The organism is Ruegeria sp. C8, assembly GCF_056537565.1.
In genome coordinates, this window is record NZ_JBQFRV010000002.1 from 1 (window position 1) to 57,671 (window position 57,671).

At 56.0% G+C, this 57,671-nt stretch carries 47 protein-coding genes and 3 pseudogenes (1 of these 50 running past the window's edge); 25 read left to right on the forward strand and 25 right to left on the reverse strand.

Annotation, left to right across the window (positions count from 1 at the left end; all coding sequences use genetic code 11):
• Both ACR0KL_RS03650 and ACR0KL_RS03655 read left to right on the forward strand, forming a co-directional pair.
• A partial coding sequence (locus ACR0KL_RS03650) for a fasciclin domain-containing protein (protein WP_480776643.1) occupies positions 1-1,937 on the forward strand: 1,937 nt, incomplete at its 5' end.
• A gap of 247 nt (positions 1,938-2,184) precedes the next feature.
• On the forward strand, positions 2,185-2,892 hold the full coding sequence (locus tag ACR0KL_RS03655; RefSeq protein ID WP_480776644.1) for an IS6 family transposase: 708 nt from the start codon (positions 2,185-2,187) through the stop codon (positions 2,890-2,892).
• Between the two features lie 312 nt (positions 2,893-3,204).
• Here ACR0KL_RS03655 and ACR0KL_RS03660 read toward each other — a convergent pair whose 3' ends face one another.
• From ACR0KL_RS03660 to ACR0KL_RS03705, 10 genes are all read right to left on the reverse strand, one after another.
• Complete coding sequence (locus tag ACR0KL_RS03660; RefSeq protein WP_170681696.1) at positions 3,205-3,786, reverse strand: disulfide bond formation protein B; 582 nt, start codon at positions 3,784-3,786, stop codon at positions 3,205-3,207.
• Positions 3,787-3,795: 9 nt separating this feature from the next.
• Positions 3,796-4,062: a DUF5993 family protein gene (locus ACR0KL_RS03665; protein ID WP_480776645.1), complete on the reverse strand. Its 267-nt coding sequence runs from the start codon at positions 4,060-4,062 to the stop codon at positions 3,796-3,798.
• A 32-nt stretch (positions 4,063-4,094) separates the two neighbouring features.
• A complete protein-coding gene (locus ACR0KL_RS03670; protein WP_170681698.1) occupies positions 4,095-5,039 on the reverse strand; it encodes an aldo/keto reductase in 945 nt (314 codons plus the stop codon).
• 950 nt (positions 5,040-5,989) lie between these two features.
• A complete protein-coding gene (locus ACR0KL_RS03675; RefSeq protein WP_170681700.1) occupies positions 5,990-6,334 on the reverse strand; it encodes a RidA family protein in 345 nt (114 codons plus the stop codon).
• 47 nt (positions 6,335-6,381) lie between these two features.
• Positions 6,382-7,398 (reverse strand): D-cysteine desulfhydrase family protein, encoded by a 1,017-nt coding sequence (locus ACR0KL_RS03680; protein ID WP_170681702.1) that lies wholly within the window; start codon positions 7,396-7,398, stop codon positions 6,382-6,384.
• Between the two features lie 16 nt (positions 7,399-7,414).
• A complete protein-coding gene (locus ACR0KL_RS03685; protein ID WP_170639132.1) occupies positions 7,415-8,143 on the reverse strand; it encodes a TSUP family transporter in 729 nt (242 codons plus the stop codon).
• Between the two features lie 37 nt (positions 8,144-8,180).
• Positions 8,181-8,921 (reverse strand): aspartate/glutamate racemase family protein, encoded by a 741-nt coding sequence (locus ACR0KL_RS03690; RefSeq protein WP_170681704.1) that lies wholly within the window; start codon positions 8,919-8,921, stop codon positions 8,181-8,183.
• 28 nt (positions 8,922-8,949) lie between these two features.
• Positions 8,950-10,188, reverse strand: coding sequence for an FAD-dependent oxidoreductase (locus tag ACR0KL_RS03695; protein WP_170681706.1), 1,239 nt, complete (start codon positions 10,186-10,188; stop codon positions 8,950-8,952).
• Between the two features lie 4 nt (positions 10,189-10,192).
• Positions 10,193-12,406 carry a TRAP transporter fused permease subunit gene (locus ACR0KL_RS03700; protein ID WP_170681708.1) on the reverse strand — a complete coding sequence of 738 codons (2,214 nt, stop codon included), beginning with the start codon at positions 12,404-12,406 and terminating at the stop codon, positions 10,193-10,195.
• Positions 12,407-12,486: 80 nt separating this feature from the next.
• Positions 12,487-13,494: a TAXI family TRAP transporter solute-binding subunit gene (locus ACR0KL_RS03705; protein ID WP_170681710.1), complete on the reverse strand. Its 1,008-nt coding sequence runs from the start codon at positions 13,492-13,494 to the stop codon at positions 12,487-12,489.
• 128 nt (positions 13,495-13,622) lie between these two features.
• Between ACR0KL_RS03705 and ACR0KL_RS03710 the strand changes: the two genes are divergently transcribed.
• Positions 13,623-14,591 (forward strand): LysR family transcriptional regulator, encoded by a 969-nt coding sequence (locus ACR0KL_RS03710; RefSeq protein ID WP_170681712.1) that lies wholly within the window; start codon positions 13,623-13,625, stop codon positions 14,589-14,591.
• Positions 14,592-14,853: 262 nt separating this feature from the next.
• Here the strand turns inward: ACR0KL_RS03710 and ACR0KL_RS03715 are convergent, their stop codons facing one another.
• Positions 14,854-15,318 (reverse strand): Lrp/AsnC family transcriptional regulator, encoded by a 465-nt coding sequence (locus ACR0KL_RS03715; protein WP_170681714.1) that lies wholly within the window; start codon positions 15,316-15,318, stop codon positions 14,854-14,856.
• Positions 15,319-15,400: 82 nt separating this feature from the next.
• Here ACR0KL_RS03715 and ACR0KL_RS03720 point away from each other — a divergent pair, with 82 nt between their 5' ends.
• From ACR0KL_RS03720 to ACR0KL_RS03735, 4 genes and pseudogenes are all read left to right on the forward strand, one after another.
• Positions 15,401-16,204 carry an alpha/beta fold hydrolase gene (locus tag ACR0KL_RS03720; protein WP_170681716.1) on the forward strand — a complete coding sequence of 268 codons (804 nt, stop codon included), beginning with the start codon at positions 15,401-15,403 and terminating at the stop codon, positions 16,202-16,204.
• A gap of 59 nt (positions 16,205-16,263) precedes the next feature.
• Positions 16,264-16,800, forward strand: a complete 537-nt coding sequence (locus ACR0KL_RS03725) for an RraA family protein (RefSeq protein WP_170681718.1) — start codon at positions 16,264-16,266, stop codon at positions 16,798-16,800.
• 26 nt (positions 16,801-16,826) lie between these two features.
• Entirely contained in the window at positions 16,827-17,207 is a 381-nt protein-coding gene (locus ACR0KL_RS03730; RefSeq protein WP_170681720.1) for a cupin domain-containing protein, read from the forward strand.
• Positions 17,208-17,289: 82 nt separating this feature from the next.
• Positions 17,290-17,992: pseudogene (locus ACR0KL_RS03735) on the forward strand (IS6 family transposase).
• Positions 17,993-18,098: 106 nt separating this feature from the next.
• Here ACR0KL_RS03735 and ACR0KL_RS03740 read toward each other — a convergent pair.
• Positions 18,099-19,799 carry a M12 family metallopeptidase gene (locus tag ACR0KL_RS03740; RefSeq protein WP_480554665.1) on the reverse strand — a complete coding sequence of 567 codons (1,701 nt, stop codon included), beginning with the start codon at positions 19,797-19,799 and terminating at the stop codon, positions 18,099-18,101.
• Positions 19,800-20,664: 865 nt separating this feature from the next.
• On the opposite strand from ACR0KL_RS03740, the pseudogene ACR0KL_RS03745 reads away from it, so the two are divergent.
• Positions 20,665-21,326, forward strand: a pseudogene (locus ACR0KL_RS03745) (IS6 family transposase).
• A gap of 298 nt (positions 21,327-21,624) precedes the next feature.
• On the opposite strand, the gene ACR0KL_RS03750 reads toward ACR0KL_RS03745, so the two are convergent.
• From ACR0KL_RS03750 to ACR0KL_RS03780, 7 genes are all read right to left on the reverse strand, one after another.
• Complete coding sequence (locus ACR0KL_RS03750) at positions 21,625-22,860, reverse strand: Tm-1-like ATP-binding domain-containing protein (RefSeq protein WP_170677312.1); 1,236 nt, start codon at positions 22,858-22,860, stop codon at positions 21,625-21,627.
• Positions 22,861-22,882: 22 nt separating this feature from the next.
• Positions 22,883-23,815, reverse strand: a complete 933-nt coding sequence (locus ACR0KL_RS03755; RefSeq protein WP_170677314.1) for a phosphotransferase — start codon at positions 23,813-23,815, stop codon at positions 22,883-22,885.
• Positions 23,812-25,107 (reverse strand): aspartate aminotransferase family protein, encoded by a 1,296-nt coding sequence (locus ACR0KL_RS03760; RefSeq protein WP_480776646.1) that lies wholly within the window; start codon positions 25,105-25,107, stop codon positions 23,812-23,814. Before ACR0KL_RS03760 ends, ACR0KL_RS03755 begins: the two co-directional genes overlap by 4 nt.
• Positions 25,108-25,122: 15 nt before the next feature.
• Positions 25,123-26,607 (reverse strand): aldehyde dehydrogenase, encoded by a 1,485-nt coding sequence (locus tag ACR0KL_RS03765; protein WP_480776647.1) that lies wholly within the window; start codon positions 26,605-26,607, stop codon positions 25,123-25,125.
• 7 nt (positions 26,608-26,614) lie between these two features.
• Entirely contained in the window at positions 26,615-28,147 is a 1,533-nt protein-coding gene (locus tag ACR0KL_RS03770; RefSeq protein WP_480776648.1) for a tripartite tricarboxylate transporter permease, read from the reverse strand.
• Positions 28,148-28,156: 9 nt separating this feature from the next.
• Positions 28,157-28,693: a tripartite tricarboxylate transporter TctB family protein gene (locus ACR0KL_RS03775; protein WP_170470521.1), complete on the reverse strand. Its 537-nt coding sequence runs from the start codon at positions 28,691-28,693 to the stop codon at positions 28,157-28,159.
• A gap of 63 nt (positions 28,694-28,756) precedes the next feature.
• On the reverse strand, positions 28,757-29,686 hold the full coding sequence (locus ACR0KL_RS03780; RefSeq protein ID WP_170677321.1) for a tripartite tricarboxylate transporter substrate binding protein: 930 nt from the start codon (positions 29,684-29,686) through the stop codon (positions 28,757-28,759).
• A 108-nt stretch (positions 29,687-29,794) separates the two neighbouring features.
• Here ACR0KL_RS03780 and ACR0KL_RS03785 point away from each other — a divergent pair, with 108 nt between their 5' ends.
• Both ACR0KL_RS03785 and ACR0KL_RS03790 read left to right on the forward strand, forming a co-directional pair.
• On the forward strand, positions 29,795-30,574 hold the full coding sequence (locus ACR0KL_RS03785) for an IclR family transcriptional regulator (RefSeq protein ID WP_170677323.1): 780 nt from the start codon (positions 29,795-29,797) through the stop codon (positions 30,572-30,574).
• A 32-nt stretch (positions 30,575-30,606) separates the two neighbouring features.
• Positions 30,607-31,959 carry an aminotransferase class III-fold pyridoxal phosphate-dependent enzyme gene (locus ACR0KL_RS03790; protein WP_170677325.1) on the forward strand — a complete coding sequence of 451 codons (1,353 nt, stop codon included), beginning with the start codon at positions 30,607-30,609 and terminating at the stop codon, positions 31,957-31,959.
• Between the two features lie 37 nt (positions 31,960-31,996).
• Here ACR0KL_RS03790 and hpaR read toward each other — a convergent pair whose 3' ends face one another.
• A complete protein-coding gene (gene hpaR / locus ACR0KL_RS03795) occupies positions 31,997-32,437 on the reverse strand; it encodes a homoprotocatechuate degradation operon regulator HpaR (protein ID WP_170556492.1) in 441 nt (146 codons plus the stop codon).
• A 105-nt stretch (positions 32,438-32,542) separates the two neighbouring features.
• Between hpaR and ACR0KL_RS03800 the strand changes: the two genes are divergently transcribed.
• The 12 genes and pseudogenes from ACR0KL_RS03800 to ACR0KL_RS03855 all read left to right on the forward strand — a co-directional run bounded on the left by ACR0KL_RS03800 (position 32,543) and on the right by ACR0KL_RS03855 (position 46,502).
• Positions 32,543-32,941: a 5-carboxymethyl-2-hydroxymuconate Delta-isomerase gene (locus ACR0KL_RS03800; RefSeq protein WP_170677327.1), complete on the forward strand. Its 399-nt coding sequence runs from the start codon at positions 32,543-32,545 to the stop codon at positions 32,939-32,941.
• A gap of 3 nt (positions 32,942-32,944) precedes the next feature.
• On the forward strand, positions 32,945-34,453 hold the full coding sequence (hpaE, locus tag ACR0KL_RS03805) for a 5-carboxymethyl-2-hydroxymuconate semialdehyde dehydrogenase (RefSeq protein ID WP_170677329.1): 1,509 nt from the start codon (positions 32,945-32,947) through the stop codon (positions 34,451-34,453).
• Positions 34,454-34,610: 157 nt separating this feature from the next.
• Complete coding sequence (hpaD, locus tag ACR0KL_RS03810; protein WP_170380896.1) at positions 34,611-35,453, forward strand: 3,4-dihydroxyphenylacetate 2,3-dioxygenase; 843 nt, start codon at positions 34,611-34,613, stop codon at positions 35,451-35,453.
• A 24-nt stretch (positions 35,454-35,477) separates the two neighbouring features.
• The gene (locus ACR0KL_RS03815; RefSeq protein ID WP_480776649.1) at positions 35,478-36,959 is read left to right on the forward strand and encodes an NAD-dependent succinate-semialdehyde dehydrogenase; all 1,482 of its coding nucleotides are present in this window, start codon (positions 35,478-35,480) and stop codon (positions 36,957-36,959) included.
• Between the two features lie 3 nt (positions 36,960-36,962).
• Positions 36,963-38,360, forward strand: a complete 1,398-nt coding sequence (locus ACR0KL_RS03820; RefSeq protein WP_170677331.1) for a pyridoxal-dependent decarboxylase — start codon at positions 36,963-36,965, stop codon at positions 38,358-38,360.
• Entirely contained in the window at positions 38,357-39,211 is an 855-nt protein-coding gene (locus ACR0KL_RS03825; protein WP_170677333.1) for a fumarylacetoacetate hydrolase family protein, read from the forward strand. Before ACR0KL_RS03820 ends, ACR0KL_RS03825 begins: the two co-directional genes overlap by 4 nt.
• Positions 39,208-40,008, forward strand: coding sequence for a 2-oxo-hept-4-ene-1,7-dioate hydratase (gene hpaH, locus ACR0KL_RS03830; RefSeq protein WP_170677335.1), 801 nt, complete (start codon positions 39,208-39,210; stop codon positions 40,006-40,008). The genes ACR0KL_RS03825 and hpaH overlap by 4 nt, the downstream gene beginning before the upstream one ends.
• Positions 40,009-40,022: 14 nt before the next feature.
• Positions 40,023-41,078, forward strand: a complete 1,056-nt coding sequence (locus ACR0KL_RS03835; protein WP_170677337.1) for an aldolase/citrate lyase family protein — start codon at positions 40,023-40,025, stop codon at positions 41,076-41,078.
• 12 nt (positions 41,079-41,090) lie between these two features.
• The gene (locus tag ACR0KL_RS03840) at positions 41,091-41,831 is read left to right on the forward strand and encodes a metallophosphoesterase family protein (RefSeq protein ID WP_170677339.1); all 741 of its coding nucleotides are present in this window, start codon (positions 41,091-41,093) and stop codon (positions 41,829-41,831) included.
• 74 nt (positions 41,832-41,905) lie between these two features.
• Positions 41,906-42,613: pseudogene (locus tag ACR0KL_RS03845) on the forward strand (IS6 family transposase).
• Between the two features lie 661 nt (positions 42,614-43,274).
• Entirely contained in the window at positions 43,275-45,488 is a 2,214-nt protein-coding gene (locus tag ACR0KL_RS03850; protein WP_170677341.1) for a hypothetical protein, read from the forward strand.
• An 18-nt stretch (positions 45,489-45,506) separates the two neighbouring features.
• Positions 45,507-46,502: a PQQ-like beta-propeller repeat protein gene (locus ACR0KL_RS03855; protein ID WP_170665473.1), complete on the forward strand. Its 996-nt coding sequence runs from the start codon at positions 45,507-45,509 to the stop codon at positions 46,500-46,502.
• Positions 46,503-46,531: 29 nt separating this feature from the next.
• Here ACR0KL_RS03855 and ACR0KL_RS03860 read toward each other — a convergent pair whose 3' ends face one another.
• The 5 genes from ACR0KL_RS03860 to ACR0KL_RS03880 form a co-directional block, all read right to left on the reverse strand.
• On the reverse strand, positions 46,532-47,992 hold the full coding sequence (locus tag ACR0KL_RS03860; protein WP_170677344.1) for a hypothetical protein: 1,461 nt from the start codon (positions 47,990-47,992) through the stop codon (positions 46,532-46,534).
• 5 nt (positions 47,993-47,997) lie between these two features.
• Positions 47,998-49,041, reverse strand: a complete 1,044-nt coding sequence (locus tag ACR0KL_RS03865) for a caspase family protein (RefSeq protein WP_170677346.1) — start codon at positions 49,039-49,041, stop codon at positions 47,998-48,000.
• 12 nt (positions 49,042-49,053) lie between these two features.
• Positions 49,054-51,303, reverse strand: a complete 2,250-nt coding sequence (locus ACR0KL_RS03870; protein WP_480776650.1) for a GDSL-type esterase/lipase family protein — start codon at positions 51,301-51,303, stop codon at positions 49,054-49,056.
• Positions 51,304-51,313: 10 nt separating this feature from the next.
• Complete coding sequence (locus tag ACR0KL_RS03875; RefSeq protein WP_170677350.1) at positions 51,314-53,119, reverse strand: peroxidase family protein; 1,806 nt, start codon at positions 53,117-53,119, stop codon at positions 51,314-51,316.
• Positions 53,120-53,403: 284 nt separating this feature from the next.
• Positions 53,404-54,423 (reverse strand): hypothetical protein, encoded by a 1,020-nt coding sequence (locus ACR0KL_RS03880; protein WP_170677352.1) that lies wholly within the window; start codon positions 54,421-54,423, stop codon positions 53,404-53,406.
• Between the two features lie 236 nt (positions 54,424-54,659).
• Between ACR0KL_RS03880 and ACR0KL_RS03885 the strand changes: the two genes are divergently transcribed.
• The 3 genes in view from ACR0KL_RS03885 to ACR0KL_RS03895 are tightly spaced (each overlapping or abutting the next) and all read left to right on the forward strand, a layout consistent with a single transcriptional unit that may run on beyond the window.
• Entirely contained in the window at positions 54,660-55,376 is a 717-nt protein-coding gene (locus ACR0KL_RS03885; RefSeq protein WP_170665468.1) for a hypothetical protein, read from the forward strand.
• Complete coding sequence (locus ACR0KL_RS03890; RefSeq protein ID WP_480776651.1) at positions 55,358-56,260, forward strand: hypothetical protein; 903 nt, start codon at positions 55,358-55,360, stop codon at positions 56,258-56,260. The genes ACR0KL_RS03885 and ACR0KL_RS03890 overlap by 19 nt, the downstream gene beginning before the upstream one ends.
• Positions 56,260-57,671, forward strand: the 5' portion of a protein-coding gene (locus ACR0KL_RS03895) for a hypothetical protein (RefSeq protein ID WP_170677357.1). It continues 10 nt past the right edge of the window; the window shows 1,412 of its 1,422 coding nt (coding positions 1-1,412); the start codon lies at positions 56,260-56,262; its stop codon lies beyond the right edge, outside the window. Before ACR0KL_RS03890 ends, ACR0KL_RS03895 begins: the two co-directional genes overlap by 1 nt.

The window sequence follows — 57,671 nt, forward strand, 5'->3', positions numbered from 1 at the left end:
CCGATGCGGCCTTCACGCAACTGGCCGTCGATCTGGGCTTTGACGGAGACACAGCCGACGAAGGCGCTGTCTTCGGCTTCATCGCCGGCGCGCTGACCGATCTTGCCCCGGACGGAGACCCGATCCCGCTGTTGCAGAACATCCTGTCATACCACGTCTCTCCCGGTGCCAAAACGGCGGCCGAGGTCGATGCGGCGGATCAGGTCACGACCCTGCTGGACGGTGCGACTTTCGGCTCGGAAGGTACTGAGCTGGTCGACAATGAACCCGATATCGACAACCCCAACATCGTCGGACCGGACATCGCGGCCTCGAACGGCACCATTCAGGTCATCGACCGCGTCCTGCTGCCCATCGACATCCCGGGCAATGAGCCCAACATCGTGGACATCGCGGCCGGGTCGGATGACTTCAACATTCTTGTGATGGCCCTGCAAACGGCCGGTCTGGACGGTCTCGTGCGGGACGCCGACGATATAACCGTCTTTGCTCCGACCGATGCGGCCTTCACGCAACTGGCCGTCGATCTGGGCTTTGACGGAGACACAGCCGACGAAGGCGCTGTCTTCGGCTTCATCGCCGGCGCACTGACCGATCTTGCCCCGGACGGAGACCCGATCCCGCTGTTGCAGAACATCCTGTCCTACCACGTGTCTCCCGGTGCCAAAACGGCGGCTGAGGTCGATGCGGCGGATCAAGTCACGACCCTGCTGGACGGCGCGACTTTCGGCTCGGAAGGTACTGAGCTGGTCGACAATGAACCCGATATCGACAACCCCAACATCGTTGGACCGGACATCGCGGCCTCGAACGGCACCATTCAGGTCATCGACCGCGTCCTGCTGCCCATCGACATCCCGGGCAATGAGCCTGTCGAGCCCACCGATCCGACCCTTGCTGGAATCGTTGCGGCAAGTGGCGGTGTCTTCGACGACGATGCGACAGATTTCGACATCCTGTTCAATGCGGTTCAGGCTGCAGGCCTGGTCGAAGCTCTTGACGATCCTGATGCCAGCCTCACTGTTTTCGCTCCGAACGATGCCGCCTTCGTCGCGCTAAGTCAGGCGTTGGGCTTTGAGGGAGGGGATGAAGCAGGCGCGTTCGACTACCTGGTAGAAGCTCTTGCACTTCTGAACGGAGGCGATCCCATCGGACTCTTGCAGAGTGTTCTGCAATACCACGTGGCCCCCGGCGAATTGGGCTCAGATGAGGTGCTGAACGCAACCTCGATCCAGACCTTGCTGGATGGCGCCACGCTTGGCGTCGATGGCACGACGCTGGTGGATGCGGATCCCGACATCGCGGATCCGAATCTGATCGCGACGGACGTTCCGGCTAGCAACGGTGTTGCACATGTGCTGGACGGAGTTCTTCTACCTGCAGACTTGCTGCAATCCGACGGCTCAAATGACGTTGATTTCGTGATCAAAGGCGATCAGTCAGACTACGTTCGGACCGGACGTGACAATGATTTCGTCGACGGAAATGGAGGAAATGACAAGATCCTGCTGGGCCGCGGTGACGATGTCGGCTTTGGGGGTCTTGGGAAAGACAAGGTCTTTGGAGGGCGCGGCGATGACAGCCTCTACGGCGACGAGGGAGCCGACTACCTAAGCGGCGGCAGGGGCGATGACATGATCACCGGCGGGGCCGACAATGACCTGTTGGCTGGCGGTCTTGGAGCAGACACGTTCATCTTCAACTTGGGCGATGGGCATGACAAAATTCTCAGGTTCCAGCAAGGACAGGACACAATCGATCTGTCCGGTGCCGGGATATCGGGCTTCGACGAACTATCCGATATGATCGAAACATCCCTGTTCGGTGCTACAATTCACCTTGGCGAAGAACAGAGCATCTACGTGCAGGCCTTTAACCTAGATCTGGATGAAACCGACTTCATTTTCGCCCCAAGCGCGTACGACACAATCGCGTAAGGTCCCAAAAGAACTGAAGAAGTGTCCGCTTGGATCCAAGCGGACACTTTTTTGTCTGATCAGCAAACTTCGGGTGGTTTTTTGTACCACGCGCGACCACATAAACTTGCCAAAGGTTCAGGGTGCGGGTGGTCAGCCAACCGTTTTGAGCGCTGTCATCATCCTGCTGCGGCACGCTCGTATTTAAGATGATCGTGTTAGAAGAACTTTGCTTAAGCGGGGCAGGGTGCTCTCGTAGCCTTCGCGCATGATTAAACAATCGCCATTCAAGTACTTCAAAATCAGTCCCGAGATCATCCGCTTTGCTGTGAAGCTGTACATCTGTTTCCCGCTCTCGCTACGTAGTGTCGAAGATCTGCTGCATGAGCGAGGCATCGACGTGAGTCACGAAACTGTCCGCTATTGGTGGAACAGGTTTGGCCCGATGTTTGCTGTCGAGATCAGACGGAAGCGTGTTCAGCAGCTGCGCGCATTCTCCAAATGGAAGTGGCACGCGGACGAGGTTTTTGTGAAGGTGAATGGCAAGAGACACTACCTCTGGCTGGCCGTTGATCATGAGAGCGAAGTGCTGGAAGCAATCGTTGCCAAACGTCGAAACAAGCAAGCGGCATTGAAATTCCTCAGGAAATTGATAAAACGCCATGGTTGTGTCGATGGGATCGTGACCGACCGTTTTGCATCCTACAAAGCAGCGCTCAGAGAAATGGGCGCGCTCGAAAAACAACAGACGGGCAGGAGGCTCAACAACCGCGTCGAGAATTCGTACCCTCCTTTTCGACGACGCGAACGCGCGATGCATCGTTCCAGGCGCTTGCGAAGTTTACAGAAATTCGCGTCTGTCCATTCCTCCGCCTACAATCACTTCAACCAGGAACGATCGCTCACCAGCCGGGACACCTTCAAGCCGACACGCACTGCCGCTCTTGCCGAGTGGCGTCAAAATTGTTCCGGATAGGTTCGCGGTTTCCGCGGCACACTGAGACTGGTTCGAGTTTGTCGGACGAAACCCACGCGAGGTTTCAGACCCGTTTGAGGAGTTCCCGATTAAACCTAGCACCAGCCATCCGACCGATGCCGTTGGGCGTCTGTTTCGAGCCCAAAGCAGTCAACTGCATTAAACATGGCCATCTAGTTGGTTAACAGTTTTTAGCTTCCTTGTTGGTAATTGCTTGCGATCATAATTTTAGCGAGAGGTCGCCTTTGTATTTCCTATTTGATTTTAGGAGGCAAAATACCGGAAAAACTGCGCACAAGATCTCTTCTCGGCCTAAGTTTCACCGGCTTCCTCAAGCCTATCCAAAAACTTGTAATCTGTTGGCGGATCGTCGCAAATACCCGGTCCACACTCCAGTAGGGCTGAGCCTACGTTGGCAGTTGCCAAAACTAAGATCAACATGAACGCGGTTTTGGCCAACTTGCTTCCACCGAACCGTTCCGATGCCCTAACGTCCGCAGCAAGATCATATTGCTTTTCAAAGACAAGCATCACTGCGGTCCCGAGTATTATCAATCCGAAGGCTATGCCGGCCCAAGTGTAAAAATGCAGACCGAGAACCGGAGACCCATAGTGCCCGGTGCCGGGCACTATGTGTAGTAGGATTTGGCGGATCGAAACGCTGATGCCAAATATTGCTGCCACAAGGACGATTCCGTAGTTTCTTGCACGCGTGCCCCACAAGAGATTCAGCCCGAGCCCAAACCCCACGGCCACGAAACCGACACGCTGCAATAGACATAGCGGACAGGGTAGTTCGTAGAGAACAAGCTGAAAATAGAATGCAAGAACCAACACTAGGGAGACAGCCAGGGCACCAAGCGCGTTCATGTTTCGAGCGAATTCAGGTGACATGGAACGATCTCACAGTTGGATTGAAAGCGGCGTTGTTGCATGAAATTTAAGCCAATAAACGCTCGCCAAAAGCGTGACAACGAAGAGGGCGTATGAAAGTCGGACGAGATTATAGTAAGCAAGCCCCAAGGCGCATGTGAACAACGCAAATAGTAGTGCAATCATATTGATCCCTTTGATTTTTAGCCTTGCCGAGACTGGCAGGTACTTAGGACACTGTTTCCTTTTCGAAAATCGGCCTAAGCACCATATCAAGTCTCGAATGATCTTCCGCATTGTTTGCTATACTGCCCCTTTGGGATTTCACTTTATGCCTCTGGGTCCTCCGAAGATATCCCGAGCTGGGCTAGTTCTTCCCAAACACCATCAGGGATGGACCACTCTGCCCATTCCATCGCCTGTTGAACATGCTGAGGCCATGTCACTCCGCAAACGGTCGAAATGATGTCGTCATTTTTCAAAGAGTGTTGCAACGCGACCGCCCCGACTGGGACATCGTAGTGCCCGCATACCTCTTCAACAGCACGTATTGGCGCAAGTACTTCATCATCTGCAGGACGATAGACAAAAAAGCGATGGATCGCGCTTCCTCGGGCAAGTGCACCTCCGGAATAAGGTGCTGCGTTCAATATCGAAACGCCTCGCGATTTCGCGAGTTCTATCAGAGGTGCCGCGTTGTCGTTTACCAGCGTATACCGGTTGTGTGTCAGGACCACGTCAAAATCCCAACCCTCTAAAATTGGCATAATCAAGTCGATACGTCCCGCTGCGATTCCGACCGCCTTTGCCAGACCTTCCTCCTTGATACGGAACAACTCTTCAATCGCGCCACCTGGTCCTTTTACCTCGGATAGATCATTTGCATATTCGACATCATGCACGTGGAGTATGTCCACGCTGTCGACGCTTAGGGCCGAAAGACTTTCCTCGAATGACCTACGTGCCTGAGAAGCATCAAAGGCACCGGTTTCCATATCCCGGTCGACTTTGGTGGAAAGCACCCGCCCTTCCGGCCAACCGCCAAGCTCACGAATGACTTTTCCTATGCGCTCTTCACTTCGCCCCATGGCATAGCAACGGGATGTGTCCAGGAACGCATTTCGCTGCGAAAGAATTGCCCGAATTGTATCAATCGCGCGGTCTTCCTCAACTTCATACCCATAGATTTCCGGAATACTTCCCAACCCTGTCGATCCAAACCCGACGCGAGGAACCCGTATCCCTGTCTTACCAATTTCGCGTAGCTCCGCCATGCCAACCTCCCAATTGGTTCCGGACGTTCATAGATGTTGCGCGAGTAGTTTGTTGAAAACAAGTCAGAGTTTCCGCGAAGCTGTTTGGTCGTGATGAGACCTTTCAAGCAATCGCACTATGGGGCTCTTGCGTCGAAGTCATCAGGCGCCGGGCTGTGAATGTCTGAAATGCGATGTTTGCGATCTGTTGCGTGAACAAAAGGCCGAAGTGCAACCAATGGCCGACAGGGGCTCAAAGCGGTTGTTTGGTGCACTCTGCTTGATTGACTGCCACAGTGTTCTTTCCAACAGCCCGTCATGTGACACTGTTCGCTATGCCTCGCTTGAAATCGAGCTTCGTGTGGTATTTATGGCGTATAACTCATTTGCGTCCAAATTTAATATATATTTAACAGCATCTTGCAGATTTAGCTACACTGACTTCATCTCCGCCACTTTTCTCATGAAGCCAATTTTTTTGGGAAGGAATGCCGTCAGCTCGATATTCTGCCCCATTGCGGGAGTTTGCATTTCTCGACTTGGTTAGAACTCGTCGCCCAACGCGATCTGAGTCGAAGTGTCGCGCCCCAGACCTCCGCATCGAGGGAGCCTTGCGCGCTCGGCTACATCAGAATTGAGTTACCGAAGGCGTCGGTTCAAGAACTAGTCGAAATCGTGTTGAAGGAATGTGGCGCAATGTAATTCTGAGGTCTGCTTCGTTTGCTCCCGACCGGTTCGTTTTTCACTTGGGCCGCCGCTTAAGATCGAGATTGCAGATCAGGCGCGCAGAATGAACGGCCGCTCTTTTTTCAAGTTCAACGTGAGTATCTCGCTCGTTAGAGGTGCCAATGGGACCGCAACCTAGGAAAAGGTAGCACTTTTTTGCGAGAAACGGCGCATTAACTGAGGACCTATGCCTGCTATACTTAGAATACCGCTTCGCCGATTTTTCGAAAACTCCCGACAGCGGTTCAGTCACAGGCTGCGGTCACAATCATTTCAACCTTCAAAACACTGCGGGCAAGTTTGGACTCACCGCAGGCGCGGGCCGGAGCGTGACTTTCTGGTGCCCAAGCGTCCCAAACGGCATTCATCTCGGCAAAATCTGCCATGTCAGCAAGCCATATTTCGCATTTCAGAATACGGGTCTTGTCGCTACCGGCTTTTTTCAAAAGGTCTTCAACCTTAGCTAAGATGTCTCGTGTTTGCTCAGCCACAGTAGATGCGTCCGATGTCTGGCCGCAAAGATAGGCAACGCCGTTGTGTTTGACGATCCGGCTCATGCGTTGGCCGGTTTCGATCCTGGTAATGGTCATGTTTCGAGTAGTTCCTGTTAGTGAATTTCATGGTGGTTTGGGTGGAGCTAGGAAAGGTTGTCTACCAACTCGTTTTGGTACCCAAAGAGTGCAGGCAACCCACCCGTGTGCACCATGACAACTTTCTGGCCGGCTTGGATTTTTCCTTCGCTGACCAAATGCAACAACCCTGCGAAGGTTTTCGCAGTATAGACGGGATCAAGGAATATTCCTTCGGTACGAGCCATCTTGTCCAATGCAGCCCGAGTGCCTCCACTGAGTTTCCCGTAGCCAGGAGGCAGCGCTTCGTCCATGACGTTTAGCCTGTCATGCAACGGTGCTGCGTCGATATACAACAAATCCGCCAGTTTCTGGAGAACGGTTTTCATGCGGGCCATTTGCTTTTCGCGATCCCGGCGTACGCAAACGCCAAACACAGAAGCGGTGTTTTCTTCCAAGGCTACTCCAGTCAACAAGCCTCCATGTGTGGCTCCACTACCTGAGGGTACGACAACCGCATCGACATCAGGCATCTGGTGACACAATTCTCGTCCGGCGACGACGTAGCCCAAAGCACCCAAAGGCGGGTGGTTTAGTCCCAGATGAATGACATAAGGTTTGCGCCCTTGCGCCTTCAACTCGTCGGCACGCGCGTGTAACGCAGCATCTGCTCCGGCTTCGTCCTCGCCTTCGGGGTAGGTCATGCGTTCGGCACCCAGAATTTGTGCCAACAACACATTCCCAGAGCTGTAATACGCCTCGCCCATATCTGACACACGCTCTTCCAGTTGAAGAACGGATTGCATGCCCAATTTTGCTGCGGCGGCTGCCGCAGACCGAACAAAGTTTGACTGAACTGCGCCGGTGATCAGAATGGTATCCGCACCTTTCTGAAGGGCATCACCGAAATAGAACTCAAGCTGCCTCGTTTTGTTTCCGCCAAACCCAAGCCCGGTTAGGTCATCGCGTTTCAGCCAGAGGTCGATGCCCAATTCCGAAGACAACCTGTCCAACCGCTCCAATGGGGTTGGGCCTGACATGAATTGGGCGCGAGGAAATCTGTCCAGTTTGTTGTCTTGTGTCATCGTCTGCCCTTCGAGTTTACGCGATCGCGAATGCGCGATGAAAGAGAACGCCACAGGCTATCAGAGATACCACGCGGATAGCGGTTGTGACCAAGGTCTGCGGTAAATGTGGCCCTATTGCACGACCAAAAAAACTGCCGAGCAATGTGAGCGCTACGAAGCCCCATAGCTGCGGGCCATAAGCGAAGGCTTGAGTCTCGGACAGGCTATGCAACAGGAATGCGACGCCGTATGCCACCAGCGCAATGGGTTGAACCAACTTGGCAACTTCTTTGGCAGGGCGGCCTTTCGCAATCAATCCGAAAACCATTAGCGGGCCGGGCGTCGCTGCCCAAACAGTCGCCAGCCCAGACAAGCCGGAAACGGTCGAAAACCCTGCTGTTCCAATTGAGCGACGTAAGGGCAGCAAGGTTGTCACAAGCCCGATCAGCAACAGGCTGGCGGTTAGGGCAAGGACAAACGCCTCGCTCAGCCAAGGGTATACGACAAGGCCCGCGACCACTCCGATGAGGCATCCGATGATTGCCGTTCGAATGGTCTGTCGGTCGGCCTTCAGCACCTGTCGGTCTGTCGCGACCGCTGAAACGACCGTATTCAAAAGCAGCAGCATTGGAACAGCCGTTGATGTACCAAGCAAGATCATCATAGGCGGTCCGGCAAGGATGCTAAACCCGATGCCGACGCCGACCTGCAGCATTGCGCCGAGGCCGATGGCAACCATCAGGATGGTTAGGTCGACGGACACTAAAATCCTCCAAGTCCCGCGAGATAATGCTGTTGCTTTAGGTCCAAGGCATGATGCCAACATAGGAATTGCGCGTCGCAACGGTATGCGCCATCTGCGCCAGTGTCGTCAAATCGAAGACGGGAAGTTGCAACTCGTCCTGAAGGCGCGCCGCATAAGGCGGCAGATCGGTACACTCCAACACAAGCGACCGCATGTCCGGCGCTTGGCGTTTAAGTAGCCGCGCCGCCTCAAGGACTTCAGCCTCAATGAGATCGGTGTCCATACGGGTGCGCGTGTTTCGCAGGATCACCTCAGCGAATTCGCTGGTGTCCTCTAGCCCTTGTACCGCGACGGGAATGCCCGCAGCGCCGACACCTTCGAAATGCTTCGGCGTCAGAGCAGACGCATCCGCGGTCAACACGCCCACCGGCGCATTCGCCCCGGTCATGTGAAAGGCCAAAGGCACCTGTATCAAGCTGGATGCAAAGACGGGTACGGAAACAGACGCAGCCAGCTCCTTTTGAAACAAAGCCAGAAATCCGCAGCTTCCCGTGATTGCCCGAACGCCCTCGGCCTCAAGCCGTTGCGCGCCCTTGATAAAGGGTGCCAATAGCTCGGGTGTCGGGTTGTTTAGCAGGGTCGGTACGGTGATGCCCTCGATCATTTCGTAAAGAACGGGAAACGGAAGGCTGGACGGATTCTTGATGTGCCCGGGCGGTTTGGGGAAATAGCTTTCAAGGCACAAAACCCCGATCGAAGCCCCGCAGATGTTTTGGCCACCTTCGTAAATTGGCATGGTGCTCAGGTCCTTTCGAATAGGGGATTTAGAAACGGGCCAGCGAGAACGGGTCCAGGTTGATATTCGGGCTGCGTCCGGACACCAGATCTGCCACAAGCTCTCCGGTCTTTGGCGCCATCATCAGCCCGTAATGAGAATGGCCGAACGCGGTAAAAAGCCCGTCCTTTCCGTTCAGCGGCCCAATCGCTGGCAGGCTATCGGGAAAAGAGGGGCGTCGGCCCATCCAGAACTTTGCCGCGCCAGTATCGAGGTCCGGCACCAAAGATTTTGCCTGATCGGTGAGTATTTTTTTCTTGCGCGGATCTGCTGGGGCATCAACACTGCCAAACTCCGCCGTACCGGCAACCCTGAGGCCGCCCTGCATCGAACTTGCGACGACCTTTGCGTCCACATCCATGACCGAGTTGTTCAGCACTGCCGAAGGGGCCGGGAATTCAACGTGGTAACCCCGTTCGGCCACCAACGGCACAGTTATGCCAAGGGGTTTGAGCAGGCCGGCAGACCACACTCCGGCCGCGAGGACAACATTGCGCGCGTGCAGCGTGTCATGTGACGTGGCAAGCTGCCAAATGCCGTCTTCGGTGTGGCTCAGCTTGGTGACTTCGGACCGCACAAACTCAGCACCTTGCGCACGTGCTTTTTCGGCCAATACAGCGCCCAAACGCCCGGGAGACGTTGCGCGGGCCTGACCTTTGATCACAATCGCTGCCTTGAGGTCTTTTGACAGAGCTGGTTCCAAGCGCCGCAATTCAGCGCCGTCGACCCGCTCCAATTCACCGCCTTTTTCCTGGCGGATCAGATAGCCAAGATCATCAAGGTTGGCTTGTTCAGGGTTGCGGAACGCGTGGATGTAGTAACTGTCCACGATCAGCGCTTCGTGGCCCGTGCCCTGCAGGTGCCGACGGTACAGATCAATGGACGGACGACACAAAATCTCCATCGCATCTGAGATTTCGCGAACCGTCTTTTCGCCGGACTTTCCCAGAAAACGCAGCCCCCACGGGATCATCTTCGGCCAGAAGGACGCCCGGACCGAAAGCGCGCTTTTCGGGTCCAACAGCATCTGCGGCAACTTCTTCCAAATGCCCGGAACGGCCTGCGGAATAATCGACCAGGGCGACACAACCCCCGCATTGCCGAACGAGGTTTCCTGCCCGGGGTCGCTCCGGTCGATTAAACGGACCGGTATGCCGCGTTCCTGCAGCGACAGCGCGCAACAAATGCCGACGATCCCTGCGCCGATGATGGTCACTTGCTCTGTCATCGTATCAGGCCGGGGAATGGCTGCGATTGCGCGCGATCAGTTGGCTGACAATGACAGGCGAGGCGACAGCAAGCGCAATCAGGTCAGCCGTCAGGCTCGGCGCAACAAAGATCACCCCCGCGATGGCCATCAGGATGCGCGACGCGATGTTCAGCGGTTTCAGCCAGTATCCGACCACAGCTGCGGACAGCGCGATGACCCCGGCGATACAACTGGTGGCGGTGTAGGTGAATTCCCACAGGTTGAAACCGGTTGAGGACACGAACAATAGGACCGGCGCATAAACGAAGGCCATTGGTGCGATCACCTTGCCCAACCCAAGGGTAAAGGCAGAGAGACCAGTTCGGAACGGGTTGGAGTTCGCTATGGCCGCCGCCGCATAGGCCGAGGTGCAAACGGGCGGCGTGATCTCGGATACCACACCGTAGTAGAGTACGAACAGGTGGCTTGCGATCGGCGGGACACCCAGCTGCGCCAGCGCGGGCTGTGCGACTGAGACCAGCATGATGTAAAGCGCAGTGGTTGGGATGCCTGCGCCCATCAGGATGCAAACGATAGCAATGAAAACCAGCGAGATGAACAGTTGCAGGTCTTCCATCGCAAACAACTGCCAGCTGCCGAACGAGATCATATTGTACAGGTCAGCGGCCAGATTGCCTGCGCCTTGAGTGACCATGAACCCGATACGGAAGCCAATGCCGGTTGTGTTGATGACACCGACGACAATGCCGACGGCGGCAGCCGCGGCGCCTACGGCTAGCGAGTATTTCACTCCCAACTCAACCGCTTGCAGCATCTCGGGTACTTCGATGCGTTTCTGCGGGTTCAGCGTGGCGATCACCGACAAGGCACACAGGATCGCCGTCATCGTCAGATCGAAACCGCCATCTGAAAATTTCCACAGCACGAAGGCCAGAAACGCCGCGGCATAGATCAGCGTGGGTGGTTGTTTGATGCGCGACATGCCTGCGATCACTGCCAGAGAAATTCCGCAGAAGGCGGACATGAACGGCGTATATCCTGTGAACAGCACGACCAGCAGACCGATCAGAGGTACAATGTTGGCCCAACCTTCGGCCCAGACGGCCTTGAGTTGCGGCAGTTGCTCTTTCGCCAAGCCTTGCAGGTTCAGCTTGCGTGCCATCAGATGCACCACGGCAAAGACGCCGACATAGTGAAGGATCGCGGGGAAGATCGCGGCGATGACGATGGTAGTGTAGGGCACCTCAAGGAACTCGGCCATGATGAAGGCCGCTGCCCCCATGATCGGCGGCGTGATTTGCCCTCCGGCTGACGATGCGGCTTCGACGCCGCCCGCAAAATGGCCGGGGTACCCAAGGCGCTTCATGTTGGGAATAGTCAGCGCGCCGGTCGAGACGGTGTTGGCCACCGAAGAGCCCGAGATCGTGCCGAAGAACGCCGAGGATACCACCGACACTTTTGCGGGCCCGCCGGTATAGCGGCCCGCCAAAATGGTTGCGTTGTCGATGAAGAGTTGCCCCAATCCGGTGCGCTGCGCGATCACGCCGAACAGGACGAAATGGAATACGATGGTCGAGACGACCCAGAGTGTGACGCCATAGATGCCTTCCTGCGGGAAATACATAGACGATACGAAAGTTTTGAAATTCACGCCGGGATGCTGCAGCAAGCCGGGGAAATACGGTCCCAACAGGGCGTATGAGATAAATAAACAGATGATCAGTGGCAGCACCCAACCCAGCGTGCGGCGTGCGATGTCCAGAACCAGCAGGATGATGACTACGCCCAAAACCACGTCATAGGTGTTCGGGTTGCCCATTCGGAACGTCTGTTCCTCGATCCCCAGAAACGGAATGCCGCGCCATGCGATCCCAACATACAGCGCTGCGATGATCCCCAGCGCCATAAAGACCAAGTCGTACAGAGGGATGTTGCCGATACGGAACCGGCTGACCTTGAGCGCATAGAGGTTTTTGGAGCCGATTATCGGAATTGTCGCGTAGACCAGAATAAACAGCAGCGCCAGATAGATACCCATGTGCCAATGGTCGGCGGGCAGGCCAAAACCGGCTGTGAAGAATTCGTAAAACGCAAGGATCAGGGCAACAACGCGCAGCACCTTGCCCGCGGTGGGCGTGACCTGCCGGACGGCGGCGCCTTCGTCGTACTGTTCTTCGATGGCGGCCAGTTCCTCGGCCGTCAATTCGTGGTCATCAAGTTTCTGGGTCTCGGACATGATGGCCCCCCGATTTCGCATAATTCCAGAGTGCGGTGCCCCGCACAGGGGCACCGACGACAGGTCTCAGTAAGGTACGATTACTGAAGCAGACCGGCTTCTTTATAGAATTTCTCGGCCCCCGGATGCAGAGGTACACCCAGCGCCTCGACACCATCCAGCGCCGTATCGGGAGTGATCTGCTTGCCTTTGGCGTGACCATTGTCCAGCAGCTTGCGGGTGTTGTCGTTCCACAGCGCCTTGGTCAGGCCATATACCAGTTCGTCGGATAGTTCCGACGACACCACCAGCATCGCGCTGACCGCGGGGGTCTTCGTTTCGCCGTCGATACCTTCATAGACGCCACCCGGGATCGCCGAGGGGATGTACGCCGGTATGATCTCGTTGATCTTCGCCATGTCTTCGTCGCTGAAGGAATGCAGGTTCATGCCCTTGGTTGACGACAGCTGCACCATCGCGGCAACAGGCCAGCCTGCAGCGTAGAAATAGGCGTCAAGCTGACCGTCAGCCAGACGCTCGGCGCTTTGGCTGTTGTTCAACTCGGCCTCATCCATGTTGTCACGGTTGACGCCCCAGGCATCCAGCATCTGCAGCACGGCAACCTGTGTACCGGAACCGGCTTGCGCGATGCCGACGCGCTTGCCTTCCAGATCGCTCAGATCGTTGATTGTCTCACTGGCAGGCAGAACCAAGTGCAGGTCTTCGGGGAACAGGTTGGCCACGATGCGAAGATTGGGGTGAGGTTTGCCCTCGAACTTGCCCTCACCTAGATACATTGAGCGGGTGACATCGGCTGCGGCGAGACCGGCCTCAAGCTCTCCGTTCTGAACGGCGGCGTTGTTGAACACCGACGCAGTGGTGGATTGAGCGATAGCAATCAGCCCCGGTACACCGCACTGGCCGCCTTCTTCGCAGGGGCGCGAACCCGGAGGGGCGGAGATTCCGTTTGCGATGGTGCCGCCAATGGGGAAGTAAGTTCCGCCTGCGCCGCCAGTGCCAATGCGGAAAAAAGTTGGGTCCTGCGCCAGTGCCGGGGCGGCAAGTGCGCTTGCCAGGGCCAGTCCCGTCAAACATTTCACAAATTTCATCATCATCTCCCTTGTTGGATCGTCGGATTCGGTTTGGCCGAATTTCGATCATGCAAGCGTAGTAGCAATTTTCATAAATACAAATTTGTTATATTTCATAAAACTAAGGTTTAGCTTATAGATTAACCATGAACCTTATGCAGTTGACCGTTTTTCGCGAGGTGATGGAGACCGGCTCTATCTCTCAGACCGCCAAGAAACTGAACCGCACCCAGCCTGCGATCAGTCTGGCCTTGAAGAACCTTGAAAAGACCCTTGGCCTGACACTGTTCGAGCGTAAGGGACGGCGATTGGTCCCGGTTCCCGAAGCGCATTACCTTTTGGCCGAAACAACAGGTATTCTGGACCGCCTCGCGACGATTTCCAGTACAATGGAAGGGTTGATTAAAGGGCATTCCGGCAGTCTGAATATCGCTACAATGCCGGGTCCATCCGCTTTCTTGTTCCCGCGTTTTATCAGCCAATCAGTCGGCGAAAACCCCGAGATACGTATCACATTGTCTACACGCAGTTCGCCTCAGATTATTGAGCTTGCAGGCACGCAGAATATTGATTTCGGCTTTGCAGACTTCGATCATTCAACCGGGAAAGAGCCTCAGTATTCAACAGAACTGATCCGGGCAGATTGTTTTTGTGCAGTCGATCGTGACAGCCCACTTGCTTCACGTGGGACCATATCCATTTCCGATCTCGACGGAGCGCCTATGGGTGGATTGCATGCCACGCACCCGTTCCAGCGTAAAATTCGGCAAGAATTTCAAGATGTTTCAGCTGACTACAACCCAACAGTGACCTGTCAGTACTTTCTACCCCTTATACCCTTTGTGAGCTCAGGTCAGTGTTATTCGATCGTGGATCCTTTGACCGTAGCGACTGAACGAGAACTAAACCTGTCCAACGGAAAAGTCGCGTTCGTGCCCTTCAAAAAACCGCTCAGATATGAATATGCGCTCCTTGAGCCAGACCACCGACCACCGTCTCAACTGGCTTTAAAGATCAAGGCGGGCTGGAAAGCCGAAGTTATAAAGATGTTGGCAGGGGTGAATGCCAACCCTCATGCAACTGGGATAGATGAAACAGGAAGCGAGCAAAGCTGAATAGCATTGTTTTAAAACAGAAAACTGATCGGAGGGAATGTCGACTTAGATCGACTTGCGACAAGTATACGAATGTTAGCTTTGGGGCCGGAACCTCAAGTTTCTTGGACCGGACCAAAAATTGGCTTCGTCCGCATTCCAGTCGTTCGTGGACGCAAATCATGTCGCCTCGCAGCGATTGACCGCTCAGAGTCTCAAGCCGCCATTCATTCTTGCAGTAATGTAGTTTTATTTCGGCAACTGGCTGAGTTCGACTGGAACCTCACGCGCGTATATCGTGTCCAGAAAGACATGGTTTTTCAGCAACTGAGTTCAGTGCAATTGTGGTACGAACTCGTGTGACGGATTGAACCGGATTGATCTGCTGTTCAATAATATCGTTCAATTCATCGGTGCCAGAAGCGCGTATCTTTAGTAGATAGCAATCGTCTCCGGCGATTTTGTGCAGCTCTTCCAGTCCAGTCACCTGCGACAGGGCAGCGGCTGTGTCAAATCCCTGGCTCGGCTTGGCGTCGGTTACAAAGACAAAGGCCAAGAGCGGCTTTCCCAGCGCCCGCGGATCAATCCTGACCTCGTAGCCTTGAATGATGTTCATGGATTCCAGACGGCGAACCCTTTCGGAGATCGCAGAGGGTGCAAGACCCACACGACGCGCGATCTCAGCTTTTGGTATGGCCGAGCTTTCAAGAAGGATGGACAGTATTTCACGGTCTTTTGCGTCAATCATGCGACATTACTATACTTTTGGTGATTTTTCGTCTACAAAATTCGAGAATCAAAGACGAAAGCTCTTCTCAAAGGTCATCGTCATGAACTCTCATATTTTGGAGCTGACGATCAGCGGAGTTTCTCTTCGTTTGTCATGCCTCCGCCGAAACGGCATAAAGCCGGCAATTGTATGCCTTCATGGATTTGGGTCGACCAAAGAGGATTACGCCGATCTTGCCTTTCGCCAAGACTTCTTGGATCGGGATCTTGTGTTTTGGGACGCACCTGGCTGTGGCGCGTCGGATATCAGCAGGCCTGATGAGCTATCTATTCCGTTCCTTGTCGAAGTCGCGACTGCCGCGGTTGATGCACTGGGATTAGATCGGTTCCATCTATCCGGTCACTCCATGGGCGGGTTGACCGGGCTAATGCTGGCCAGCGCACTTCCGGACAGGGTCCTGAGCTTTTTTGACATCGAAGGCAATGTCGCGCCGGAAGACTGCTTTCTTTCGCGCCAGATTGTCGACTTCCCAACCGCCAATGCGGTTGTTTTTCTTGAAGGCTTTAAAGAACGTGTGCGTGAACGAATGGAATTTTCATCGGCGCTCTACGTTGCAGCGCTGGACAGCAAGGTCAGACCCTCAACGATTGAGCCTGTGTTCAGGTCGATGGTCGACTTGTCTGACAACACTCCTCTGATGGACATCTTCAAGGGGCTCTCATGTCCGAAGGTCTTTGTTTATGGTGAACAAAACCGCCATCTTTCCTATCTGAAACACCTGCCTGATATCGGTGTTCAAGTCATCGAAATTCCACATTCTGCGCACTTTCCCATGTATTCAAATCCACCTGCACTTTGGTCGGCGCTTGCAGAATTTATTGCCGAACAAGAGAAAGCTTCATGACTCCGTTTGTTACTTTTCCAACTGGCAACTTTTGCAACGCAGATACCAGAGTTCGAGCTATGAGCGCGCGGATCAAGCCGCTGATACGTGGAACCCGGATTGCGGGGCCGGCGCGCACTGTGCGCATCACGCCAGGGCAGAACGGCGCCATTCACCGTGCGGTGCATGTGGCCCAGCCGGGAGACGTTTTGGTCGTGGATGGCGGCGGTTCGGATCGGTTTGGCCCGTTCGGCGATTTATTGGCCGATGGATGCAAGTCCAAGGGCATATTGGGCGCTGTCTTCGATTGTACAATTCGGGATAGCGCAGACATCGCAGCATTGGGTTTCCAGGTATTCTGCCGGGGCTTTCATCCCGAAGCGACGGCAAAAACCGAACCGGGCGAAATTGATGTTCCGGTGGTCGCAGGCGGGGTCTCTGTCTCGCCCGGAGACATCATTGTTGGCGACGACGATGGCGTGGTGGTTCTGCCTTCGAGTTTCGCCGCGGAAATCCTGGAGAAAGTCTCTCATGTCGCCGAGCGGGAAGAGGTCATCCGAGCTCGAATCCTGGCCGGTACGACCACCTATGAGATTTTCGAACTCGACCGCAGCTAAAGCACCTAAACAAAAGGGTTCAATTTATGTCTAGACCAGAAAACTTTTTCAATCTTGCCGACCTAAGCGAGGGCATCGCCCGTACGCTGACAACCGGGATCGAAACTCGGGTCTTCGCTGGCGAAAAGGCAATGTTCTCTGTGGTCAGTTTTGAGCCTGGCAGCGAGGGCTCCATCCACTCTCATCCAGAAGAGCAATGGGGAGTTCTGCTTGAAGGCGGTGGCATCCGTATTCAAGACGATATCGAAGTAGCTGTGGGAAGCGGTGACTTCTGGCGCACTCCGGGCGGCGTTGCACACGGGTTTCGTGCTGGTCCCGATGGTGCGAAAGTGCTCGACGTGTTCGCGCCACCCCGCGAAGCTTACAGGACCGCGGGATCGGGTTTCGCTATCCAGAAAACCGAGTAATGCGTCGGGCCGTAGCGAAAATGATGGTCTTGTCAGAAGAGCTTTGATTGATTCGGGCAGGGGGCTTGCGTAGCCTCCGATTATGAAAAGACCGTCTCTTTTCAAGTACTTCAAAACCAGTCCCGAGATCATCCGCCTTGCGGTGATGCTGTACATCCGTTTCCCGCTCTCGCTTCGGAACGTCGACAATTTTCTGCACGAGCGAGGCATCGACGTGAGCCGCGAGACTGTCTGCTAATGTTGCAACGGGGTTGGCCCGATGTTTGCTGCTGAGATCAGACGGAAGCGTGTTCAGCAGTTGCGCGCATTCTCCAAATGGGAGTGGCACGTGAACGAGGTTTTCGTGAAGGTGAATGGCAAGCGGCACTATCTTTGGCGGGCGGTCGATCACCAAGGCGAGGTACTGGAAGCCGTTGTCACCAAACGCCGAAACAAGGCTGCAGCACTGAAATTCCTTAAGAAATTGATGAAGCGGCACGGTTGCGCTGAGGAGGTCGTCACAGATCGCTTCCTACAAGGTTGCGCTTAGACAAATGGGCGCGCTCAAAAACGTAATGACAGGCAGGTGGCTAAACAACCGCGTCGAGAATTCACACTTGCCGTTTCGACGAAGCGAACGCGCGACAAAGCGTTTCAGGCGTACGCGAAGTTTAAAGAAGTATGTCGCCGTTCATTCCTCCGTTTGCAACCGCTTCAATCAGGAACGAGCGCTCACCAGCCGAGACACCTTAAAGCTGACACGCAGCGCCGCTCTTGCCGAGTGGCGCGAACTTGGCGTGGGATAAAGGTCAACTTCACTAGCCTAACAGAAGCCGGTTCGAATTCGTCTGACAGCGCTGATACGATGACGCGTGGTCTTATGGGGCTGCACCGACCAGGAACGTATCTCACCTAGGCACCGGTTGCCGGATTGGTTTGCGTTCCCTTCTGAACTTGGTTGACGGTCTTGTTGGCGAAGCGCGGCTCGCGCTCGGCCGTAAATGTCTGAGCATGTATCTGATAAAGACGATCGCGCTGCTCGTCATCCTGCCAAGTGGCAACAAAACCACCCTCGACAAGCGCAACGACACGCGCATTTCTTTGATCACCACCACCTCGCTGATTTACAGTGAAGTCGCCCGAAACCGGGTTGCCGTCAGTCGCAAAAGCACGTGCCCTGATTTGACCAAGTCCATTCTGGTTTCTGTCATCGGTCCAGACCACGATGAGCGTTCCATCGTTCAGCAGCGCGATATCGGGCCGGACTTGGTCGCCACGCGTATCCTGCGGAACCGGGCGCTCAGAGAAGCGTTCACTCCCGTCCGCCTCCAAACCCATGATCATCACATCCCGCGCGCCGCGCTCGTAAACAATATAGGAACGCCCCAAGCCATCAACGGCGATTCGCGGATGCGCCTCCTGATCTCCAAGTCCCGTCGCCACAACTGTTTCAGGCCCGTTCGCGATGCCATCATCATCGAAGCGACGACACCGGATCGAAATGCTCTCATCAGCGGACAACTCGGCCCAGGCACAAACAAATCCACCAGTGCCCACTAGGCCAAGCGTTGGGGCCGCCGGTGTTCCGGTGTCCGAAGTCGCAAGTGCTTGAAGAGGGATACGCGTTGACCCGTCTGCATTGTAGCCCCTCGCCATAATACGTATGACGTCGTCTCTTGTCTCTTGCCAAGCCAGCAAGAAACGCCCGTCTGGAGCAACCGCTATTTCTGGGTCGCGATTGTTCGATGACGCATTTGAACTTGCCCTATGGCCGCCAAAAAGCTGGGAGCCATCAGCCCGGAACGCGCGCCGGGAAATGTGGCGCACGCCGCTCGACGTACTTTCCCAGGCGACCATCGCATTTCGCTGCCCGTCCAGCCCTAGCGTAGGGCGCGATTGGTGGCCACCGGTGTTGTGCAACCTGCGTTGCTGACCACCGCAATAGCTACCCCAAGCCGAAAGCCCTGCTAACCAGATATCCGCTTCACCGTCATTATCATTGTCGTCCTGCCAGGCGACCGAAAAATGGGGAGCGCCGTAGATGAGACAAATCCCAAGCAGATCCAACGCGCTGAGGCCTTCACGTTGACCGATGTCGGCATCAGGATCGATTGGTGTTATCGTATCCTCGTCATCATCTATGGCAAACCCGCGCCGTCCGTAGTGCATGATGGACCCATAGTCATAGCCTGTAAGCACACGGCCCATACCAATATCAAAATTGCCGATGGCATCAGGTTCGATGTTGTCTTCGTGAACTGTAACAAACATATCGCGGTCGGGCCGGGTGTGTTCGTGCCAGAATCCTACCGCGTGCCCGATCTCATGAATTATATTTCCGCGATGGAAACCATCCAGAACATCACATCTCACTGATTGCCCGCCGGGCTGGCGCCCTACGGGTGAGCGGCAAGATCCCTCGGCCGGCTCGAAGCGCACAAAGTCTACATCACCTGTCGTCATAGGCCGTAGCCGCATAATGGTACGCATATTCCAGTGCTCTATTGCGGCTTCGACTTCGTCCCGTTGATCGCTGCTGAAATCGCTGCTGATGACATAAGGTACGACGCCGTCGGGCCAGATAGAACCGGTCCTGTTTGTAGCAAAAGCCATCAAATCACCTCCCAAAAAGAATCTTAGAAATATCGCTTCCTATTGCTCCAGAATGATGGGCAGGCTGCCAAGGCACTGTACCACGTATGCATGCCCAATGACACAAGAGCCGTGGCGTTTTCTGAATTGCGGCTTCGGATTTGGCGAAATTCGAATGAGTGGATATGACCTCTGTCACGATGCGAACAAGACCTCTTCGACAGGAGAGTATTTTTCGTGCAGCGAACGTGGGAGTTAGATTTCGACACTTCCGCTCAGGGCTCTAAGCGGACTTGCGGTGATGCAGCGTTTCGTGATTGAAATCAGTCCTGAAAGCAGAAATTGCGAAAATCGAGATGACGTGGCGTTTTCACGGGTTTAGCCCAATGTGCAGACATTCAGCTTTCGGAAGCTGTCGTTCGCACAATCCGGGCTTACTGACGGCTCAGAGCCCGATGCGGACATTGCTCAACTGCATCGCCTGCAACGTCGTAACATTTTTGATGCAAAAGCGAAATTTCCAATGCGCTGCCGAAAACACATCGCGGTCAGTTCTTAGGTTTTTAGGGCGGCGTCTGGGACGGCTGCCAAATCTATTTCGCCCAAACATGTCGACTAAACTCTTTTGTCGTCTGATGAGCTACGATTTTTCCCGGGCCATTTAAGTTTTTTGACGCGACTGCAGTGCCGGAGGGTTGAGCATCTCAAACGACCGTGGCATTTGCCACGAAGACTTCGAAAGCCAACATTGCAGCACCTGCAACATGCTCAATGCGTTTGAAGCATTCGTCCAAGTGCTCTCAACAAAGGAGCCAGACAACATCGCTACAGTCTTTTCAGAAGAACCTTGCTTGAGCGGGGCTGGGCGGTTCGGTAGCTTTTGCTCATGATCAGGCCTGCCTCTTTCATGTATTTCAAGAGCAGCCCCGAGTTCATCCGATTGACGGTGATGCTGTACATCCTTGTCCCGCTTTCGCTTTGCAATGTCGAAGATTTGCTGCACGGGCGAGGCATCGACATGAGCCAGGAAATTGTCAAATATTGGTGGAACAATTTGGCCTGGTGTTTGCCTCTGAGATCAGACGAAAGCGAGTCCAGAAACTGTGGACATTTTCGAAATGAAAGTGGCACGTAGACGAGGTTTTCGTGAAGGTGATTGGCAAGAAACACCACCTCTGGCGGGCCGCCGATCACGAGGGCGAGGTGCTGGAAGCAATCGCTACCAAAAGTTGAAACAAGCTGGCGGCATTGAAATTTCTCGGGAAATTGATGAAGCGCGCGGTAAAGCTGAAGAAGTAGTCACCGATAGCTGCGCCTCTTTTCGGGCTTCTCTCAGAGATTGGCGCTACCGAAAAACAGCAGACGGGCAGGTGGCTCAATAACCGCTCCGGGAATTCGCACCATCTTTTCCGACGGTGTGAATGCGCCATGCAACGTTTTAGGCGTATGCGAAGTTTGCAGAAATTTGTCTCTGTCCATTCCCCTGCCTACAACCACTTCAACAAGGGACGATCGCTCACCAGCCGAGACACCTTCGAACTGACATGATCCGCCGCTCTTGCCGAGTGGCGCGAACTTGGTGCGGGATAAAAGACAGCGTCACTGGCCCACTAGAGACTGGTTGGAATTCGTCTGACAGCACCATACCGGTCTAGCTGAGGCTGGTTCGAATATGTCTGACAGCACACCTGTCACGCCCGCTCGTCCGGGCGTGATATCTTGGCCGCCTTCTGCGAAAAAGAGTGGTTTAAAGGGTGGTTGACACTCCCTTGTTGTGCAACTCGTTTACCTTCGTAGCTACGTGCGATTAGCTTTACGAAAACTCTGACACGCAATAGGAAGCCAGCTAACCACGGCTGACAATCCCGCTTTCAACCCATTCGTCAAATTTGGCCAGAACGGCATTGCAAAATGCGGCGTCGTTGATATGGGCGTCCAGCTCAGTCATCGGCACCTGGTCCGGCATGACCTTGCGGGCCTCATCGACCATGTCAGCAAGGGCCGCGGGGTCATGTGCCTCTTCGCCTTCCTTGTCCCATGCTTCAACGCCTTGCAACGGCAGGAAGAAATGAACCGGCCCGGTTGCTGCTTCCAGCCGGTTTGCAAGTTCCCTGATCCAGGCGCGGCGTTCCTCGCCATTGAAGACCGAGCTTTTGATCAGGCGGTTATGTTCGTGAAACGGGCGATCTGCATATTGGTCCGGGATCTCTTGCCAGCCCGCGAAGTCCAGCAGGTCCAGAGCGCCCGGTGCAACCATCTGCGGCGTGCCAACGCGCCCGGCATTGGTAACGCGATCCTCTCCGCTTGAAACAACCGAGCCGGCCAGCAGATTGCCGAACTCCTGCATGCAGAAATCCATCACGCAGACAAAGGCGTTTTCGGCGGCCAGTTTTTCAAAGGCCATGCCGCCCATGCCTGTCGAGTGGAATACTGCAACCTCAAAGCCTCGCTCTTCCAGCGCAGGTTTCAGAGTTTTCATGTAACGCAGGCAGGAGGACCCAAGGCTGGTCATGCCAATCAGGGGTTTGCCACGATCCGGCGCGATGGCGGCTTTGGCAGCACCGACCACGGCCCCTGCAGCCTGTGCCAACGAAGACCTGCAGATCGAGTTCATACCGTACAACCCACCGGCCCACAGGATCATCTGTATGTCCGGGGCCAACCGATGTGGGGGGATTAACGATGAGAAACTGACTGTTGAAACGATGTATTTCGGGACCCCCATGGGCAGGGCCTGTGCACAGTCCAGCGCAAGGTCGGTACCCATGGTTCCACCAGTGGCCAGCATCCCGTCAAACCGGCCTTCGGCATAGGCTCTTGCCACTACCTTGGCAGCCCCGGCGGACATGACGCGGAAGGCCTTGTTCTCATCCCCCAGCGCAATCACCTCGTCGATGGTTCTGCCTTCGGCATCTGCGACGTCATGTTTTGAGATGTCGGTCGGTGTTTCAGGATCGCCAAGAACGGAGACGTCCATTGTTAGCACATCTGCTCCCTGCGCCTTTACGGTTTCTTCGATGAACCGCATCTCGGGGTCTTTAGTGTCGTATGTCCCGATCAGCAGGATCGTTTTATTGGTCATGGTTTCCTCCCGTGCGTTCGGTTTATCCGAGGTAGTGCGTCAGCAACTCTCGGGCGGTATCTTTGAACCGCATGTTTCGTGCCTCTGATCCATCTTCGCCCATGCGGGACGAAATCCAGCCGACATAAGTGACCGCGCGCAGGGCCATGAACAGATCGAGATACTCGGTGTCTAGCGCACGTTCCGACCAGTATCCCTCTAGCAGGGCCGCCTGCAGGGCGTCGTAATCCGGCTCGCATAGGTTTTTCAGCAGTGTCGTGGCGATATCGATCAGACGGAACCCGAACCCGGCGTCGTCGAAATCAATCAGCCAGAGCTTGTCGCCTCGAACCATCACGTTTTCACGTACCAGATCGGCGTGGATCAGGCCGTAGTCCAGTTGGTTTTCGATCTGCAGTAAGTGATTGTTGGCTTTCTCGCGGAACGCAGTGAACAGGGCACGATCCTCGCCAGAAAGCGTGGGGTTTTCCCAAAACCGATCCCACAATGGGGCATTGCCCAGCAGTCCAGCACGATCCCAGGACCAGCGCTCAAAGTCATCGGGACGCGTCCAGGCATCGCTGACTTCGTGCAGCTTCGCCATCTCATGCCCGAGGGCCCGAAACAGCCCGGTACGATCACTATGGTCGATCCCGGTTTCGGTCGATCCCAGCGGGCGACCGGGCAACCAGTCAAGCATATCGACCTGGACCCCGTCCAGCAGTTGCAAATAGCGGCCATCCGTGGCCGGTACCGGTGTGGGTACACCGACGCTCTTTGCGCCCAGCTCGGCGATCCACTGCAGCTCGGACCTCAAGGCGGTATCCGAATGCAAGCCTTTGCGGTGCAGGCGCAGCGCATAGCTTTTCGCGCCGATCTGAACCCGGTAGACATGGTTTTCGCGGGCCGCGATCAGCGACCATTCGGCACCGTCCATGCCCCAAAGGGTCAGGGCTTGCTCGACAACCGGGATCATAGGGTCAGCGGGGTTTCGGCCAAAACCTCGTCCAATGTGTCAAACAACAGATCGGCATTCTCTTTCGAGAACGGCATCGGTGGCCGGATCTTGAGCGTGTTCTTGTGGCGGCCGAGTTTCGAATGGATGATGCCCCGGTGCCGCATCGCGTTGATGATCCGATCGGTGAATTCGCTGGCCGGTTCCTTGGTCTGACGATCCAGCACCATCTCGGCCCCGAAAATCAGGCCCGAGCCGCGCACATCGCCGATGAACTCATATTTCTGCTGCAAAGCCGTCATAAGTGCGTGGGCGTGATCGCCCACAGTTTTGGCATTGGCGACGAGGTTATTAGCCTCAATCTCTTCCAATACCGCCATCGCTGCTGCGCAGGACACTGGGTTGCCACCGAACGTGTTGAAGTAGCGATAGCCCTTGCGAAAGGTGGCAAGGATTTCGTTGCGCGTCACGACACCGCCCACCGGATGGCCGTTGGCCATGGGTTTGCCCATGGTCATGATGTCCGGCACCACGCCCATCTTCTGATGCGCCCACATATGGGTGCCTGTTCGGCCAAAACCCGATTGAACCTCGTCGCAGATCAGCAGGCCACCGGCCTCGCGCACCACTTCGGCCACGGATTTCAGCCAGCCGTCGGGATGGTCGGGGAAGCCTTCATTCAGGAAATAGGGGCAGATGACCAAAGCGCTAAAGCCGATGCCGGTCTTTTCATGCTCAGCAATCTGTTCGGCCACAGCATCGGCAAACTTGCTGCCGTCTGGGTCTGGGTTTCGATAGCTGTCGGGTGCTTCCACAAACCGGAAATACTGATCCAGACCAAAGCCAACGGTCGGCAAGTTTGATTTGCTCAACTGGCTGACCAGAGAAGTGTTGCCGTGATAGGTTGCATCCGTACCAATGATACCGCGTTTGCCGGTCATGCCTTCGGCCATGCGCAGGGCGATGTCATTGGCCTCGGACCCGGTGCAGGTCAGAATGGCGGTGTCCAGCGAGGCATCCATCGTGCCCGTCAGCTTCTCAACATAGTCAAGAATGCCGTCATGCAAATAACGCGTGTGGGTGTTGAGCGTTGACGCCTGGCGGCAGATCGCGTCGACCACGCGGGGGTTGCAATGGCCGACATGCGGGACATTGTTGTAGCAATCCAGATATTTGCGCCCGTCCGCATCCCACAACCAGACCCCTTCGCCCTTCACGATATGAAGCGGTTCGTCATAAAAGGTCGAGACATTCGGGCCCAGCAGCTTGGTCCGGCGTTCAACAAGCTCGGCGGATTTCGCAGGAAGTGTCATGCAGCAGACCTTTGGTCAGAGTTTTATCCAGGCGGTTTTCAGGTCGAGATATTTCTCGAACGCATGCAGGGACTTGTCGTGCCCGTTGCCTGACTGGCGCACACCACCCAGCGGCACGGTCAGGTCAGAGCCGCCATAGGTGTTCACATGCACGACACCAGCGCGGATGCCAGCGATCATGCGGTGCGCGCGGCACAGGTTCGATGTCCACACGCCCGAGGAGAGACCATAGACCGAGTCATTGGCCAGCCTGATCGCTTCGTCCTCGTCCTTGAAGGGGGTCACGGCCAGAACCGGACCGAACACCTCGTTCTGGAACAGATTGTCAGTGGATTTGACCCCGGTCATCACCGTCGGGGCCATATAGTAGCCACCGGTTTCCTCAAGGATGCGCCCGCCGCCAGTGCGACGCTCGGCGCCTTCGGCCTCGGCTTTGGCTACGAAGTCCAGATTGGATTCCAACTCGGGCAGCGAATGAACTGCGCCAATTTGTGTGTCCAGATCGAGCGGATTGCCGATCCGCATCGCTCCGGCATGTTTGACGAGTTCGGCAACAAAGTCGTCGTGGATGTCCTCTTGGATCAACAAACGCGATCCGGCGATGCAGATCTGACCTGCGTTGCGGAAGATACCACCTGCGGACACTTTGGCGGCCTCGCTTAGGTCCGGGGCGTCGTTGAAGACGATGTTGGGGGACTTGCCGCCCAGTTCCAGATAGCAGCGTTTCATGTTCGACCGCGCCGAATACTCCAGCAGTCGACGGCCTGTAGCCCCTGAGCCTGTGAACACCATGATGTCCACATCCATCGACAGCGCCAGCGTTTCGCCCACCACCCGGCCTGACCCGGTGACGACGTTCAGCACGCCGTCGGGTATTCCGGCCTCGGCTGCCAGTTCGGCCAGTTTCAGCAGCGACAAGGAAGCGCTTTCAGCGGGTTTCAACACGACCGAGTTGCCGGTGGCCAGCGCAGGGGCCAGTTTCCAGCTGCCGATCATCAGCGGCATGTTCCACGGCACAATCGCTCCGACGACGCCAACCGATGCGTGATGGATCAAGCCCAGTACGTTTTCTGCCGTGGGGGCGATCTGACCGTAGACCTTGTCAATCGCCTCGGCGTAGTAGCGGAATGTGCCAGCTGCCGACATAGGCTCGGCCTTCATGGCCATGGTGATTTCGGTGCCATTGTCGCGCACCCCCAGAACAGCCAACTCAAGAGCGTGTTTTTCGATCAGGTCGGCCAGCTTCAGCAGGACCTTCTTTCGCTCGGCAGGGGATCGGCGCGACCAGCGGCCATCCTCGAACGCAGCCCGCGCAGCGCTAATCGCAGCCTCCATATCTGCCGGGGTGCCTTCGGCAATTTGGGTCAGTACTGCGCCATCGACAGGCGATAGCACCTCCCGATGTCCACCTTCCGAAGCGGCGACCCAGCGCCCGCCGATGAAGTGAGATCGGGTGGATAGAACCTGAGAGCGAAGGGCGTCAATATCGGACTGGTTCATGGCAGAGTTACCCTTGCTGATTGGGGTGATCGGAGTCGACCGGTTGCGCGGTCGGCTCGGGTTTCAGCTTGTTGCGGAACTCGTAGTACAACGTTCGGAAATGCAGCAGCAGGATCAGCACGATCAGCGCCGTCAGGATCGCCGCAATCGGGCGGTCGACGAAATCGAGCGGTGATTTGACCCGCGCCATGGCACTGCGCAGCTTGACCTCCATGATCCCGCCCAGAACCATGCCCAGAATGATCGGCACAATCGGGAGGTCCAGCCGTTTGAGGATCAGGCCGAACACACCAAAACCAGCGGCAATGGCGCAGTCGGTAATCGAGTTACGCAAACTGTAGACGCCGACGAAGGCCAGGATCAGGATCATAATGCCCAGAAACCGCGTTGGGATCTGGATGATCTTCAGCAGCAGGTTGGTCGAGAAGAGCAGGAAAACTAGAACGATGACGTTCAGCAGGATCAGCGCCATATAGAGCGCCATCACAAAGTCCATCTGGTTTTCAAACAGCTGCGGGCCGGGGATGACATTGTGCACATAGAACACCGACAACATCATCGCGGTCAGCGCTTCGCCCGGGATACCCAGCGCCAAAAGTGGGATCATGGCCGCGCCGGGCACTGCATTATTGGCGGCTTCAGACGCCACCAGCCCTTCTGGCGAGCCATCCCCGAATTTGTCGGGGTCTTTCGAGGTTTTTTGTGCATAGGTGTAGGACAGGAATTGCGAGGTGAACTCACCTGTGCCCGGCACCATACCCATGAAGACCCCGATGCTCGAGGACGCGGTTGCGACGCGCTTGATGCCCAGTAGTTCCTTGAGGCCGGCGAAGATGTTGCCGCTGACATGCGTTTCGCCCGGTGCGTGGTTCTTTTCAAGCAGCAAAAGCAGGGCCTGACTGATGGCAAACAGGCCCAGAACAACCACGATCAGATCTACGCCCGAAGCCAGCCAGCTTTGTTCAAAGGTAAAGCGGCGGGTGTATTTCACTGGCTCAAGCCCGACCGTGTTCAGGAAAATCCCGAAAGCGGCCAACATACCGGCAGCAAAAATCTGCCCTCGGTGAGCGAGGATCACCATAATGATCCCCAGAAGGGCGGCCAAAAATATCTCTCGGCTGCCGAAATGCGGTGCGATCAACGCCAGAACAGGCGACAGGATCATCAGGCAGATGATGGCGAAGACACCACCGAAAAACGAAGCGGAATAGGCCAGTGACAGCGCGCGATGCCCCTGACCGCGTTTGGTCATGGGATAGCCGTCATAGGTGGTCAGCGCGTTCACCGCCGTACCAGGCGTGTTGATCAGAATAGCGGGTATGGCGCCTCCATACATTGACGAGCCATAGATACCCAGTAACAGCGTCAGGCCGACAATGGGTTCAAACGCGAAGGTGGCAGGCAAAAGGATGGCGATGGCAACCGCAGCGCCAACACCGGGCAGCGCGCCAATGATGACCCCACCGATCGAGCCAATCAGAAGGGCAACGATCACCTGCCATTGTGTCAGGATCGAAAGACCGGACATAAGCGTTTCCATTTGCGAACCTCAGAGATAAGTCAGCGCAAAGGCGCGCACGGAATCGGGCAGGTATTCATAGGCGGCACCGGCCGGGATTTTCACTTGCAGGAAGGCTCGGAAAATGATGGTCACCGCCACACCGAAAGCCGCCGCAAGGCCAATTGCCCCAGCGCTTCGGAACCCGGTTCGGACTGCAAGGAATACCGCGAACAGAACGGTCGAAGGCAGGTATCCAAGAAGCGGGACAACGGCGACGTAGATCAGAAAATAGGCGACGTATTCAAGGGACCGCAGCCAGAACGCGACTTCGGGCCAGCGACCCGGAATGCGGTCCGACATGGCGGAGCTGAGCCAGTGCAGAAAAGCAAAGGCGGCCATTGCCCAGAGCGAGACCATTGGCCAGAAGCTTGGTTGCGCAAACCACTTGGTGCGTTTGACAACCTCGGTCTGCGTGCCCAGTTGGCTCAGTAGAAAAACCGAAAATACCAGGAAGGCCAAAGCAAAAACGACATCGCCGGGTCGGCGGTATCGTTTGAACATGTCTTGCAATGTCTTTGCGATCATTATGGCCTCCTGCTGGATAGAAAAAGGCCCGACAGTATTGCAATACGCCGGGCCGGTTTCGCGTTATTCGCCTAGAATCTCTTCGATTTTAGAGAACGAGGCTTTGTCCTGTTCGATCTGTGCATTCGAGGCATCCGGATCCTGCCAGTAGATCAGTGCTCCAGTTTCTTCGGCAAGTTGCTTGGCCTTGTCAGATCCCAGCGCTTTCTGCGCGGCGGCAGTGATCTTTTCGCGTGCTTCGGCCGGAGTGTCCTTGTGGACGAACAGACCATTCCACAGCGCCAATGGCAGTTCGGGGTGCAGCTCGGTAACCGTGGGCGTATCCGGGACCAATGAGATCCGTTCGCCACCGATGCTGGCCAGGACATTCACTTGGTCCAGACAAGGAAGAACAAGTTGAAGCGTCGTGTTGATCACGTCTACGTCGCCCGAAGCCAGGGTGTTGCAGTCCAACGCGTCGAAGGCGGCTTCGCTGGCGAAGTCAAACCCACTGCTGACTGCGGCCGCAAAGGTGACTTGTGTGGGCGGCAGAACCGAGCCGAAGTGACCAAGCGCGACATCGTTTTCTTTGCCGTGTTCCACCAGTTCTTCCCATGTCGCGAACGGGGCATCCTTGCTGGAGGCAATGACGAAGGGATAGGTCAGAAAAATGCCAATCGGTTCGAACGGGTTGGGATTTAGCTCGGGAATGCCAATGTCCGGGCCGATGACCGGTACGCCTATGACGAACGAGCCAACGGTGTAGCCATCTGCCGGAGCGGTCGCAACTTCCACCGCTCCGGGGAACGGACCACCGCCGCCACCGGGCTTGTTCACGACGGCGGCAGGAACACCATACATGGCCTGAAATTCGTCGGCGATCATCCGTGTGAGAACGTCTTCCAAGTCACCCGGAGGCCATGGAACGACAAAGGAAACCGGTTTCTCTGGATACTCGGCCAGTGCGGCGGTTGCAGAAGCAACAAAAGCGGCGGCTGTTAGAACTTTCTTCATTGACACCTCCCGTCAGTGGTTCATTATATGATCCGCGTTAACAATAATAATGTTGCTTTGTTAAGCTTGTTCTGTCAAGTATTACCTTAACAGGAGGATGTGAATCGCATGGGTACTGCCCTGAACGCCCTGAAAATGCTCAACTACTTTTCAAACGCTCGGCCAGAAATTGGGTTGAGTCAGTTTGCGCGCCTGTCCGGATTGAACAAAGCCACGGCGCTGCGACACCTTCGGGCGCTTGAGGAATACGGGCTGATCGAGCAGAACCCCATGACCAAATCCTATGCGGTCGGACCTGCTGCTTTGCGACTGGCAGCGTTGCGGCAGATTGCCCGTCCCGGTATCGAGAGCGCCCGCCAGAGAATGCAGGTCGCGATGCAGGACGTTGGTGAAAGCCTGCATCTTTCCCTGCTTGAAAAGGAGTGGCTTCAAACCGCGCTGGTGGTCGAAACGAACCGCCACAGCGTGCGCGTCAGCCTCGACCCTAGCGAGATTCTTCCAATCAATGCGACAGCATCCGGTCTTTGTATGCTCAGCTTTGGGCCATCCTTCTTGCTGGACCGTCTCGATCAGAATGAACAAGTACGATACACGGACGCCACGCTGACCGACCCGGCCAAGATCAAAGAGCGGGTCGCGGCAATCAGTCAGGCCGGTTGGGCGAATAGCAGTGGAAGCTACGAAGATGGCGTCTATGGCTATGCGGCACCCATATTTGGGATTGATCAAGTGGCGCTGGGAACCATTGCGATTGCCGTTCCCGAAGGCCGCGCCGGAGACGACCGGCTTCCTGAAATCCTGACCGTCCTGCACGCCCTCTCAAATGACCTGACCGCAAGTTTTGGTGGTCAGCTTCCCGACACTTTTCCAATCGAATTCCATCCTTGAGCGGGTGGACGCAAAACCCGGAGACCAGAGAAATGAAAGACTCGAACTTTCTCAAAGAAAACAACGCGCGTTACTTCTGGCACCCGATGGCGCACCCCGCCGAAAGTCAGAAGAATCCGCCCACGATTCTGAACGGCGGCGAGGGTGTCAGTATTGTCGATGTCGATGGTCACAAGGCGCTGGACGCGGTCGGGGGGCTTTGGAACGTCAATCTGGGCTATTCCTGCGAGCCGGTTAAGCAGGCCATCGCTGATCAGCTGAATGCGCTGCCCTACTATTCGACCTTCCGTGGCACCAGCAACGACAAGGCAATCGAGCTGTCTTATGAACTGGCGCAGTTTTTTGAGCCCGACGGCCTGACCCGCGCTTTCTTTACCTCGGGCGGCTCGGATTCGGTTGAGATCGCGCTGAAAATGGCGCGGCAGTACCACAAGGTGCGTGGCGAGGCCGGGCGCACTAAATTCATCAGCCTGAAACAGGGCTATCACGGCACACATTTCGCCGCTGCATCGGTCAATGGCAATCAGAAGTTCCGCGCGGTCTATGAGCCGATGATGCCGGGCTGTTTCCATGTGCCCGCGCCATGGACCTATCGCAACCCGTTCGACGAGACCGACCCTGAGCGTCTGGCGCAGCTTTGCGTCAAAGCGCTTGAGGCCGAGATTTCATTCCAGGGCGCGAGCACGGTTGCGGCTTTCATCATGGAACCGGTTCTTGGGGCAGGGGGCGTAATCCCGCCGCATAAGAGTTTCATGCCGATGGTGCGAGAGGTCTGCTCGAAACACGGAATTTTGTTGATCTCGGACGAGATCATCACCGCTTTTGGGCGTACCGGCAGTGAAAGCGGTGCGCGGCATTGGGGGGTGCAGCCCGACATCATGACGACGGCCAAGGCCATCACCAATGGGTACTTCCCGTTTGGGGCGGCGATGATTTCGGGGGCTGTTGCCGAGGTGTTTGAAAACGACACCACCGGCAAGGCGTCGGTGGATCAGGGCTATACCTATTCCGGTCACCCGGTTGGGGCTGCAGCGGCGCTGGCCGCGTTGTCCGAGATCAAGCGCCTGCGCGTCTGGGAAAACGCCGCCTCGCGCGGGGATGAGCTGTTTGCCGGGCTGCAAAAACTGGCCGAGAAATACGACGTGATCGGAGATGTGCGCGGCGGCGAAGGGCTGATGTGTGCGCTGGAACTGGTCTCGGATCGCTCGACCAAGGCACCCATCGCGAAACACCTGCCGCTGCAGGTTCAGAAAGCGGCTTATGAAGATGGTGTGATGGTGCGTGTGTCCGGCAACAATATCATCCTGTCTCCGCCGCTGATCATCACATCAGAGGACGTGGCCAAGATCCTGTCTGCGCTGGATACCGGTCTGGCGTCTCTTTAACCAACACTTACGTGACCTCGCCCGCCCTAGGGCGGGGTCAGACTTTAACCGCCTGCAACTCTTCAAGCAGGTCCAGCAGTTGGTTCAGCTTCTCGCGGCCCATCTGCGACTCGATATTGTTTGAGATCGCCAGCGACGTGGCAAGGTTGTCTTCCAGAACCGCGCGGCCGGCATCGGTGATCCGAACCATGGTGCGGCGCTTGTCTTGTTTGTCCTGGCGACGGGTGATCTGGCCATCGGTCTCCATGGTGCGCAGAATGCGAGTGAGACTGGGCAGAAGCAGGCAGGCCTCGTGGGCAATTGCGCTTTGCTCAACCTCGCCCAGCTCGTCCAAAACCCTCAGGATGCGCCACTTCTGTTCGGTGAGCTGAATGTCATGAAGCATGTCCCGGATCGGTGCCATGACGGTTTCCCGTGCGCGCAACAGCGCAATCGGAAGAGATCGGGCGGTACTTTTTGTATGGCTTTGCGTGGTCATGCGGCTTTCTAAATTGCCGATTCCGAAATTGCAAAGATTAACAAGGCAAGTTCTTGACAGCATGATTGTAAAAAAGTAAACATGTTAACCAATAAGGGAGGGCACATGCCGCATTTTCAAGTCGAGTATTCCGGGAACCTAGAGGACAAGGTCGACATGGATGGCTTGTGTGAGTGCATCCGAGCAAGGGCTGCTGAGATTGATACCTTTCCGATGCCGGGAATTCGTGTCCGCGCTGTGCGGGTCGATCATTTTGCAATTGCAGACGGTAATCCGGCGCATGGCTTTATCGATATCTCGATCCGCCTGCGCGCCGGTCGGTCCGACGACGTAAAACAGGATGCCACGCAGCGTATTTTTGAGGCGGTCAAAGCGTATCTGGCACCTGCCTTCAAACATCATTCGATCGCGCTCTCGCTTGAGATGCGCGACATCGACGCGAAGCTTTCGCCCAAGACTGGTACGATCCGCGATCACCTTGGCGCCACTACGCAGGAGACCTGACCCATGAGCGCACTGGACACCAACATCGAAAAACTGGCGGGATTTCTGGCGCGGTTCAAAGAGACGGGCATCAAAAACCGTATCGCGGGCGAGGATGTTGCTGGTTCCGCCGGTGTTTTTCAATCCACGTCCCCGGTCGACAAGTCTGTGATTTGCGATGTTGCCCACGGTACCGATGAAGACATTGACATCGCTGCGAAAGCGGCTCATGCGGCCTTTGCAGACTGGCGCGACATGCCTGCCACCGAACGCCGCCGCATTTTGCTTAACGTGGCCGATGCCATCGAAGCACGCGCCGAGGAAATCGCGCTGTGCGAATGCTGGGACACGGGTCAGACCCTGCGATTTATGTCCAAGGCGGCTCTGCGCGGAGCCGAGAACTTTCGCTATTTTGCAGATCAGGTTGTGCAGGCGCGCGACGGTCAACATCTGAAATCGCCGACCCTGATGAATGTCACCACCCGCGTGCCGATTGGTCCGGTTGGCGTGATCACCCCTTGGAACACGCCGTTCATGCTGTCGACCTGGAAGATCGCGCCCGCTCTGGCTGCAGGCTGCACCGTGGTTCACAAACCCGCCGAGGATTCGCCCCTGTCAGCCCGCTTGCTGGTCGAAATCGCCGAAGAGGCCGGACTGCCCAAAGGTGTGCTGAACACTGTGAACGGCTTTGGCCCCGACGCGGGTAAGGCGCTGACCGAGCACCCTTTTATTAAGGCCATCGCCTTTGTCGGTGAAAGCCGCACAGGTAGCATCATCACCAAACAGGGCGCGGACACGCTGAAGCGGATGCATCTGGAACTTGGCGGCAAGAACCCGGTCATCGTGTTCGACGACGCCGATCTGGACCGCGCTTTGGATGCCGTGATCTTCATGATCTACTCGATCAATGGCGAGCGTTGTACGTCATCCTCGCGACTGCTGGTGCAGGACAGCATCAAGGAAGAGTTCGAAGCCAAGCTGATCGAACGCGTCAACAACATCAAGGTCGGCCATCCGCTGGACCCGGCGACCGAAATCGGCCCGCTGGTCACAGAGGAGCACTACAACAAGGTCACCAGCTATTTCGACATCGCCAAAGAGGACGGCGCGACCGTCGCAGCCGGTGGTGTGAAGCTGGGCGATGAAGGGTACTTCATCCGTCCGACCCTGTTCACCAATGCCACCAACCAGATGCGCATCGCCCGTGAGGAGATCTTTGGCCCCGTCCTGACCTCGATCCCGTTCTCGACTGAAGAAGAGGCACTGCAGATGGCCAATGACACGCCTTATGGTCTGACCGGCTATGTCTGGACCAACGACCTGACGCGGGCGCTGCGCTTTACCGACAAGCTTGAGGCCGGAATGATCTGGGTGAACTCGGGAAATGTGCGCCACCTGCCGACGCCCTTTGGTGGCGTCAAAGCGTCCGGCATCGGGCGCGACGGCGGCGACTGGTCGTTCGAGTTTTATATGGAACAAAAGCACATTGGCTTTGCAACCGGTCAACACAAGATCATGCAATTGGGGAAGTAAACTAGCGGCACTGTCCCCATTGGGCGGGGACAAAGCTAGGATAGACAAAACGCGCACAAACTGGTCCGGCACTTTCCGCTTACTGCTGAAGGACCGAACGATGTCAGGTAGCTTCAACTTCGGTTGCCAGGCGTCACAAATGCGAGGAGGAACTGCCATGGGAAAGATTGTACAGGCCGCGAAGATAACGCATGTGCCAAGCATCTGGATGTCCCACACAATGCCGAAATACAAAGGCATCCGCCAACCTGCCATCGACGGCTATGCGCGTCTTCGTCAGGATGCGATCGACCGCAAAGTCGATACATTTGTCATTTTTGACACGCACTGGATCACCAATCAGGGATTCCATCTGAACACGAAAGAGCACCACAAGGGCCGTTTCATCAGTCATGAACTGCCGCACATGTTGGCGGATATGGAGTTCGACTATCGCGGCGATCACGAGCTTGGGGAAACCATCCTTGATGTTCTGCGTGAACGTGGCGAACGGGCCTTGGGGCATTCGCACCCCGATATGGGTATGGAGTACGGCACTTTGCTGCCGATGCACTTCATCAACGAGGGTGTGAATGCGCGGGTTTTGCCCGTGGCGGTCAACCAGTTCTCGTCGATTGCTGAAAATCGCGTCTGGGGTGAAGCCATCGCCGAAGGCATCCGACGCTCGGACCGTAACGTGTCGATCCTGGCCTCGGGGTCGTTGAGCCACGACTTCACGCCCAATGAACGCTCGGTCGATGGACTGAACTCGGTAAACGGCGAGTTCAATCGCCAGATGGACATGCGCGTGCTGGACCTTTGGGAACAGGGGCGCTTTGAGGAGTTCCTCGAACTTCTGCCCGACTACGCCAAGAAATGCGCGGGCGAGTGCGCCATGAACGATACCGCCTTGCTGTTCGGTGCCCTTGGATGGGGCAGCTACAAGGGCAAGATCGACATATATACCCCGTATTTCGGTAGCTCCGGGACCGGGCAAGCCAATGTCAGCTTCTCGGTCTAGAACCGGAAACACAGGGAAATTCGAATGACGGAACTGCGTCTTAACGATCCCACGTTGCTTGCCGAAAAGGCGCGGGTCGGGTCCAGATGGATTTATGCTTCAGACGTTGAGCGCGCGATTGACGTGATAAACCCGGCGACGGGTGAGTTGATCGGGCGTGTGCCCAATCTGGGTGCTGCCGAGACGGTCGAGGCGATTGCCGATGCGCAGCGCGCGCAGAAAGACTGGGCCAAACGTACCGCGAAAGAGCGCAGCCAAATCTTACGTCGCTGGTATGATCTGATGATGGAAAACCAGGATGATCTGGGTGCCATTCTAACCGCCGAACAGGGTAAGCCTTTGGCCGAAGCGAAGGGCGAGATCGCCTATGGCGCCAGCTTCATCGAGTGGTTCGCCGAAGAGGCCCGCCGGGTCTACGGGGATGTCACACCTAGCCATGCGCCGGACAAGCGGATCATTACTGTCAAGCAACCCATAGGCGTTGTGGCCGCGATTACGCCGTGGAACTTTCCCAACGCCATGATCACCCGGAAGGCTGGACCGGCCTTTGCGGCGGGCTGTTCGATGGTGTTGAAACCCGCCAGCCAAACGCCGTTCTCGGCCATCGCTCTGGCCGTGCTCGCCGAACGAGCGGGGCTGCCCGCTGGTTTGTTCTCGGTCATCACCGGCTCAGCGCGGGAGATTGGTGGAGAGATGACCTCAAGCCCGATCGTGCAAAAGCTGACCTTCACTGGGTCGACTGAGATCGGCGCGATGCTCTATGCGCAATGCGCGCCAACGATCAAGAAGCTAGGGTTGGAGTTGGGTGGCAATGCGCCGTTCATTGTGTTCGACGATGCCGATCTGGATGCCGCCGTCGAAGGCGCTGTGATCGCGAAATTCCGCAACAATGGACAGACCTGCGTATGTGCAAACCGCATCTATGTGCAGGCCGGGGTCAACGACGCCTTTGCTGAAAAGCTGGCTGCAAAAGTAGCGACCCTGCCAACCGGCAATGGGTTTGATGAAGGTATCATCTTTGGCCCGCTGATCGATCAGGCTGCCGTGGACAAGGTCGTCGAACATATCGGTGACGCGACTTCGAAGGGGGCTAGGATCGCACTCGGGGGTAGACCCCACACACTTGGCGGCACCTTCTTTGAACCCACCATTCTGACCGATGTGACCTCGGATATGGCGGTGGCGACCGAAGAAACCTTTGGCCCCGTCGCTCCCTTGTTCAAATTCGAAAGCGAAAGCGAGGTTGTCGCCGCTTCCAATGATACCGAATTCGGCTTGGCTTCATATTTCTATTCCCGTGACATGGCGCGTGTCTGGCGCGTATCCGAGGCGTTGGAATACGGGATGGTCGGTGTGAACACAGGTCTGATCTCAACGGCAGAGGCTCCGTTCGGCGGTGTCAAAATGTCGGGTCTTGGACGCGAGGGATCTCGATATGGCCTCGATGATTTCATGGAGTTGAAGTACATCTGCATGAGCGGGATTTCCCCTTTTGAGGAGGCTTAGTGTATGAATTGGGACGAATTTTCTCACTGGGGGCAGCAAATCTCCAACTGGGCTGCTGACTACCACAAGACTCTGGCGGATCGTCCTGTTCGGGCGCAGACAGCGCCGGGGGAAATTGCTGCGCAGCTTGAGATCTCACCCCCGGAATCTGGTGAGCCGATGGAGGCCATCATGGCCGATTTCGAACGTATCGTGATGCCCGGGATCACTCACTGGCAGCACCCTCGGTTCTTTGCGTATTTCCCGGCGAATGCCGCCCCGCCTTCGATGCTGGCTGAGATGCTGGTGACCACTATCGCTGCGCAATGCATGCTCTGGCAAACCGCACCCGCAGCGACTGAGGTCGAAGGCGTTATGGTGGACTGGTTGCGACAAGCCCTCGGTCTGCCAAATGGTATGACCGGTGTCATTCAGGACAGCGCGTCTTCGGCGACTTTGTCTGCGGTACTGACGATGCGCGAACGCGCTACTGGGTACACAGGTAATCGCCAGGGGCTGAACAGCAAAGGGGCGCTGCGGATTTATTGCTCAGACCAGGTACATTCCTCGATTGACCGTTCTTGTTGGGTTGCTGGAATCGGCCAGGATAACTTGATCAAGCTGCCAACACAGGGACCGACCTACGCGATTGACGCCGTCGCGCTTGAGGCCGCTATCCGCGATGACATCAAAGTCGGTCATGTGCCAGCCGGGATCATTGCGATCACAGGCGGTACAGGCGTTGGGGCCTGTGATGATTTGGAAGTTGTGGCAAACATCGCGCAGAAATACGACCTTTACACCCATCTGGATGCGGCTTGGGCCGGGTCGGCAATGATTTGCCCGGAGTTCCGCAAAGAGCTTTGGCCTGGGGCGGGGTGGTATGACAGCATCGTTTTCAACCCACACAAATGGATGGGCGCTCAATTCGATTGCGCCATCCAGTTTCTGCGTGACGCCACACCGCAGCTCAACACGCTGAAGATCGAACCTGAATACCTCAAGACAACCGGTGCCGAGGTGACCAATTATTCGGAATGGACGATCCCGTTGGGACGTCGGTTCCGTGCGCTGAAGATTTGGTTCCTGTTGCGCTCTTACGGGTTGGACGGTCTGCGTAAACGAATCCGAAATCACGTCGTTTGGGCCAATGAGGTTGCAGAGAAAATTGGCGCGATGGAGGGGTTCGAGATCACGACCGGGCCGATACTCAGCCTGTTTTCCTTCCGCTGCCCGGGTGACGATGCGATGCAGCAGCGTCTGGTTGATGCGCTGAATGATGACGGCCGGATTTATCTGACCCAGGGCATGTTTGATGGTCGCAAGATCATTCGTTTTCAGGTCGGACAATTCGATACAACACGCGACGATGTGCTGATGGCAGCAGACGTTATTCGTGAGGTTTGGGAGACACTTAAATGAAATTCGCAACCTTCTCCGCCGATGGGCAGACTTACTTTGGTGCGATCACGGATGTCGGCGCAATTGCGTTGAATGATGCTTTCCCAGATCACGCGAGCCTTTTTGAGGTGATCGCTGCTGGTGTGTTTGATCAACTGGCATCAGTCGCCGAAGGAAAGGACGTGACCCACACGGATTTCACCTACGAGATGGTGATGCCCGATGTCCGCCGCATCCTGTGCGTCGGCGTTAACTTCCCGGACCGCAACGCCGAGTACAATGACGGCAGCGCGCAGCCTAAATACATGTCGCTCTTCCCACGTTTCGCAAGCGGCTTCACCGGCCATGACCGCCCTCTGATCCGTCCGCCGGAAAACCACACATTGGACTACGAAGGCGAAGTGGCGATTGTCATCGGCAAGACTGGACGTCGGATTTCACAAGAGGACGCCTACGACCATATCGCAGCCCTGACGCTGTGTAATGAGGGTACGATCCGTGACTGGGTGCGCCACGCCAAGTTCAACGTCACGCAAGGCAAGAATTGGGATAATACGGGTGCTATCGGCCCGTGGCTGGTGCCGTTCACCAACGCCGCGCAACTGGATGATGCCCGTATTCAGACCCACGTGAACGGCGAGTTGCGCCAGGATGATACCCTGAACCGCATGATGTTCCCGATCCGGCGCGAGATCGAATACATCTCGACCTTCATGACCCTGCAGCCGGGCGACATCATCGTCACCGGCACGCCGACCGGGGCAGGGGCGCGGTTTGATCCACCGAAATACCTGGCTCCGGGTGACGTGGTTGAGGTGTCCGTCGAGGGCATAGGTACGCTGCGCAACACAGTCGAGGACGAACAGCAATGACGCCCGAAGATCATGCCCGCGCAGCTGCTGATCTGCTGAGCGCGGAACGGACTGGAGAGCAGATTGGCCTGCTAACACTGCGCCACCCCGAGATGGGCATGGACGACGCCTACGAGGTGCAAAACGCCATCTATCGCCAGAAACTAGCCGAGGGGCGCAAGGTGATTGGCTGGAAGATCGGTTTGACCTCGAAAGCGATGCAATATGCGCTGAACATCGACATTCCGGACAGTGGCATCCTGTTTGACGACATGACCTTTGAACACGGCGGAACGGTTCCGGCGGGTCGTTTCATCCAACCACGGATCGAGGCCGAGATCGCCTTTGTGATGAAGTCGGCCGTCGGAGGGGAGAACGTCACGCGCGAGGATATCATCGCTGCCACAGACTATGTAGCGCCCTCCATTGAAATCCTCGACACACGTATTCACCGTGTGGATCCCGCGTCCGGCAAAGCTCGCACAGTATTCGACACGATCAGCGACAATGCCGCCAATGCAGGTATCGTGCTGGGCGCGGACCGGCACGCCGTGGATGCTTTTGATCTCCGCTGGGTCGGTGCGCTGACCTTCCGCAATGGTGAAATCGAGGAAACCGGCCTAGGTGCGGGCGTTCTGAACGATCCGGTCGAAAGCGTTATCTGGCTGGCCCGCCGCATGGCGCAATACGGACAATACATCGAACCCGGTCAAATCATCCTGTCCGGCAGCTTTATCCGCCCGGTCGAGTGCCCGTCGGGTACTGAAATCCATGCCGATTTCGGGCCATTTGGCTCGGTCGGTATCAATTTCGCCTGAAAGGAAAGCCGCATATGCCTGCGCCAAAGAATACGTTCAAAGCCGCTCTCAAGGCGGGGCAGCCGCAGATCGGCTGCTGGATCGGGATGGCCAACGCCTATACGGCCGAGATCGCAGCAACCGCGCAGTTCGACTGGCTGCTGGTTGACGGTGAACACGCGCCGAATGATCTGCGCTCGATCCTCGAACAGGTGCAGGTGATCGAAGGATCAGGTAGCACTCCGGTCGCGCGCCTGCCGATAGGCGAAACCTGGATGATTAAGCAGTATTTGGACGCGGGCGTGCAGAACCTTCTGGTGCCCATGGTCGAAAGCGGGGATCACGCGCGTGAGCTGGTTCGGGCAGTGCAATACCCACCGCATGGCGTGCGGGGCGTGGGATCGGCACTGGCGCGGGCCTCGCGGTTTTCAGCCATCCCGGACTACCTGAAAACGGCGGACGAACAGATTTGCCTGCTGGTTCAGGTCGAAAGCCAAAAAGGTATGGCTGCGCTGGACGATATTCTGTCCACCGATGTGGATGGGGTGTTCATCGGCCCATCCGATCTGGCCGCCGATATGGGCCATCTCGGTAATGCCGGTCACCCCGACGTTGTTGCAGCCGTTTTGGACGCGCTGGCTCGCATCGTGGCGGCTGGTAAGGCGGCGGGTATCCTGACCCTTGATCCGACAATGCAACGCAAATGCCTGGATCTGGGGGCCACTTTTTTGGCCACCAATATCGACGTGACCCTATTTGCAACAGCAATGCGCAACGCCGCCGATGTCGGGCTGGGCCTGTTGCCGGATCAGACTGCCTCGGGCGTTGCGGAAACCGCTTCTGCCAGCAAGTATCTGCAGCAACTGTGTAAACACTGGTCGCACAAGGCCGAGGTGTTTTTTGACGAAACGAAGGGAAGCGTGGCCTTCGCGGATGGTGACAGCGTGACCCTTGAAGCGAATGACGACAGGCTGACAATTAACGCTGCGACCGGCCCGCGCGGGGACTTGGGGCAGTGGAAAGGCGTGATCGAAGCCCATCTGGTGCGTTTTGCCTTTCGGGAAGAGCTCCGCATCGAATGGTCTGAGTAAGAGCGCCAAAAAATGCCAGAACCTATCTATGCCATTGGTGACATCCACGGTCAGTTGCACATGCTAGAGGACGCGCTGGCCCGCATCGAAAAGGACGGTGGGCCTGATGCGCAAATCGTCTTTATCGGTGATTACACGGATCGCGGCGCCCACAGTCGACAGGTTCTTGACCTTTTGGTGAAAGGACAGTCCGAAGGCAGAAACTGGACATTCCTGCGCGGCAACCACGATCAGATGTGCGCAATGTTTCTTGAGGACTACCCGCGAAACGACGCGCGTCTATTGGTCGGGTATCATTGGCTGCATCCCCGGATAGGAGGTGTTGAAACGTTGAACTCCTACGGCGTTAAGGTTAGCGAAGGGGATCGAATATATCAGGTCCATGCTCAGGCCAAAGTCGCCGTGCCGCAGGCCCATATCGATTTTCTGGCAGGTCTGTTGCCCTACTACCTGTGCAACGACGTTTTGTTGGTCCATGCAGGCATACGGCCCGGTATTCCCTTGCAACGTCAGGACCCCGACGACCTGATCTGGATCCGCGAAGAGTTTCTGGACTATCCGGACCCTCACCCATGGCTGGTTGTTCACGGCCATACCCACGTCGCCAGTCCTGAACACCATGGAAACCGTGTGAACATCGATACCGGGGCGGGATATGGCAAATCGCTGACGGCTGCGGTTTTCGAAGGATCGAAGTGTTGGCTGTTGCACGACGAGGGGCGTAAGCCCCTGACCTATAGTGGCTCTTCATAGCTTTCGGTAATCCAGAAGGTCTTGTCAGAAGAACTTTGCTTGAGCAGTGCAGGGCGGTTGCATAGCATTTAGGAATGACTAAACCGGCCTCCTTCAAGTACTTCCAAACCAGCCCCGAGATCATCCGCCTGGCGGTGATGCTGTACATCCGTTTCCCGCTCTCGTTTCGGAGTATTTAGGACTTGTTGCACGAGCGAGGCATCGACGTGAGTCATGAAGCTGTCCGGTATTGGTGGAACAGGTTTGGCCCAATGTTTGCTGCTGGGATCAGACAGAAGCTTTTTCAGCAGCTACGCGCACTATCCAAATGGAAGTGGCACGTAGACGAGGTTTTCGTGAAGGTGAATGGCAAGCGGCACTATCTTTGGCGGGCTGTTGATCATGAATGCGAGGTGCTGGAAGCTGTTGTTACCAAACACCGAAACAAGGCTGCAGCACTGAAATTCCTCAAGAAGTTTGTGAAGCGACACGGCAAAGCGGAAACCGTCGTCACGGATCGCTTCGCGTCATACCAGGCCGCGCTCAGAGAGCTTGGTGCTACGGAAAAACAACAGACGGGCAGGTGGCTCAACAACCGAGTCGAGAATTCACACCTCCCGTTTCGACGGCATGAACGCGCCATACAACGGTTCAGGCGCATGCCAAGTTTGTAGAAGTTCGCCTCCGTCCATTCCTGGGTCTACAATCACTTCAACCAGGAAAGATCGCTCACCCGCCGGGACACCTTCAAGCCGACACGCACTGCCGCTCTTGCCGAGTGGCGTCAAATTTGTTCCGGATAGGTTCGCGGTTTCCGCGGCACACTGAGACTGGTTCGAGTTTGTCGGACAGCAACCAATTGAGATCATCTATGAGGCTCGGCGGTTAGTCAGCCGTAGTTAAGCGGGTGATTAGGGCAGCGCCTGCAAGTTTGTCGGTGCAGCTGTTGCTTCGGCAAACCACGTTTGTTTGGCGGTCTCCGGACCGTCGCGGCGCGTTAAAAACTTGACTAAATCGGCAGTTTGAGAGAACCTAAGACCGTTAAAGTAAACGCATTTGGTTTACAAAATAAGGATTGTGACATGTACCATGCAGTCAAGTCCCAGAGCATCCGGAAGCTCCTTGTTGTTGAGGGCCCGTCGCTGATAATTTCGGTTGCCATCGCAAACACGTTTTACAAGTTTGGTTCTTTTCTTCTGGAACTTCTGGCCTTTCTTCCGACCTGGTTTGTGGTGAGCTTCTTGATCTCACAATTGCTGACACGGTTGCAGCCAGAGAACAGATCCTAAGCCTGCGCGGGGCCGCGAAGAATATATAGTATCAAAGACTTTGGGGTTGACCGGTCAGCAAGCCGGGAAACCAGTAGAGATATTGAAACGACCGCTGTTTGTTTTTCGTCGACAGCAAGGCAAGCCCTAGTTTCGGGCGCTTGAACATTTGTACTGAACAAAAGAGGGGAGCGTGATGAATTGGATACCACAAGGACCGCGACCCGCTACGGATGGCCAGTCTGAAGCTGTTGCCGACAACGAAATCGTAGGGGCCGTAAATGCCGTGGCTCCACATCCGGCTGACAGCGACATCCTCTATATTGGTGCCGTGAACGGAGGCGTATGGCGTACACGGAACGCGCTGGACGCACAGCCAGACTGGGTTAGTCTGATGCCAAACGAAGACTCTCTTTCGATCGGAGCCCTTTGTCTGGATCGCAACGATCCGACAGTGCAGACACTCGTCGCCGGCACCGGGCGCTTCAGTAGCATGCGCCGTGTCGGCGGGGCGTTGTTGGGCGTTATGCTGTCTGAAGATGATGGTGCCAGCTGGAGCATTCTGGACAATGGCGGGCTGTTTCGCGCCCTACATATCAGGGCAATTCACGCCGCCGGAGATGTGATTATTCTTGCGGGAAACGGTGGGCGGGCTTCTTTGGCGGATGGAGTTTACCGTTCGGATGACAAGGGTCAGAGCTTCACTCATCTGTCGCCCGCCTCTCTGCAAACAGGTCCGTCATTCGCGGTCGCGGCATCTCCGGTTGATGCGGATTTGGTCTATGTGCACGCTGGCAGGGCGATCTTTGTGACATCTGACGGTGGCGTGTCGTGGGCAAAAATCAGTTCCAGCGTCATGGAGTCGTTCCTATTCAGTCCAACCAGTGTGCGCATAGCACCTGGGCCAGGCGATACGGTCTTTGTTGCGATTGCGGTGAATGGCCGGCTTGCAGCATTGTTCCACTCGGCTGACCGGGGAGCTAACTGGTCCAATCTGGATCTACCTACGACAACCGAAGGCGGCGGCAATACCTTTGGCCTGCATCCGGGCGGACAGGCAGGTATCCACTTTTCGATGGCAGCTGACCTGCAGGATGCCAACATTGTGTATATCGGAGGTGACCGGCAACCTTCGTTTGATGAGAACGCACCACCGGGGCTTGCCTTGCCGCAGTTTCCCAACTCGATTGGCGCACAAACCTTTTCGGGCCGTCTGTTCCGTGTCGATGCGAGCCAGCCGACCGGAGCACAAGCCAGCCCGATCACGCATCAGAACACCAATGCAAACAGCGCGCCGCATGCGGATTCCCGAACCATGGCCATAGCGAGCAACGGCGATCTGATCGAAGGCGATGACGGTGGTGTTTACCGCCGCACAGATCCGCATTCGAACCTTGGTGACTGGGTAACGATGATAGGGTCGCTGCAGAACACGGAATTTCATTCCGCCGCCTGGGATCCGGCGACACAGGTCGCGTTGGGCGGCGCACAGGACAACGGAACGCTGCGCCAACCCGGTTCTGGAACCGAAAGATGGCCGACTGTGATGGGTGGAGATGGCGGTGTCGTGGCAATTGCACCTGACACCACGAACGGCGGATCGGTCCGCTATTTCAGTTTTCAGTTTTTGGGAAATGCGCATAGGCAGTTCTTTGATGCAAACGGGGTTTCGCTGGGGTTCCAGCGGCTTCAGCTGTTTGAGGTTGGAACGACGATGTCGCTTTCGCCTCAGTTCTATTCTCCGATCCAAACGAACCCGGGCGACCCTTTGCGTCTGGTCATTTGCGGAGCTAATGCCGTTTGGGAATCTTTTGACCGGGGTGATACTTTGCGTCTGGTCGGGCCGATCGGAGTTCAGGCGAATGCGGCGGCGTCAGTGGCTTATGGAGGTATAAACGACGCGGATGTGCTGTATGTCGGCGCAGGTTTGGATGTCTTCGTCCGGACCGGTCCTGCGCCAGCACAACTGCAGCAAACGACCAGGTTCAGTAACGGAGAGGACGTGACCGCTGTGGCATTGGACGCAGGCACGCCAACCACTGCATTCGCGACTCTGTTCAACAGCGTTCATCAGACAGTCGATTCGGGCCAGACTTGGGTGGACATAACCGACAACCTGCTGGCCGCCGGCGGTCGTACCATTCGATCGGTTGTCTGGTGCGGAAACTTTGGAAATGGCCATCTGGTCGTGGGGACTAATGCAGGCATCTATGCTGCCGAGGCTCCGAATTTAACCGGGTGGTTTCGTTTGGCGGCCGATTTGCCTGCGGTGCCGGTCATGCAACTGCAATATGATGACGCCAATCAAGTGCTGCTTGCCGCGACACTTGGTAGAGGGGCTTGGACCCTCGATCTGTCGCAACCGCTGATCGCCCTGAACCCCGCGGCCAACACCGTGCAACCCAGCTGAGAGGAGGCGAAGAGGATTATGACTACAAGCATCGAACTCAGCTCTGGCATTGTCATCGATACCGAGGGCGGACGGGCCTATGTCATGGCCCCCCAAGGCGGCGTGACAGCAATATCACTGCAGGACGGGGCCAAAATCTGGCATTCCGAAAACGCAGATAAGCCGTTGCTGTTGAAAGAGAACCTTCTTCTCAGCCAGGCATTGCCGAAAGATACGGGCAACGGTGTCGCGATCCGCATGTTGCGGATCGATGACAAAGGGGCCGTGCAAAGCGAAAGCACGGTGCCACTGCCTGCCGGCGTACAATCAAGTCTCGCCGCGACGACCGACCGCGGTTTCAGCGTTTCGGCAGAGCCCATGGACGGCGAAGCCGTATTGCGCTGGGAATACCGTGAGCGGCCCCTGCGCGGGCTTGCGAGCGGCCATGACGAAATGCTGCCCGACGAAATTCTGCCCGGAATGGGTCCTCCGACCGGAGCGCTGGGAGCATTTCCAGGCGCAACCCCTGCCGAGGCGCAAGATGAAGAGACTGTAATCCGGGGGCAGGTCCGGTTGTCGCCGCAGGACGGAACAGTGCGCCCGATGGTCGAACCGACCGTCGAACGTGCGCTTCCCACCGTACCTCAGTTTTCGATCCGCCGTCCTGGTGCGGCTGGACAGCCAGCGGAAGAAAGCACAGCACCCAACCCTCTGCAGTTCCAGTCTGCTGACGGAATGACCTGGTTGGAAAGCGCACCTTTGGAAGGCGAAGGTATCTGGACAGTTTATCGCTGGAACCTGCACAACATTGGCCGCACCGAAGTTCTTGGGTCGGTTGACCTACCGGTTAGTTTTTCACCCTTTGTCGTATCCGATGGCAAGCTGTTTGTTGAACTGCAGCCATACGCACGTTTGCAGGATGGCGAACTTTCGGAAGAACCGATGCAATTGCGTGCATACGATCTTGAGACCGGAGAAAGGCTGTGGTCGGCTGAAATCAGGGATATCTACGCAGTTCCGGCTCCGCCGCCCTAAATCGGTTTTCTAGAACAGTTGAATGCTCGTTACCTGAGGATCAGATCGATGACCGAGCGCGGAGCTTCAAATAGCGAAACGCATTCGCGCACGAACGCTTCGCGCGCCGAGGCGTCGGCGCGGCCGCTCCTCAAACCGGCCGCTGCTTCGTCATAGCGCTCACGTTCTTCGGCGGCTTCAAGAATCGCGCGGGTCAATTCGATCTCGCGCTGCATGATCCGATCACCACCATATTGTGGGATGCGCCATGCGAAGAAGGGTTGCGTCCGTGAACGCAGGGCTGTGCGGCGCCAAAGACTTGGCGGTATCAGGTTCGGATGTTCGACGGAGCTCGCCAGAAGCTTCAACCAACTGTGTGACAGCATTGGCGGAAATTTTATCGTGTTCATTCCTCTGCCCAGACCGCGCAGAGCGACAATGTCTGGGTGCTGGTCGCCGAAAATACGTGCGATGTTTTCGACAACTTCGCGATACAGACTGTCGTTATAGTCAACCGGGCGCGGTATGCTGGCGGCCGAACTCTTTTCTTTGAGAAGTAACAACAGATGGGCCCCATACAGGCCGAGCATCGGGTTTTCAAACTTTCCGCCCACGTATCGCAGCAATTCGTTTGTCGCCGTCGACCTTTCATCCGCCAGCGCGAGCCGTGCCGCATCCGTCAGTCGGGCCATTTCGTCACCCATAAACATCCGGTCGCGAGAGAGGTGAATCGAAATATCCACAAGTCGTTTATTTACGTTCGTAACGGTGCCTTCGATATTTTCGATCGGCGGCTCATAAAGGGCGAATACATGGGTGCGCCAGCCGGGCAGGATGGTAATCATCTGCTCGATTTTGCTTTCGCCATCGGACAAAGACAGGGAATACATACCGGGTGCCGCGTTCAAAGATGCACCGGAATATCGGTCCGATGACAAATCACCCGAGAACCAAGTCGCTTCGGGTGCTATTCGGGGTCCTGCATGGGTGGGACCCGTTTGGTCGCCCTCTTCTGTGGACAGGTCCAGAGGCAGTAGGCCCCGGCCACCACCGGTACGTAGGCTTGCCCCTTCAGCCGGATTGTCCAGATTCATTGGCCCAAAATCGCTCCAAGGTGTCCACCAACGGGCCATGAAGACAAAAGATCCGCTGTGGACAGGCGCGCGCCGCCGACCCAAAGACAGGGCAATGGCAGGGGCTGCGTCAACAATGCCCTGTTCCGGCGGCGCAGCCTGTTCGGCTGCATACATATGAGTTTCGTGTGTCCGGTTCGTGCTGGCCAATGGGGCCGCAGATCCAAATTCGATCTTTGGTACGTCGAGAATGGTATCCTCACGCAGAACAATGACTCGTTGCCATTCACTCCTGCCTGAAACTGCGCGCACCTTGTAAATGCCGGCCAGCAGATCCTGATCCAGCCGTCGGGCCCCGCGTCCGCGCAAGGCGAAATCCGCAGCAATCACGAAGATTTCGGTGGTTTCATCTGCAGCGCGTACACTCAGTTTGGGCATTGCTCTTACTCTGCTCTCTGCAAATCAATCTCGGTTTCTGCGCCGGTAAATTCAAATGCGCGTTCCCACCCGGTGCCGTCGGAAAGCACGTACAAACCCGGTGAAAGATCCAGAGTGATGCTATCTTCAATGGCATCTATCTGCGCCTCTTCTTTAAGTTTGGCATTTTCCAGAATCAGTGTTTTGCCGACCACCGGGCCGGGCAGTAAGATCTGGACGAATTTCTGAAAAGGCGGGGCGTTTTTGACCAGTATGACCGAGTCAAACGGACCAAAATCGGGCTCTGTCGAAACCAGAGGGTGCTGACGTTGATCGTCTGTCATCAGTTTTTGCATCGTTGCAATCAGATAGTCGCGCAGGCTTTCACTGGTGATAACCCGGTTGCCCTGCCCGTCGTCCACCGCTGCAGCACCGTCCAGCGCCATCTTCAAAGCATAGGAAAAAGCACCGTGGTCCTTGCCGTTTTCCATTTTGCGTTCAACAGCGCGTCCTGCAAAACGCGCCGCATAAATCCCTAATGCCTGGATATTGTGGCTGGCCCGGTCTACCTCACGCCGCCAATGTATCGGCGCCGGCGAGGCTAGCCGCCCTTGATCCATACACGCGTCATAAAACAGGATGCATTCCTTGAACCGGGCGGCATCCATGAACCAGTGAAAATAGTCGGTGACAAACAAGTTGGTGAGGTTGTCCGGCGTCGCGTCGGCGAGGTAGAGCCCGCCTTCGGTCCGTCGTCTGCCATATCCATGACCGCTAACATAAATATACAGCCTTTCTTTCGCGGGCGCTTCCTTGGCGACCTTTATCAGGTCGTCAAGCTTATTGGTAAGGTCCGCCAGAGCGGGGCCAATTGGACCAGCGGCCGGGAAATCGTCTGATGTTACGTCAAAGATGTGAGCATCCGGTATCCCCTGAGATTTCAGCCACTGGATAAATGTTGTGGCATCATTGACGGGGCCTTTGAGATCCCGCGAACCCGAAGAAGCATTGCCTCCAAAACTGGGATAACGCTTGATCGCAATTACCAGAGCCATGGCATTTTGCGGCATCTTCCGTTGGCCTCAGATTGACGGATAGGCACGTCGGATCAGTTCGCGATCTGACGGGCTGAAGTCCGAATTGAACCCGGTTTCAAAGTCCCCAATCGTCCATTTATTTGGTATTGGGTACATCATGATTGAATGCGGGTCGATTTCTGTCAGGGTCAGGATAGTTGGATCGTAGTGATCCAGAACGTTGCGCCGGATCGTGGCCTCGTCCCAGAAATTCGGTGCGCCGGACAGTTCCTGCAAAACAACCGCTTCGTTCCATTCAATACCGCCATCGGGGTTTTGATGCTCGTGGATCAGCCCAAGGGCATGACCGAATTCATGCAACACCACCTCGCGAATTTCTTCCTCGTTGGACTGATCTGTCAACCAGCCGAAATTCATAGTGGGTTTTGTCTGATCAGGCTCTGAAAAGCACTCGGTCCCCACCAGCGACCACGAGCCTGCGCCCTGAATGAACGAAATCCTGATATCCGCGTCGCCGTCAGTGACGAATTCGAATGTCAGTGCGGCCATATCGCCAGCAACCCAAAGCTGAGCGTAATGTTCAACCCGGGCTTTCAGGTGATCCGTCCCTTCAAGGAACCGCACTTTGATCTTTGAGTTAAAGGGCCATTTCGCGCTGTTCAGCAAGGCCGCTCTTGATCCTTCTAACGTTTCAACTTCGCTTGGATCCACGTTTTTCATAAAGGCCGCGCAGAACCGGTCTGGGTTGGCTTTTACAGTCTGGATACCGTGCTGAGCGACGTTGAGGCTGGCTTGCGCCGTACCTCCGCCATTCAGTTTCTCGCCCCACAGCGTGCAAGTTTCTTCCCAACTGGGTGCCAAGAAGCGACGCACGATGATTGCCGCGACCGGGGCTGCGACAAAGGCTGTCAGGCCCAAGGGGCCGCTAGCAAGCAGGCCCGCAATCGCCGCGGCCAGCGCGCCTTGTCCGATGTTGAAGGCATCCCGCAGGGCTTTGCGGTCTTCCTTGTCGGCATCGTCGGTTCCACACAGCAGACTGTGTAACTCTCGGTGTGCCCGCCCGAGGATTCTGGCACCCAGTTGGCGAAGCGCTGGGTACCCGCCGGCTAGGCTGGATTCAGGTACATTTTCGACGTCGTGCTGCATAGCCATTGCCGCACCCGCAGGTACGGCCCGTTCCAGCGACGCACGGCGTCCGATCTCGGACAACAAGATAGTGTCATCGAAATGGTAGGCGAGCGAAAGAACTGTATCGCCGAGAGCGTTTTCCTCGGGTGCGGGACGTCGCAGTGTGCCCATCGCGCCAAGTGCCTGTGCGGGTTGCGCGTCAGAGGTTACCCGTTTGATGACTGTCTGGAATTTCTGAGCCACTTTGCCGAATGATTTGGAATCGGGATGAAGCTCATCTTCCCAACCAGTATCGGGTACGGTGCCGCGGCAATCCACAATGTGGAGCTTCCCGGCCAGACCCGGTTCTTTGGCGAGGCTGAACAAAGCTGCGGCCCAACGGTCGATCAGGATTCGCACAATTTCGCGTTGCAGGCCTTTGTCAGTGATGCCGCGTGAGTTAAGCGGGCGGCCAAGCCAACGACCGTTATCGGGGATGGCGTGATCATAGGTATGTGTCACGATCGGTGTACCGGGCGCGGCTGCGGCTACGTGGTTTGTGATGTTGCGCATATGCTGTTTCACGTCGGCCAGAATGCGGTCGAACATGTCCGTTATGTGACCCTCAGCATCCAGACCGGGAGTAAAGGGGCGAACAATGGCGGCTAGGTTGCCGCCGCCGACGAGATCATTGCCACCACCGCTAAGAAGCACGACATGCGGGCGCTCCGCCAACACCGCCGTGACCAACTCGTTTTGTGCAGAAATATCGTCCAACTTATCTCCTGCTGCGCCAAGGCTCAGAATGGCGTGTTTTCGAGATAGATGGTCGATGACGTCCTGCAACAGGAAAGGGTATTGAAACCAGCTGTCGCCCTCGGACACGATTTTCAGCCTGTTCCAACCAGCTGCAATTTTTGCCTGGTAGGCTTGGCGTCTGCGTGCTCGGGAAACGTCATTCAACCCTCCGAGAGCCAATGCACCCTGCAAAGCGCTGTTCAGGCCGCTACCGCTGGGCGGGGGCTGAATCAACGCAGGGTTTACCCGCACGACCGGGGCGAATGGCCGACTGGCTGATGGATCGAGCACCATATAGGCCGCCAGATCTTCCTCTGAAACGGAAGGATCAAACAACTTTCGGCGCAGTTCGTCTGTTTGAATAGGGTCGGGCAGGGCGTTGTCGACCATAGGGCTCTCCTTACATCCAGAGTGCGGCGCGGATCATCGCGGGGATATCATCCACGACGATGCCGTCCGGTTTGGCGCCGTCCTGTGGATGCCAACGCCCTTTGTCGGACCCGGGTTGATGCCAGTAAGATGAAGGATCACATAGGGTCAGACCAACCAGCGTTTCGGCGACAATGCGGCTGCCCAGTTGTCCCAGATGGGTTCCGTCAGCCTGAACCTCGGCCTCGCGAAGGACATAGAACCAAAGCGGAGTTTCGTTTTCGAAACCTCCGTCCGAAACGGCCTGCCCGGTATCGCCCGAAGTCAGCTCTGCGGTGGTCAGCGCGGTGATGCCGCCATAGCTGTCGGTGTTGAATTCCACGATACAGGCCTGAGCTGAAGGTAGGTTCAACCGATGGCCGCGACGAAGATTTCGGCGGGCAAGGTGCTTGAAGACACCGGATGGTTCGTTGCGCATATCGGCAAGTGGCGGTGCCAACTGGGTGTCGATCTTGCGCGCAAAGTGGTCGGGCTCGCTCGGGTTGTCGAGTGTAAACCGATCCCACTCGATGATCCAGTTCGTTGGTAGCGTGGGGTTATTGCCAAGCCCTCCGCCTCCGGTAAAGGCGAATAGCAGATCGAAGCCCGCTTGCGGCAATATTGGCGATGGTCCGCGGCCAAAGAACCGGTTGTGGTCATACGCGCCCCTCACCATCGAGTGGCCAAAGCGGAAGGCAGCAACAGAAAACTCGAATGGCAATGGAAGGTTTTCCGCAGGCAGCGAGCCTCCACTGGCTGTTTTCACTCGCTCGAAGAAAGCCGCATAACTTGCTGCACCGTTTGCGATGACTTCAGCCACCATGGCGGGGTCGCATACCTTGTTCAGGTAGATGTTCATCACAAGCCACTGATAATGCCAGCGCGTCAGCTTCTTGGCTTCTTCGAATACGGCCTCTTCTCCGGTGGGGGCACCCGCCTGTCCCCTAAGCCAGACGACAACGCGGTTATGGAACCGCAGGAACGCGGCGTGGAGTTGGGCAACCAGAAGATTCTCATCGTTGCGTGCGTCTCCGATAACTGCTGCGCGCCGGTTGATCACGCCATTCGAGGCAAACGCGTTTTCGATTGGAGTTCCCAGAATATCGCTTTCATGCAAAGTTCCTTGATCCAATAAGGTGCCGAGCCGAAGCAGGTCGCAGGCGTCATCCGCAGGCAGCGGGGGACGACCACCAACGTCAGTGGGTACGTCGAGACGCATCATAGCTGGAAATCCGGGCGACCGCATGGCGTCTTTCAGTTTGACTGCGGCAGGTCCATTGTCTGGTCCGTCACCATAAAGGCTGTCCAGTCCCAGCGATCCTTTTCGAAGGTTCAGCAGGGACGCCGTCACGGTACTTCTGGGCAATGGGTCCAGGGTTCCTCCGGCGGGTGGTTCGATTACTGACTGATCCCCCGAGGGATCCATGTTAGCCGTTATATCATGATCGATAAACTGGCCGAGGTAGGTGAATACAGGGGGAATATGGCTGTCTGCATGAGGTGGATCATTGTCGGCTTCGACCATCGCATCCGCCAACGCGTCCAGCTTTCCAATCGTCGTATCGTCAGTCGAAATTTCGGGCGCGTCGGGGAAGAAGTAACCAAAAGGTCCGCCCGGCGTTGAACCATCCTGCGGCATGGCCATAGCCCCGGCAGGAGCCGCGACCGGCGAGTTTGCCGTAGCCTGGGCATAGGATACGGCATCGGTGCGCACCGACGGCGCCAGACCTGCCATAGCCCCGGGGGCGGCTTGTGTGGATAGGATAATCTTTTGACCGTGACCGAGCGTGAAAAGCATTTCAGGATACCTCGCTTAGCGGCGAAGCCATCCGATTGCTTAAGAGATTTCATCTCAAAATAGAAATTGGTGTTTGTGACGAAACTAGTTAAACCGAACGACTTCCTTATATGAAAACAGACCGAACTAGGTTCTCTCGGTCCGAGTAAATACTAGCAGAAAATCGGTACAACTGAAAGTTGACCATGAAAAATAGGCAGTTTCCCGCCTCAAAACAGTTGGTTGCAGTTTGGTGGACTGTTCACAAATTTTGGCGCCAAGTCAAATGGTTGCGCATGGCGCAATCAAACTGCCAACGGTGTTATGCCCCCGGCAAATGAAGCCAGAATCGGAGCGACAAGTGCAAATCCGGCACGCAGGATTTCGCCCGTACCTTCCTTAAGCCCATGAGTGGCTTTCCAACCGGCGATATCAAAGGTTTCTTCGGTTCGCGAGCGCCCGCGGGCCCGCAGGGCAAGTCTTTTTACGCGGCTGTCCAGAACCAAAGCAACCGGAAGATAGAAGCTGAGCAGCAACAGGCAAAAATAGGTTCCGGTAAACAATGCAGACGCTTTGACCAGCGACCCGTAGGCGGCCTTTCCGCTGTCCTCTATAAGGGGCATGGGCCAGTACATCCAGCTTGAAGCAAAAAACATGCCGAAAGTCAGAATGAGGCTGGACAGGTACAATTGCTGCCGCATCTGATGCATGTTGGCGGCCAGTTCTTCGGCTCTCTCTTCGATATCAGGGCTGTCTCTGGAGGCCAGACATAGGATCATACCGGCAATCAGTGCCCCAACGGACAGACCAGCAAGTGCATTGACGATGTCCAAAACCCGGTTGAACATTGAAAATACAGGGCTTTCACCGCAAGTGCCCAACAGCCAGGTGTCATTCGCGTTCATGCAACCGGGTAGCGAACCATTGGCCAAGGTCGTTTCAAAAACCGTTTTGCCGACCTGATAGTAAATCCGGGGCGCGGTGGATGTTGTAAACTGCTGGATTGTTGGCGTCAGTGCCAACAAAAAGACAGCCAAAGTCGTTACTATGGCGGCCACCCTGGTTTGCTGTTCCATCGGTCGCGCCAAACTGCGGGCCAGCACGGCAACGGCGAGAACGGCAAGCGCCGCAAAGAACCAAGATGCTGCAAGAAATCTGAGCCGGCCTACCGCTTCAAGCCATGTGTTCTGATCGCTCAGGATCTTAAGCGGGATATCCAGTTCCGATGCGATCATGTGATCTTGGATCAGCTTGTGAACACCGAATATCAGAACTGGAAGCAAAACAATCGAAAAATATCGCGGTTTCACCCGGCGGTTAGACATGTTCAACCTCATGAATTGCCGAAAACCCCTCTGAAATCCTTAACACAATTTCTGAAGTCAATCACCGCTTGACGGTCGACCATGTTGGAAGTCGCCGTTTTGAAGGACCAGACGACCCGTTTTAAGTACAGCGCCCAGATGCTTGGCATGAGTTGAGTTCAGGAGGAATTCTTCTGAATTTTGATTTGTTGTGATAAGATTGGCCAAGTCCCAGGATCGCAAGTTCTGACAAAACCATGGGTGTTGACGGAGCAAATAACCAGGAAAACGCTTCTGAAAAATCAGAGGCTCTACTCCTTTACGCCCGCAGCGGTGGGAACGCAGAGCGACCAGCGTCGCCCGAACCCAGAAGCAGACGGACCGGGGCCTGGTTCGCAGAACTTTTATCTTCGCTCATCAAAACCTCGGCCGCATTTTTTCTAGCATACCTGTTGGTTCAGAGCGTTGAACTGGATCTTAAGCGAGCGCAATTTACTGCGGACACGGCGGATAAGCTCAAGACCTACATTCTAGACCTAAACAGTGATGAGTTCGCGAATAGCGCTGAAAAATCCAAGGCGACCGCGCTCGCGCTAGGGGGCTTCGGCAGTGTTGCAGCATTTCCGCTGGTCCAATTCATCGACCATGGAAATGAGTTTCAGGTCAGCTGGGGAAAGTTGGGATTGGAACAGGCGGGACTGACAACTAACGACGAAACCTGCGAGGTCATCATCCGCGTGATTGATGATCCGACCCAAACTTTCAAGTGGGGGACGCGTAAGGCTGTTTCCGAAATCGCTGGCAGCGTAGGTTGCCTCGACGCTGTGGAACCGCTCGAACGCCTCGGCGCGGATTTGACAGATGCAGGGGTGCCCGCTGATGCGCAGCCGGAATTTCAAAAGGCAATTCAGGCGGCTTTGGCGCAAATCGAAAGAGCAAACCAAAGGGCGCAGAAATGGTGGATGTTCTGGTGAATTGCAAACCTTCTAAACAGAGCTTCTCGCAGATGTGCAGGGGAGTTGTGGTGGGCTTGATCGTAATCTTTCTTTTGGGTGAGGACGCGCATGCGGGGCTCCAGGGTTGCCCGGATGACACGGCAAGAAACGACAAATTGCTTATAGGTTCGATGGATATGGTCAGCCCGATCAGCGAACGCAGACGGCGCGCCTTGCTTGCTGCATTCGAAATGCACTTTGACAAGGCCGACGCCTCGCTTGGGTCTCTTGCAAAGGTGATCTACTGCCCGCAGCGTCAGTTGCGGGATCGAAATACCTATGATGCCGACGTCACAGGAGTTCTGAACGACGAACGGGTATTGCTAGAAGTCGGTGCCAGAGTCAGCGGGGGTGACATCATCGTGGCCTATGTGGTCATTCCTCTGCGCCACTACGGTTTCCATAACGTCGAGCCGCCCCGTATGCAGGGTTACCACGAGGCCCTCTACGAGCAGGCCCAGATCGATGCAGGGCTGGATAAACTGTTTCGGGGCAATGCCGAGTTGCGTCTGTTCTCTGCTTTGGCGCTGGGATTGCGGCACGAAAGGGCGGCTGACTCTGTGGTTCAAGCCCAAGAGAAAAAGACAATGTTGTTACGTTCTCGTGCGTTTTATTGTGACGCGATCGGAACGCTTGACGCAGCAAAACCAAGGCCTGACTACCTTGGATTGGAGCCGGACGAATGGCAGGCGCTGGGCAATTTCGCTCGCGAAGGGGCGGATCGTGTTTATCGACAGACGCTGGACAGTTTTGGTGACCAGAGTACGCTTCCAATTCTTCGAGAAATTCGCGGAAGTGACGCTGACGACAAGGGACTCTGTGTTGATCCGCTTCCATCTCAAACCGATGGAGGAGGTCAATAATGGAACACGCAATCAGGTCATTCATGACGCGTGCAGGGTTGGCCGTTTCCGCTACCCTGTTGTCTCTGGCGGGCGTTGTGTCGGATTCACGAGCCGTTCAGGCTGGTGGATTTACCGCCTGCGAGTATCCGTTTGTTTTTGAGGACTCTGCAGCAAATATCGTTCCTTTGGAGTATCTGGCGACCTCGGCCGATGTGTCATCAGGTGACGGGGACCGACTGGCGAAACTACAGAAAACGGCACGACGGTTCAGCTGGCTTTTCAAACTGGATAGCTGGCATCAGCCGACCTATGGTAGTCTTGGAGTCGTCGCACATATGTTCCTAGATGGTGTTTGCGATCCTGACGTTGTTCTGGGCCTGTTATTGTCAGGCGGGGCGTCGCAGCCATTGCGTGAGGGGCAAATTCTGGTTTTCTTGCAGGGTCGCATTTTTTTGGAAGAGGACCAGATTTTCGTTCAGTCCAGACTCCGGGGGTTTCGCCGTCTCACGGATCAATACGAAGCCGTGCAACCTGTTTCTAATAACTTCGCCGAAGAATTTCTGCATGCTTACCTTGGCCAGTCCGGCGAGCCGATGTCGATTTCGATACCTGCGCTCGACGTGACTTTTGCACCGCGCGTGGTTTCCGAAGAGTTGTTCCAACGCATCGACACTACGTTTATCGAGGCCAGCAAAGTCTACAGTAGTCCTGATCTTGAGGCCTCCAGCGACGAGCTGCTCTTTGAGCCGAACGAGCGAAGAGCGTTCAGTGTTGAAATTGGGGCCGAACCTGGTTGGATCAAGGTGGATGACATGTTCGGCGGCCATCCCAACCAGGGATACATTCGCATCAACCCCGAAGCCTCGCATCTGTTCCATAGTAGCTTGCCCGAACTTGATTTTCTGAATGGTGCGCTCGGGTTTCTAAGGCTGCGGCAAAACCGGTTGTCCGATGAGTTTCCGCCTGTGTCCGACGGGACAGTGCAAATGGCACAGGCCGCGCTAAAGCGTTATCTGGAAAGTGAGTTGACCCTCAATGAACCGGAACTCAGGGCATTGGCCCATGCGTTGATAGGGTTCATTCAGGCTTCGGAAGAAAAAGACTGGATGGCTGCGCGCGTATCCTTTCTTGAGGCGGCGACGTTGTCCCCGACCGATACCCACTACCGCAACGCACTGGGCGTGACGGATGCCATGCTCTGCTGTTCACACGATGTCTCACCTCCTTACCGAGATCCCGCAAGATGGTTCGCAGATGCCCTGTCCGTAAACCCGGAAAACGGAGAGTCGCTGAGCAATTTGCTTCGCTTCCTGGAGTACCTGAACGAAACAAATCAAAAGCCGGATGGGATTGATACGACCAATTTGCCAACAGCCCTGGACGTGGTTCGAAAGGTCGCTGACCAGAATCCGGACCTGATGTCAAAAGG

Bases quoted from the DNA above. Each gene is read 5' to 3' on its own strand.
- ACR0KL_RS03860 (WP_170677344.1), bottom strand. From the start codon at position 47,992: ATGCCCAAACTGAGTGTACGCGCTGCAGATGAAACCACCGAAATCTTC.
- ACR0KL_RS03870 (WP_480776650.1), bottom strand. From the start codon at position 51,303: ATGGTCGACAACGCCCTGCCCGACCCTATTCAAACAGACGAACTGCGC.
- ACR0KL_RS03660 (WP_170681696.1), bottom strand. From the start codon at position 3,786: ATGTCACCTGAATTCGCTCGAAACATGAACGCGCTTGGTGCCCTGGCT.
- ACR0KL_RS03880 (WP_170677352.1), bottom strand. From the start codon at position 54,423: ATGTCTAACCGCCGGGTGAAACCGCGATATTTTTCGATTGTTTTGCTT.
- ACR0KL_RS03800 (WP_170677327.1), top strand. From the start codon at position 32,543: ATGCCGCATTTTCAAGTCGAGTATTCCGGGAACCTAGAGGACAAGGTC.
- ACR0KL_RS03730 (WP_170681720.1), top strand. From the start codon at position 16,827: ATGTCTAGACCAGAAAACTTTTTCAATCTTGCCGACCTAAGCGAGGGC.
- ACR0KL_RS03865 (WP_170677346.1), bottom strand. From the start codon at position 49,041: ATGCCGCAAAATGCCATGGCTCTGGTAATTGCGATCAAGCGTTATCCC.
- ACR0KL_RS03755 (WP_170677314.1), bottom strand. From the start codon at position 23,815: ATGATCCCGGTTGTCGAGCAAGCCCTGACCCTTTGGGGCATGGACGGT.
- ACR0KL_RS03720 (WP_170681716.1), top strand. From the start codon at position 15,401: ATGAACTCTCATATTTTGGAGCTGACGATCAGCGGAGTTTCTCTTCGT.
- ACR0KL_RS03750 (WP_170677312.1), bottom strand. From the start codon at position 22,860: ATGACCAATAAAACGATCCTGCTGATCGGGACATACGACACTAAAGAC.
- ACR0KL_RS03820 (WP_170677331.1), top strand. From the start codon at position 36,963: ATGAATTGGGACGAATTTTCTCACTGGGGGCAGCAAATCTCCAACTGG.
- ACR0KL_RS03770 (WP_480776648.1), bottom strand. From the start codon at position 28,147: ATGGAAACGCTTATGTCCGGTCTTTCGATCCTGACACAATGGCAGGTG.
- ACR0KL_RS03670 (WP_170681698.1), bottom strand. From the start codon at position 5,039: ATGGCGGAGCTACGCGAAATTGGTAAGACAGGGATACGGGTTCCTCGC.
- hpaH (WP_170677335.1), top strand. From the start codon at position 39,208: ATGACGCCCGAAGATCATGCCCGCGCAGCTGCTGATCTGCTGAGCGCG.
- ACR0KL_RS03855 (WP_170665473.1), top strand. From the start codon at position 45,507: ATGACTACAAGCATCGAACTCAGCTCTGGCATTGTCATCGATACCGAG.
- ACR0KL_RS03700 (WP_170681708.1), bottom strand. From the start codon at position 12,406: ATGTCCGAGACCCAGAAACTTGATGACCACGAATTGACGGCCGAGGAA.
- hpaD (WP_170380896.1), top strand. From the start codon at position 34,611: ATGGGAAAGATTGTACAGGCCGCGAAGATAACGCATGTGCCAAGCATC.
- ACR0KL_RS03655 (WP_480776644.1), top strand. From the start codon at position 2,185: ATGATTAAACAATCGCCATTCAAGTACTTCAAAATCAGTCCCGAGATC.
- ACR0KL_RS03710 (WP_170681712.1), top strand. From the start codon at position 13,623: ATGAACCTTATGCAGTTGACCGTTTTTCGCGAGGTGATGGAGACCGGC.
- ACR0KL_RS03715 (WP_170681714.1), bottom strand. From the start codon at position 15,318: ATGATTGACGCAAAAGACCGTGAAATACTGTCCATCCTTCTTGAAAGC.
- ACR0KL_RS03850 (WP_170677341.1), top strand. From the start codon at position 43,275: ATGAATTGGATACCACAAGGACCGCGACCCGCTACGGATGGCCAGTCT.
- ACR0KL_RS03705 (WP_170681710.1), bottom strand. From the start codon at position 13,494: ATGAAATTTGTGAAATGTTTGACGGGACTGGCCCTGGCAAGCGCACTT.
- ACR0KL_RS03775 (WP_170470521.1), bottom strand. From the start codon at position 28,693: ATGATCGCAAAGACATTGCAAGACATGTTCAAACGATACCGCCGACCC.
- ACR0KL_RS03890 (WP_480776651.1), top strand. From the start codon at position 55,358: ATGGTGGATGTTCTGGTGAATTGCAAACCTTCTAAACAGAGCTTCTCG.
- ACR0KL_RS03835 (WP_170677337.1), top strand. From the start codon at position 40,023: ATGCCTGCGCCAAAGAATACGTTCAAAGCCGCTCTCAAGGCGGGGCAG.
- ACR0KL_RS03740 (WP_480554665.1), bottom strand. From the start codon at position 19,799: ATGGCTTTTGCTACAAACAGGACCGGTTCTATCTGGCCCGACGGCGTC.
- ACR0KL_RS03785 (WP_170677323.1), top strand. From the start codon at position 29,795: ATGGGTACTGCCCTGAACGCCCTGAAAATGCTCAACTACTTTTCAAAC.
- ACR0KL_RS03690 (WP_170681704.1), bottom strand. From the start codon at position 8,921: ATGCCAATTTACGAAGGTGGCCAAAACATCTGCGGGGCTTCGATCGGG.
- ACR0KL_RS03825 (WP_170677333.1), top strand. From the start codon at position 38,357: ATGAAATTCGCAACCTTCTCCGCCGATGGGCAGACTTACTTTGGTGCG.
- ACR0KL_RS03680 (WP_170681702.1), bottom strand. From the start codon at position 7,398: ATGACACAAGACAACAAACTGGACAGATTTCCTCGCGCCCAATTCATG.
- ACR0KL_RS03790 (WP_170677325.1), top strand. From the start codon at position 30,607: ATGAAAGACTCGAACTTTCTCAAAGAAAACAACGCGCGTTACTTCTGG.
- hpaR (WP_170556492.1), bottom strand. From the start codon at position 32,437: ATGACCACGCAAAGCCATACAAAAAGTACCGCCCGATCTCTTCCGATT.
- ACR0KL_RS03760 (WP_480776646.1), bottom strand. From the start codon at position 25,107: ATGACACTTCCTGCGAAATCCGCCGAGCTTGTTGAACGCCGGACCAAG.
- ACR0KL_RS03665 (WP_480776645.1), bottom strand. From the start codon at position 4,062: ATGCGGAAGATCATTCGAGACTTGATATGGTGCTTAGGCCGATTTTCG.
- hpaE (WP_170677329.1), top strand. From the start codon at position 32,945: ATGAGCGCACTGGACACCAACATCGAAAAACTGGCGGGATTTCTGGCG.
- ACR0KL_RS03815 (WP_480776649.1), top strand. From the start codon at position 35,478: ATGACGGAACTGCGTCTTAACGATCCCACGTTGCTTGCCGAAAAGGCG.
- ACR0KL_RS03695 (WP_170681706.1), bottom strand. From the start codon at position 10,188: ATGACAGAGCAAGTGACCATCATCGGCGCAGGGATCGTCGGCATTTGT.
- ACR0KL_RS03725 (WP_170681718.1), top strand. From the start codon at position 16,264: ATGAGCGCGCGGATCAAGCCGCTGATACGTGGAACCCGGATTGCGGGG.
- ACR0KL_RS03675 (WP_170681700.1), bottom strand. From the start codon at position 6,334: ATGACCATTACCAGGATCGAAACCGGCCAACGCATGAGCCGGATCGTC.
- ACR0KL_RS03840 (WP_170677339.1), top strand. From the start codon at position 41,091: ATGCCAGAACCTATCTATGCCATTGGTGACATCCACGGTCAGTTGCAC.
- ACR0KL_RS03875 (WP_170677350.1), bottom strand. From the start codon at position 53,119: ATGCTTTTCACGCTCGGTCACGGTCAAAAGATTATCCTATCCACACAA.
- ACR0KL_RS03780 (WP_170677321.1), bottom strand. From the start codon at position 29,686: ATGAAGAAAGTTCTAACAGCCGCCGCTTTTGTTGCTTCTGCAACCGCC.
- ACR0KL_RS03885 (WP_170665468.1), top strand. From the start codon at position 54,660: ATGGGTGTTGACGGAGCAAATAACCAGGAAAACGCTTCTGAAAAATCA.
- ACR0KL_RS03765 (WP_480776647.1), bottom strand. From the start codon at position 26,607: ATGAACCAGTCCGATATTGACGCCCTTCGCTCTCAGGTTCTATCCACC.